The sequence below is a fragment of the Candidatus Zixiibacteriota bacterium genome (assembly GCA_029860345.1).
GTDB lineage: Bacteria > Zixibacteria > MSB-5A5 > GN15 > FEB-12 > JAJRTA01.
On the sequence record JAOUBJ010000011.1, the window covers coordinates 115343 to 172920 of the forward strand.

The 57578-nt window shown below is 54.2% G+C and carries 37 protein-coding genes and 1 pseudogene (1 of these 38 cut by a window edge); 22 read left to right on the plus strand and 16 right to left on the minus strand.

Annotated elements, in window-relative coordinates; translation table 11 throughout:
- The 6 genes from OEV49_12055 to OEV49_12080 all read left to right on the plus strand — a co-directional run.
- Positions 1–362, plus strand: partial view of a carboxymuconolactone decarboxylase family protein gene (locus tag OEV49_12055; GenBank protein MDH3891809.1) — the 3' portion only. 328 nt of this gene lie to the left of the window's left edge; 362 of the gene's 690 nt are visible here — the last part of the coding sequence; the start codon falls outside the window, past its left edge; it ends in the stop codon at positions 360–362.
- A complete protein-coding gene (locus tag OEV49_12060; protein MDH3891810.1) occupies positions 356–3883 on the plus strand; it encodes a translocation/assembly module TamB domain-containing protein in 3528 nt (1175 codons plus the stop codon). Before OEV49_12055 ends, OEV49_12060 begins: the two co-directional genes overlap by 7 nt.
- Complete coding sequence (locus OEV49_12065) at positions 3883–5808, plus strand: BamA/TamA family outer membrane protein (GenBank protein MDH3891811.1); 1926 nt, start codon at positions 3883–3885, stop codon at positions 5806–5808. Before OEV49_12060 ends, OEV49_12065 begins: the two co-directional genes overlap by 1 nt.
- Before the next feature lie 93 nt (positions 5809–5901).
- A complete protein-coding gene (locus tag OEV49_12070; protein ID MDH3891812.1) occupies positions 5902–7071 on the plus strand; it encodes a cysteine desulfurase in 1170 nt (389 codons plus the stop codon).
- A 62-nt stretch (positions 7072–7133) separates the two neighbouring features.
- Positions 7134–8354 (plus strand): tRNA 2-thiouridine(34) synthase MnmA, encoded by a 1221-nt coding sequence (gene mnmA / locus OEV49_12075; GenBank protein ID MDH3891813.1) that lies wholly within the window; start codon positions 7134–7136, stop codon positions 8352–8354.
- Positions 8355–8364: 10 nt separating this feature from the next.
- Positions 8365–10059 carry a hypothetical protein gene (locus OEV49_12080; GenBank protein ID MDH3891814.1) on the plus strand — a complete coding sequence of 565 codons (1695 nt, stop codon included), beginning with the start codon at positions 8365–8367 and terminating at the stop codon, positions 10057–10059.
- A gap of 242 nt (positions 10060–10301) precedes the next feature.
- Here OEV49_12080 and lgt read toward each other — a convergent pair whose 3' ends face one another.
- The 3 genes from lgt to OEV49_12095 form a co-directional block, all read right to left on the minus strand.
- Positions 10302–11099, minus strand: a complete 798-nt coding sequence (lgt, locus tag OEV49_12085) for a prolipoprotein diacylglyceryl transferase (GenBank protein ID MDH3891815.1) — start codon at positions 11097–11099, stop codon at positions 10302–10304.
- Between the two features lie 75 nt (positions 11100–11174).
- On the minus strand, positions 11175–11885 hold the full coding sequence (gene rsmI, locus OEV49_12090) for a 16S rRNA (cytidine(1402)-2'-O)-methyltransferase (GenBank protein MDH3891816.1): 711 nt from the start codon (positions 11883–11885) through the stop codon (positions 11175–11177).
- A 9-nt stretch (positions 11886–11894) separates the two neighbouring features.
- On the minus strand, positions 11895–12704 hold the full coding sequence (locus OEV49_12095) for an NAD+ synthase (GenBank protein MDH3891817.1): 810 nt from the start codon (positions 12702–12704) through the stop codon (positions 11895–11897).
- Between the two features lie 141 nt (positions 12705–12845).
- Here OEV49_12095 and OEV49_12100 point away from each other — a divergent pair, with 141 nt between their 5' ends.
- Together OEV49_12100 and OEV49_12105 are read left to right on the plus strand one after the other, a co-directional pair.
- The gene (locus tag OEV49_12100) at positions 12846–13271 is read left to right on the plus strand and encodes a single-stranded DNA-binding protein (protein ID MDH3891818.1); all 426 of its coding nucleotides are present in this window, start codon (positions 12846–12848) and stop codon (positions 13269–13271) included.
- A 224-nt stretch (positions 13272–13495) separates the two neighbouring features.
- On the plus strand, positions 13496–14074 hold the full coding sequence (locus tag OEV49_12105; protein ID MDH3891819.1) for a hypothetical protein: 579 nt from the start codon (positions 13496–13498) through the stop codon (positions 14072–14074).
- 16 nt (positions 14075–14090) lie between these two features.
- Here OEV49_12105 and lpxD read toward each other — a convergent pair whose 3' ends face one another.
- The 4 genes from lpxD to rplU all read right to left on the minus strand — a co-directional run bounded on the left by lpxD (position 14091) and on the right by rplU (position 18619).
- Positions 14091–15125, minus strand: coding sequence for a UDP-3-O-(3-hydroxymyristoyl)glucosamine N-acyltransferase (lpxD, locus tag OEV49_12110; GenBank protein ID MDH3891820.1), 1035 nt, complete (start codon positions 15123–15125; stop codon positions 14091–14093).
- On the minus strand, positions 15109–15642 hold the full coding sequence (locus OEV49_12115; protein ID MDH3891821.1) for an OmpH family outer membrane protein: 534 nt from the start codon (positions 15640–15642) through the stop codon (positions 15109–15111). Before OEV49_12115 ends, lpxD begins: the two co-directional genes overlap by 17 nt.
- 29 nt (positions 15643–15671) lie before the next feature.
- A complete protein-coding gene (gene bamA / locus OEV49_12120) occupies positions 15672–18128 on the minus strand; it encodes an outer membrane protein assembly factor BamA (protein MDH3891822.1) in 2457 nt (818 codons plus the stop codon).
- A 170-nt stretch (positions 18129–18298) separates the two neighbouring features.
- On the minus strand, positions 18299–18619 hold the full coding sequence (gene rplU, locus OEV49_12125) for a 50S ribosomal protein L21 (GenBank protein MDH3891823.1): 321 nt from the start codon (positions 18617–18619) through the stop codon (positions 18299–18301).
- Positions 18620–20062: 1443 nt separating this feature from the next.
- Here rplU and OEV49_12130 point away from each other — a divergent pair.
- From OEV49_12130 to OEV49_12165, 8 genes and pseudogenes are all read left to right on the plus strand, one after another.
- Positions 20063–20305: a hypothetical protein gene (locus tag OEV49_12130; GenBank protein MDH3891824.1), complete on the plus strand. Its 243-nt coding sequence runs from the start codon at positions 20063–20065 to the stop codon at positions 20303–20305.
- Positions 20306–20319: 14 nt separating this feature from the next.
- Complete coding sequence (locus tag OEV49_12135) at positions 20320–22983, plus strand: tyrosinase family protein (protein MDH3891825.1); 2664 nt, start codon at positions 20320–20322, stop codon at positions 22981–22983.
- Between the two features lie 618 nt (positions 22984–23601).
- Positions 23602–23757 carry a hypothetical protein gene (locus tag OEV49_12140; protein ID MDH3891826.1) on the plus strand — a complete coding sequence of 52 codons (156 nt, stop codon included), beginning with the start codon at positions 23602–23604 and terminating at the stop codon, positions 23755–23757.
- A 20-nt stretch (positions 23758–23777) separates the two neighbouring features.
- Positions 23778–23865 (plus strand): annotated as a pseudogene (locus tag OEV49_12145) (hypothetical protein).
- A 54-nt stretch (positions 23866–23919) separates the two neighbouring features.
- Positions 23920–24801, plus strand: a complete 882-nt coding sequence (locus tag OEV49_12150; protein MDH3891827.1) for a PQQ-binding-like beta-propeller repeat protein — start codon at positions 23920–23922, stop codon at positions 24799–24801.
- 305 nt (positions 24802–25106) lie between these two features.
- Positions 25107–27149, plus strand: a complete 2043-nt coding sequence (gene uvrB, locus OEV49_12155) for an excinuclease ABC subunit UvrB (protein MDH3891828.1) — start codon at positions 25107–25109, stop codon at positions 27147–27149.
- Between the two features lie 3 nt (positions 27150–27152).
- On the plus strand, positions 27153–28151 hold the full coding sequence (locus tag OEV49_12160; GenBank protein MDH3891829.1) for a hypothetical protein: 999 nt from the start codon (positions 27153–27155) through the stop codon (positions 28149–28151).
- A gap of 185 nt (positions 28152–28336) precedes the next feature.
- Entirely contained in the window at positions 28337–29149 is an 813-nt protein-coding gene (locus tag OEV49_12165; protein ID MDH3891830.1) for a prohibitin family protein, read from the plus strand.
- A gap of 258 nt (positions 29150–29407) precedes the next feature.
- Here the strand turns inward: OEV49_12165 and OEV49_12170 are convergent, their stop codons facing one another.
- Entirely contained in the window at positions 29408–29716 is a 309-nt protein-coding gene (locus OEV49_12170) for a hypothetical protein (GenBank protein ID MDH3891831.1), read from the minus strand.
- A 758-nt stretch (positions 29717–30474) separates the two neighbouring features.
- Between OEV49_12170 and OEV49_12175 the strand changes: the two genes are divergently transcribed.
- Complete coding sequence (locus OEV49_12175) at positions 30475–41334, plus strand: T9SS type A sorting domain-containing protein (GenBank protein MDH3891832.1); 10860 nt, start codon at positions 30475–30477, stop codon at positions 41332–41334.
- Positions 41335–41389: 55 nt separating this feature from the next.
- Here OEV49_12175 and OEV49_12180 read toward each other — a convergent pair whose 3' ends face one another.
- The 8 genes from OEV49_12180 to dtd are packed head-to-tail and all read right to left on the minus strand — an operon-like array spanning position 41390 to position 49575.
- Complete coding sequence (locus tag OEV49_12180) at positions 41390–41860, minus strand: 23S rRNA (pseudouridine(1915)-N(3))-methyltransferase RlmH (protein MDH3891833.1); 471 nt, start codon at positions 41858–41860, stop codon at positions 41390–41392.
- A complete protein-coding gene (locus tag OEV49_12185; GenBank protein ID MDH3891834.1) occupies positions 41853–42251 on the minus strand; it encodes a secondary thiamine-phosphate synthase enzyme YjbQ in 399 nt (132 codons plus the stop codon). The genes OEV49_12180 and OEV49_12185 overlap by 8 nt, the downstream gene beginning before the upstream one ends.
- Positions 42248–43159, minus strand: coding sequence for a signal recognition particle-docking protein FtsY (gene ftsY / locus OEV49_12190; GenBank protein ID MDH3891835.1), 912 nt, complete (start codon positions 43157–43159; stop codon positions 42248–42250). The genes OEV49_12185 and ftsY overlap by 4 nt, the downstream gene beginning before the upstream one ends.
- A 13-nt stretch (positions 43160–43172) precedes the next feature.
- The gene (gene smc / locus OEV49_12195) at positions 43173–46907 is read right to left on the minus strand and encodes a chromosome segregation protein SMC (protein MDH3891836.1); all 3735 of its coding nucleotides are present in this window, start codon (positions 46905–46907) and stop codon (positions 43173–43175) included.
- Between the two features lie 16 nt (positions 46908–46923).
- On the minus strand, positions 46924–47499 hold the full coding sequence (locus OEV49_12200; GenBank protein ID MDH3891837.1) for a hypothetical protein: 576 nt from the start codon (positions 47497–47499) through the stop codon (positions 46924–46926).
- A gap of 3 nt (positions 47500–47502) precedes the next feature.
- Positions 47503–48513, minus strand: coding sequence for a helix-turn-helix domain-containing protein (locus OEV49_12205; GenBank protein MDH3891838.1), 1011 nt, complete (start codon positions 48511–48513; stop codon positions 47503–47505).
- A gap of 20 nt (positions 48514–48533) precedes the next feature.
- On the minus strand, positions 48534–49142 hold the full coding sequence (locus OEV49_12210; GenBank protein MDH3891839.1) for a Maf family protein: 609 nt from the start codon (positions 49140–49142) through the stop codon (positions 48534–48536).
- Complete coding sequence (gene dtd, locus OEV49_12215) at positions 49132–49575, minus strand: D-aminoacyl-tRNA deacylase (GenBank protein ID MDH3891840.1); 444 nt, start codon at positions 49573–49575, stop codon at positions 49132–49134. Before dtd ends, OEV49_12210 begins: the two co-directional genes overlap by 11 nt.
- A gap of 125 nt (positions 49576–49700) precedes the next feature.
- On the opposite strand from dtd, the gene OEV49_12220 reads away from it, so the two are divergent.
- The 5 genes from OEV49_12220 to OEV49_12240 form a co-directional block, all read left to right on the plus strand.
- Positions 49701–53900, plus strand: coding sequence for an acyl-CoA dehydratase activase (locus tag OEV49_12220; protein ID MDH3891841.1), 4200 nt, complete (start codon positions 49701–49703; stop codon positions 53898–53900).
- Between the two features lie 112 nt (positions 53901–54012).
- Complete coding sequence (locus tag OEV49_12225) at positions 54013–54729, plus strand: serine protease (protein MDH3891842.1); 717 nt, start codon at positions 54013–54015, stop codon at positions 54727–54729.
- A gap of 490 nt (positions 54730–55219) precedes the next feature.
- Positions 55220–55546: a thioredoxin gene (gene trxA, locus OEV49_12230; protein MDH3891843.1), complete on the plus strand. Its 327-nt coding sequence runs from the start codon at positions 55220–55222 to the stop codon at positions 55544–55546.
- A 573-nt stretch (positions 55547–56119) separates the two neighbouring features.
- Positions 56120–56902: a rhomboid family intramembrane serine protease gene (locus OEV49_12235; protein ID MDH3891844.1), complete on the plus strand. Its 783-nt coding sequence runs from the start codon at positions 56120–56122 to the stop codon at positions 56900–56902.
- A gap of 8 nt (positions 56903–56910) precedes the next feature.
- The coding region (locus OEV49_12240; GenBank protein ID MDH3891845.1) for a hypothetical protein at positions 56911–57578 on the plus strand (668 nt) is incomplete at its 3' end.

Here is a 57578-nt window from a genome sequence, read left to right on the forward strand (position 1 = left end):
CCCACCGCTGGTACCAAAACGGCATGGCCCTATGTGAGCGTGTCTATGGCGACTCCTTTGAACCACTACGAGAGCATGTCGAATCGGTAGCTCCTGAGGTCTTCCGCTGGATGATAGTAGAGGGCTACGGCAAGGTGCTCTCCCGCCCCGGCCTGACCGCTGTGGATCGTGAACTGGCCGTGGTAGCCAGTTTGCTTATCGACAACAGGCCGCGTCAACTGCACTCACACCTGAAAGGGGCATCAAATGTGGGAGCCGATACCGATCTGATTCGTAGAATTATTGAAGACCACAAAGAGACCGCCCCGACCGGATACCGGACAGCGGTATCAATGCTGGACAGGATTAACGGCTCATGCTGAAACGCCTCGCACAGATTTCCGTCATCCTCCTTGCCCTGGGCATTGTCTGCGTGGCTGGTATTCTGATCTATCTATTTGCATTGGACGGCCTGGAATCTATTATCAATAGTCGTTTGTCGGCGATGGTGGATGACAGGTATCACCTGGAGGCTCGTGTCGGCGAGGTATCCGGGGACATCTGGAGCGGGATCGTTCTTGATAATGTCGAAGTCCGATATGTCGATTCGCTCCGTAGCTACTTGATGGCCGACATTCCCCGCGTCACCACCGGATATGCAATATCCAACCTATGGAATCGCAATTTTCTCCTGAAATACTTGTTTGTCGATTCAGCCAGGGTCACATTGGTTCGCGACAGCCTGGGCGACTGGCTGCTCCCCCAGGTGCCGGTGTCATCGGACTCCAGTCAGGTTTCATCGCCGGATTTCGCTGTGGAGATGTTGAGTCTGAACGATGCATCGCTGAGGATTATAGATAAGAACGATACTCTTGAGGTCGAACGGATCAATCTGGTGCTGGAGTTGAAGTCCTCGGGTGGCACTTACGGCGTCAAGGTCAATCAGTTTGAGTTCGGATCGGATGACTCGCTGTTACATCTCGATGCCTTCAGCGGCAAGTTGACATACGGTGGCGGGCAACTCATGTTCGAGAACCTGCTGCTGCAATCCGATAAGACCCATCTGAAACTCAACGGTAATCTCACCACCGCCGATCCTATCTCAGCCTTGATCGATTTCGACATCAACAATGCCGATCTGGAGAAGTTATCTTCGTTCACCAAACGACGCCTGAAGGGTGTTCTTGATCTCAACGGACAGGTGCGACTGAAGAACGGCGGTGTCAGCGGAAGTGTCAATCTCGGCGGAGAACTCAGACCGGCCTCGTTTGAGAATCTCCATGCCGACTTTCGCTATCGGGACAAGCGACTGTACTTCGACAGCCTCTATGGGACCATACTTGGAACATGCAGCGTGGACGGCTCAGGCGAGATCGATTTTTCGGTCAGCCCGCAGCAATATCGTCTGACAGCCGACATCCGGGACTTCAACCTCAAAGAACTGGTTAAGAACGCCTACCTTTCGTCATTGAACGGTCGGATCGATTTACGGGGCGAATCGTTTCGCAAAGAAGAACTCATTCTCCGGATAGAGACCGAACTGTTTGATTCGGAATTTCACGAGTACCATTTCCACCGGGCCGACGGAGAACTGGTTGTCACACGAGACTCGCTTGTATTTGGACAGGGATTTCAGTTCGACTACTTTGAAAACAGACTGGAACTGGCCGGACGGGTGGAGTACAAAGATAGTATCGACCTGAAGGTTGAAGCCGACCTACCCAATCTCGAACGGTATCAGGGCAAGCTATTCATCGCCCGGCCAGCCGGACGGGCGCAGGCAAAAGCAACCTTGCGCGGCCGGACCGCCGATCCTGATTTGCAGGGCAGCTTCGAATCCGATTCCCTGTGGCTGTACGGTTTTTTCAGTCGTGACTTTCTGGCCGATTTCGATATTGGAGAATTCCTGCACGGTCGCGACGGCTTTGTCGAAGTTCATAGTTACGACGGCGAGTCCTACAGCTTGCCTTACGATACATGCTACGGCCATCTAAGCCTGGATTCTCAGCAAGTGGAGCTTGATAGCGTTTACCTTCACAACAGTTATTCTTCGATCACCACCGGTGGGCATCTTGACTATGGTGACTATCCGATGAGACTCGACCTGGATACGTTGTCCCTTCAAGTGTTCGAAGTGGCCTACCACAACCGGCTGGCTCTGCAGATTGGAATCGATTCAACCGGTTTTGAGTTTCGCCAAACGGCCATCGCCGACAGCGGTTCGGTAATAGCCGTTCGTGGGTACGCCGGTTATGATGAGTCACTGCAACTGACAGTGTTCGCCGAGGAGGTCCCAGCCGGTCCCTGGATAAGCCTGTTCGATGAAGAACTGCCCTTCGAGGGACGCCTGTCGTGCGAAGTGGAGGTCGGCGGGAATCTCAATCGACCACAGTTGGACCTCCGGGCCACCATGGATTCACTCATTTATCGCCAACTGGTCCTGGGCGATCTGGCCGTGGACGCACAGTACCGAAACGGCCGGCTGGACATCGACAGTATAACGATTCTATCCAACCCCGGCAGGTACCGGGCCGATGGATATCTGCACATGAATCTCGCCTTTACATCAGAAGCGACAGAACGCTTCCCGGACCGACCGATGGATATACATTTCACGGCCACCGACAGTCGGTTCGATCTGGTAAGCCTGATGCTGCCCTCGGTGGAGCAACTCGACGGCGACTTTGCGGCCGACTTCAGTTTGTCCGGAACGCCCGATGCGCCCAATCTGGAGGGTGAAGCATTCCTTACCGCAGCCAGTCTGAAGTATTTTGATCTTGAAGACACTCTGTATACGGATTCTGCAGGTGTCACCATGCATAACGATGTAATCGCGATTGAGTTGATTGAGGCTCATGGGCCTGATGATGATCAACCGGTCTTTCTCAACGGCGAGATACAGGTCAAGTCGCTGGACAACCTGTATTACGATGTTGATGTGTCCATCCCCAAACCGTTCCCGCTCTCCTACGAACTGGACGACATAACCGGCAAGGCCAAAGCGCTGTTACATGTCGGTGGCGATAGTCCGCCCAGGGTGACCGGGAATGTGGAGTTGGTATCTATGAAGTACCTGGTCAATTTTGCCGAGGAGAGCGAAGGTTCACCTATCATGGCGGCGCTGGCCATGGAAAACAGTTGGGACCTGGATTTGAACATCGACATTCCTTCCAATTACTGGATCAAGAACGAGGACATCGATGCCGAGCTGTCCGGCCAGCTCAATCTGGTTCGTGACAACGGTGTTTATCGGTTCATTGGGGAAATGGAGTTTGTACGCGGCAGCGGTTTCCTCTTTGACAAAAAACTCCATATTGATCAAGGTAGTAAGGTCATTTTCGAAGGCAACGAAGAACTCAATCCACAACTGGATATCGTCGGTCGAACGCGAATCATGGGTGAAAGCCAATCCCCCATCGACGGCGAGGAAGCGACGCGTGAGGAAATCGAACTGTGCGTTCAGGTCATCGGGACACTGGACACGCCGGAGATCAATCCGTGTGCCGAATCCCAACTCACGCGCGAGGAGATTATCCCTCTGTTAGTCGCCAACTACTACACTTCTGATTCGGTGACGGCAACGGGCAGGCTGGAGCAAAGTATTTCGGGGCTGGTCGGCACCGAGATTTCAAAGATCGGTAGCCGCAGCCTGAACAGGCTGGGTGTGGAAACTTTTGTGATCGATCCATACTACCAAGGCCAGTTCGATCCCTTGAAAGCGCGCGTAACAGTCGGCTTCTACACTGCACGAAATCTGTACGTCTACGGCAGTTCGGCGCTGTCATTTGAGTCTTTGCAGGAAGTCGGGTTCGATTATCGTTTTAACAAGAACATGCTTCTTGAAGGTCGTTCCGATGAAGACTTGCTCTATCGTCTGGCTCTCAAACTTCATTGGGAATTCTGATGATGAGAAAGCTGGTACTGTTCTTCATACTGGCCGCATCCTCCGCACTTGCCCAGTCGGACACCAGGGACGAGAGGCTATGGCTGCGTTGGATGCGTGACAAACCTGCCATCAGCGCGATCACGGTCGAAGGCAACCAGTACTTTTCAGATAGTGAAATCAAGAAACGCATGTACTCGCGCACCCGTTCCCTGTGGGGCACATTAAAGGGGGACCGCCGGACTCGTCTTCAACGCGAATCAATCGGTCGCGACACGCTGGAGATAAAGTACCTGTACTTTACCAATGGATACTTAGGCGTCCAGGTGGAAGAATCTGTCGACAGAGACCCGGTGGACTCATCCGCACATCTCAAAGTCGGAATATCCGAAGGCCGTCGCTGCTTCTATGGTGTCAAGTCGTTTTCCGGCGAGTACGACCGGGACCTGCATGTCGGTCTTTATAAGATCGGTGAACGTCTCAAGCCGGGGAAACCGATAAACCTGTTTGAACTGCGCCGAGCAGCCTTTGACATGAAGACGATCTTCGCCAACAACGGCTACCCCTACGCCAAGGTCGACTTTGTGCTGGATTCCAGTTCATCGGACGGCTCCTATCCGGTGCTCTTTCAGATTGACGGTGACGAGTTGGTTACGTTCGGCGCCGTGACACCGGTCGGCACTAAACGATATCCGGCCTACACGGTCAGGAGAGAGTCGCGGATTAAACCCGGCGCTCTTTACCGCCGTCGGGATATTATCGATACGCGCATCCGGCTGTTGGAGGCAGGATACTTCAGCACTGCATCGATCGTGATGAGCGAAAACTCTACGGACAGTCTCAAACCGGAGATGGAACTGCGTGTCCGCGAACGTAAACCGATGTTCTTCACCTTCAAGACCGGCGCCGGGCAGTCGCACATACGTGATATCGAATGGGATGTGTCATCGACCTTTGGCGGCCGAAACCTGTTTGGATCGCGTCATTACGATTTGTCGGCCGGGCTGAAGTTCGGCGTCGATAACGGCGTCAACCTGCTTGAACATGTATACCGTGTTCGCCTCACCGAACCCTGGCTTCTGGGCACGCGCATGCCGCTGACCCTTTCAGCCGTTTGGGAACCAGGCGTGAAAGACCCGGAGCAAAACTACCGGATAGAGTCCTGGTCGCTGGCTATGTCTTCGATCAAGAAATTCACGAGAGAGACGCGGGCCTCGGCCGGAATCGAGTATGAGTCGGTAAGGATTTTTGGAGTTCCGGACAATGAAGTACAGTTCTTGAAAGATGAACAGGGAATCGTGGTTCGTCGCAACATCTATCTGGCTCTTCGTCGGGACAGTCGTGATCACATCTTCATCCCGCGCCGAGGATCCCTCACCGATGTGCGAGCGGAGTTCTATGGCGGCTTTCTGGGCGGCGATAACCATTTCACCAAGCTCGAGGCCAGTTGGTCCAGTTTCCAGGTGGTCTGGCCGGGATGGATCTCAGCCACTCGGATCAAGTCAGGCTGGACGCAGCAGTTCAGTCCGTCAAAGGAAGTGCCGATCATAGATCGATTCTATCTCGGCGGCGCCAACAGTATTCGCGGTTTCAAAGTCAACTCGCTGGGACCAACGCTTGCAGACGGCACTTTAGAGAAAGCTAATTTCATCGCCCTGTTCAACCAGGAGTTTCGCTGGCATACTTTCCAACTCTTCCAATTCATCCCCGGTCTGAAAGGGTGGCTTGGCGCCTGGCCTTTGTGGCAGTCGATCTTTTTCGACATGGGCAACGGCTATCGCAAACCAGAGGAGATTTCCTGGCGGAGCCTCGCCTACAGCTACGGCACTGGCATTCAGATCGTCTCGCCGGCCGGACCGATCAGGGTCGACTATGCACGACGGATCAAGACTCGGACGATAGATTTTGACTATCGTTGGCATTTTAGTATATTGTATGCTTTCTAGCGAAGGTGGCCAAGGCGCCTTCATGGGCCAATGAAAACAACTCTTTTACTGTTCACAACGTAACAGTTGAAGATGAAATTAGTCTGAGAGAACATGGAACCAATATATCTCGATCACAACGCCACGACGCCGGTGGACCAGGCCGTAGTAGAGGCCATGCTGCCATTCCTGAACGAAGATTTCGGCAACGCCAGTTCCGCTCACTCGTTTGGTCGTGACGCCAAGGTTGCCCTGGAACAAGCCAGGGAGATGATCGCCGGGATTATCAACTGTCAACCGAACGAATTGTACTTCACCTCAGGCGGTACCGAATCCGACAACATCGCCGTGCTTGGAACGGCCTATCAGTATCCAAAAAGGAAGCATGTCGTTGTGGGGTCCACCGAGCACCATGCCGTGTTTGAGCCGGCCGAATACCTGCACCATCACGACGGCTACGATCTGGATTTCCTGCCGGTCGATGTCGAAGGCTTTGCCTCGGCGGAGCAACTAAGCGAATTAGTAAGGGACAACACGGCCATCGTATCGGTGATGCATGCCAACAACGAAACCGGCGCCATACAAGAGTTGTCCACGCTAACCGAAGTGACTCGGGCGCGCGATATACTGTTTCACACCGATGCAGTGCAGTCTATCGGCAAGATCGTGGTTGACGTCAAAACGCTCGGCGTGGATCTGATGTCCCTGACCGGGCACAAGATTTATGGACCCAAGGGGACGGGGGCTTTGTTCGTGCGGCAGGGTGTCAAGATTGCTCCTTTGTTCTACGGCGGCGCTCACGAGAAAAAACGGCGACCCGGCACCGAGAACGTCGCCGGCGCGGTCGGGCTGGCCAGGGCGCTCGAAGTAGCCGAGAAACAGCGTGAAGATGATTTCATACGGCTGTCCAAACTGGCCGATGAGTTTATCGACCGGGTGACTGAGACTATTCCCAATAGTTTTGTCAACAGCCCGCGCAAACGTCGCATTCCACAGACGGTCAACATGTCTTTCCCCGGCGCTGAGGGAGAGTCGATCATACTCAGTCTTGACCTGAAAGGGATCGCGGCCTCGTCCGGCTCGGCCTGTACTTCCGGCGCCACCGAACCTTCGCATGTACTGACGGCGATGGGCATACCGCTTGAGCGTGGACAGGCGGCCGTTCGTTTTTCACTCGGCCGCGCCACCACCGCTCGGCACCTGGATTATGTCGTCGAGGTGCTTCCCCCGATCATTGAACGGCTGCGCGCCATGTCGCCCACCTACCGACAAACTCAGGCTTAGTATGCCATTGGCCGACGCTACAAATCCGGGCCGCGCTGCGGCCCTTTCTTTTGATGGACATTATGGCTGAATCGGTTCTGGTTGCCATGTCCGGCGGCGTTGACTCGTCGGTGGCCGCGCTCTTGTTGAAAGAGCGGGGGTACGACGTGGTCGGGGCGCACATGAAACTGTGGGACTACACAGAAGTGGGCGCCGACATGTTCCGCGACGGGCGCTGTTGTTCGCTGGATGCGGTTAATGACTGTCGTGCGATTTGTGATGCCATCGACGCACCTTTCTACGTACTGAATCTCTCGCGGCAGTTTCGCGAAGTGGTTATCGATAACTTCGTCGACGAGTACAAAGCGGGCCGCACACCCAACCCATGTGTGCGCTGCAACACGAATGTGAAGTGGGAACCGTTTCTTCAGAAGGCGAAGGAACTTGGTTGCGACTATATCGCCACCGGACATTACGCCCAAATCGAAAGCGATGGTGAACAGTTACTGCTTCGTAAAGGTGTCGATGCCTCACGCGACCAATCCTATTTTCTCTGGGGTCTGCAACAAGACGCGCTGGCTATGACCCTGATGCCGCTTGGCGGTATGCACAAGTCGGAAGTGCGGGAGGTCGCGCGCCGCCATGGTTTGAAGACGGCCGAAAAGGCCGAGTCGCGCGAGATTTGTTTCGTGGCCGATGACGACTATCATCGTTTCCTGCGTGACTGGGACGACAAGCAGAAGATACCTGCCGCACCGGGCGATATTGTCGATCAACAAGGCGCGGTTCTCGGACAACATGAGGGAACGGCGTACTACACTATCGGTCAACGGCGTGGGCTGGGTCTTTCGCATCCGACGCCGTTGTACGTGCTCGATATCGACGCCGACAACAATCGGGTGATTGTCGGCGACGATTCAGCCCTCTTGACGTCTGAGATGACGGTCGAGAGTGTTAACTGGATAGGGAGGATACCATTGGAAGAACCCACAGCAAGCTGTGGGCCACCCGGGCCGTCGAGATTGCCGCGTCGTCCCGCGCAAAGCGGGACTCCTCGCAATGACAACACACCGGATGATGCTTCGAGTCTCCCCGAGCGGAGTCGAGGGGCGACTAACGACGACACCCTCAACGTCTACGTCAAAATCCGCTACCAACATCCAGCCGCCGAGGCGCAACTTGTCTCCTTGACGGACAACACCGTCCGTGTTACCTTCGATACCAAACAACGCGCCGTCACACCCGGCCAGTCGGCTGTATTCTACGACGACGACGTCCTTTTGGGCGGCGGGTTGATTAGGTAAGAGGAGAAGTATGAGCCGTTCACTATTGGGGCTATGCGTGGTCGTCTGCACCACGTTCGCTGTATCGACTGCTGGTTGGGGGGTGGACATCCCGTTTGAGTTTTTCTACGGTCGCTGGGCAACCGGCCATCAACCAAGTGGTCAGCTTGAGCTACACAAGGGTGACGGTCCCAAACGCATGGCCGGGTATCGGTATTCATCGGAGAAATGGCGAGCTGGATTGTCTCAGATGCGCGGTAAGGTCTTCTATTATAACAAGGACAGTTATCTGCAATGGCCGGTGCCGTCGTTTTATCTCAGGCCGGCCGGCAACTGGCAGATCGGGTTGGATTCGTTGAAGATAGAAGAAACAATACGCGGGTCCAGGCTGACATCCGAAGATGACGGCGTCATTAACGGATTGAAGCGCAGCACCGACTTCGGACTCTCGGCAAGCTGGCTGAACAGCGGATCAGTTCGGATTCACGACCGGCATGCCGCCTTCAGCTATTTTCACCGACCGCTGGTAGGTCGGGGTAATCTGCGGGTCGACGCCTCGATCTGGTTCCGGGAGCAATTGGCGTTCTTCAGTAGCCAATCCAGAAGCCGACGTACCCGGATGAGCTCACGGCGGGAGGTGCAACGCTGGTGGACGGCCTCGGCCTCCGTAGACTGGGGCCTCAATGACTATGTGGAGGTCTCGGCGATGTTTTACGACCGTTTTTTCTACTGGTCCGACCTCGGGGACTGGTTCAGCAGCCATCCTGGGGACGCATGGTATCAGAGTCATAGCAAAGCGTATCGAAGCGATGAGAGACCCCACTACGAACTGGCCGCAACGGTAATAGGCTGGGCGCCGGTGTATGTAGTCGCGGGGTTCGGTCAGCGGTTTCGTCAACGCGACTACCAGTCACTTACCGCCCTTTTCATAGCACCCGACAGCACGGAGATTCGCGAGTTGGACTACTCCACGGACCTGTCCGAAGAGATGTCACACCTGCGACTGGCCGGTCGGTATCTCAACACGGGGAGTTTCCAGCCGGAGGTGTTGCTGGACGACTACTCAGGCTTTTATCACCGCATGCTGTTTCATGGCCAGACCGACCTGAGTTTCGACCTCGACTATCGACGATACGGATCACCCGGAGACCTCGCGACCACCGAGATCGATTTCAGGGTCGCCGGACGGTTCGGGCTGTGGAATTACATGGAGGTCGGCGTTGATGGCAGGCACCGGGGGCTAGAGGTTCACGCCCATCGTGGGTCTAATCGAGTGTCAGCCTCTGGCGGAATCACGGTAGCCGCTCGTTCCTATCGTTACCAACCCGGTCAGGGACCCGGCTGGGATCGTGACGGCGCCGAGGATATCGCCTTCGGCCCCCTGCCCCCGTTCGGCCACTTGTATTTTATGGCCGATTACAGGTCGCCGACATGGTATCGGTCATCGCGGGACAAAATCGGGTTTCTCTCGCTGAAAGGCCTCCGCTCCGACCGTCGAAAGATGTTGACTATGTCACTGACGACTGGTCTGGGCAGGGGAGTAGTGATCACTGTCGAGGAAATGCAACTAATCGAGGGATCGATGGTGACCTATCGCGATTTCAAAGCCTTGCTTTCGGCGCGAATCAAAACGCACTGGCGGGCGGTGATACGTTACGCTCATATACACACCGACGGAAAGACTCATGATCCGACGGTGCAACTTGAGCTGAGCGCATTGTTGTAGCACTCCTGACCTCACCCATCGACTGCGCTCAAGGTGACAGAGGGTAGCCGTCGCGCGTGGTCGCACAACGGCACTTGAGAAGATGGATTCCCGCCTGCGCGGGAATGACAAAGAAGCGCCGGAGTAACAAAGAAGGTCGGGAATGACAAAGAAGCGCCGGAGTAACAAAGAAGAACAAGTAGGTCGAAACCTGACTTCGCCGGGTGACAGACCGAAGAAGGCGCACCACCCTTCGACTCCGTTCAGGATGATGTCCGCCGGGACTGCCCAAAGTATATACCCAGGCCGACGGCGAAGAGCGATATCGAGACGACCATGTTCCAGGTCGGTTGGTAACCAAAGACTTCGAAGTACATGGCATCTTCATAGTAGCGTACATACTCAATCGCAAAGCGGAACAATGCCTCGATCATAAACAACAAGGCCAGTATCTGTCCTGCGAACTGCTTGCGCTTCATCATGAAATGCAAAAGCAGAAACAACCCCACACCATAGAGCGAACTATAAAGCTGCGAAGGGTGGATGTGTTCGTGAGGAAAGACATAGCTGGGGATGGAACCACCTGGGAACATCACGCCCCACGGCAGATCGGTCGGGGTACCGAAACAACATCCGTTGAGAAAGCAACCGATACGAGTCAACCCCAAACCGATCCCGACAGTCGGTGCGAAGTAGTCCAGCGTGTCAAGGACAGGTATCTTTCGCAATCGGCAGTACAGCACAACGCCCAGCGTGGCCAGCACCACGCCGCCATACATGTTCAATCCGGCGATACCGTAGCTGTCCGATGCGAACGGATTAAAAGTCGAACCCCAATTGCCGGCGAACTCTTCCAGATGCAAGACTATATATGACAGCCGAGCCCCGACAACGCCGCCGATTATCAGGATATAGGCGAGGGTAAGAAACTGCTCGGTCGATTTGCCTTCGCGTGTGGCCATGCGACTGACATACCAAACACCGGCCAGAAATGACAAAGCCAGCGCCAGTCCGTAGGCACGTACCGGGATAGGTCCTATTGAGAAAAGTTCAGGAAACATATATTATGTGTGACTCCTCGTTACCGGATTTAGTTTTTTGCCACCGTTCTGGTGGTCGAGATGGATCGTGGGTTATCATTCATTCGTTGTACGTGTTTTGCGGGTTTCCGCCCCGGCCACCACCAGCACAATCTCACCTTTCACCTTGCGATCGGCAAACTGCCCGGTGAGCTGACTCAGGCTGCCGCGAACGAATTGTTCGAATTTCTTGGATATCTCACGAGCCAGGCAAGCCCGACGATCACCCAACACTTCCAGCATATCGCCCAGGCTCTTACCAACACGGTGCGGTGACTCATAGAAGACCAGGGTGTGCTCAAAGCTGCCGATCTTCTCAAGCCGTTTTTTCCGAGCGGTCGATTTGGGCGGCAGGAAGCCCTCAAAGAAAAACCGATCGGTCGGCAGGCCGGATGCCGTCAGGGCCGGGATGATAGCGGTGGCACCCGGCAACGGTTCGATCTCAATGCCTGAATCGATGGCCGCCCGCACGACTCGGTATGCCGGATCAGAAATCCCCGGTGACCCGCCGTCGGTGATAACGGCCACCGACTCACCTTCAGAAATGCGGTGGGCAATCTGATCGGCCCGTGAACGCTCGTTGAATTCATGGTAAGCGATCAGTCGCTTTTTGATGTCGAGTTTTCTCAAAAGAGCGCCGGAGTGTCGTGTATCCTCGCAGGCGATCAGCTCGACCTGAGACAATACTTCGCGAGCCCGGGCGGTGATGTCGCCCATGTTGCCGATAGGCGTCGGAACCAGGTAGAGTTTACCTTGCTGGTCGGTCATGACGGTACGCTATTCATCCAGTACGACATCGTCCGGGATCGTTTGCTTGCCCAGCGGTGCGATGTCGGGTAGTTTTCTTTTGAAGGCGTTGCGATTCATCAATGATACCACCCGACTGATATCAGTGGCGTGGAATCCTTCCGTTTCCAGATGAGAGATAGATCTTTCATCATCATCAATGAGTCGCTTAAGCAGCCGGTCGATCTTCTCATAGGAGACTCCGATCTCGCCCTCGTCGGTCTGACCGGCCCATAGGTCGGCTGTCGGTGGACGGTCAATCAAAGCCTGCGGCAGACCCAAAGCGTGAGCCACCCGCCGCAGTTCCGTCTTGTACAATTGCCCAACCGGGTTTAGTGAGCAAGCCGAATCACCATGCCAGGTGGTGTAGCCCAGACAAATCTCGGTGCGATTGCCGGTACCCAGGACGAGACGGTCGAGTTCGTGCGCAATGTCGAACAGGATGGCCATGCGTTCGCGCGCCATTTTGTTGCCGGCGCGCAGTCGGTTGCTCTGATCTATAATATCATAGTAGGTGTCGATCATCGGCGAGATGTCCACCCGGCGGTGTTCAATCTTGAGTTGGTCGGCCAGTTGGAGAGCTAACTGGGCCGACTCCGGCGCTGAACTGGTGTAGGGCATCAGCACAGCAAGGACCTGCCGGGCGCCCACAGCTCGCACGGCCAGCGCCGCCGAAACGGCTGAGTCTATCCCCCCGGACAGTCCTACGACGAATCCGTTCATGCCGGTGCGCCCCAGGGTTCCTTTCAGGAAGCGGGAGATTGTCGCAATTGCTTGTTCTATATCCAATTCATGTTTCATTTCAGTATCCGGGCCAATTCGTTTACAATATCAGTTTTGAAAAACGGCGGCAAGCTAAATGTTCCCGTCCTTGACAATCTGGAGGCAAGTCCCCTATATTGCCGCAGGCGATTTGAATATGAAAACAAAGGAAACCGAATCATGAGCGTGAATAAAGCAATCCTGATCGGACGTTTGGGCAAAGACCCGGAACTACGTTACACTCAGAGCGGTCGGGCGGTGGCGAGTTTCTCCGTAGCCACAAACGAACGCTGGAAAGGCCAGGACGGGCAGAAACAGGAGTCGACTACCTGGCACAACATCGTCGCCTGGGGCAAACAAGCTGAGGTGATAAAGGAGTACCTGAGTAAAGGCCGCGAGATTTACATTGAGGGTCGGATTGAAAACCGAAGCTACGACGACAAAGAAGGTAACAAGAAATACATCTCTGAAGTAGTCGTTCAGAATTTTCAGTTTATCGGTGGCCGGGGTGACTCCGGCGGCGGTTCGGATCCGTCCGGTCCGCCCGACTCAGCCCCTCCCCCACCATCAGGTGCGGCCTCCGACGACGACGACCTTCCGTTCTGATCAGATTCTGAACAACGATGTTCAATGGCCTCGCAGTCAACACGATTGCGAGGCTTTTTGTCGGAGTTATCGAAGACAGGTTTTGTCGTTCGGTCGTTGTACTTGCCTGAGTAGCAACATGCAGTTGGCACCGGCGGGAAAACCTCGTCCCCGGGCACGTTTTTCGCCATGCTTCTTACCAATGAACCTATGCCGTACCTGCACTCTTACTTCGGAGCCTCCTGATGTCCGATGACACCACTGTTATCACAACTCGCCGCTATCCCGGCGCTGCCGGTTTCTACCCGACTATCGGATTGATGGCCGGTTCGGCGGTGGCTTTGTCGGCCGCCGTTATAGTTTATTTCAACGACATTTTTGATACCGATGCATTGGCCACTATCGGCAGTTCGTTCGAGCTGGCCCTGGTAACACTGATGCCCTACATGATCTCGGCGGCCGTGGCGGCAATCACGGCTATCGGCATCGTCAATATTGTGCCGCTGATGAGGATTTCGGAATCGATTGAGTCGCTCCAACTAAGGCTGCGCGAAATGGCTGTCGGTAATCTCGCCTCCCGGGTACGGATCGAAGCCAATCTGCCGCAACTGCGTCGGTTGTCGCGAGAACTGAATTACACCAGCGGAGATCTGGGTCGGCGCATTGCCGAGTGGAAGGTGGTCAACAGGCAGCAATGGGAGATACTTCAGGGCGTGCGCACCGCCGGTGAGAATCAGAACCATGAAGCTGTCTTGATGATGGTGGAGCAGATGGAGAGGAACTGGCAGAAGATCGCCGCCATCGAAGAGCAGTTCTCAACTTGATTTATCTAAGTCTGATTTAGTCGTCTGACTTCTTTTCCAGCGAGCGGACGCGCCTAAAGAGTTCCGGCAAACGACTGAGGGAGGCTTCAATGCGTCGCGCCAGTCCAGCTTCCCGCGCCGGACTGCCAAGCACTGTCTGCTTTTCTTCTATCGATCGAGATACGCCCGATTGGGCCGCCACCCGGGCGCCGTCACCGATCTCAATATGACCGACCAAGCCCGCCTGTCCAGCCAGGATGACGCCACTGCCGATTTTGGTCGATCCGGAGATACCTACCTGCGCGACGATAATACTGTGGGCGCCAATCTCGACATTATGAGCGATTTGTACGAGATTGTCGATTTTTGTCCCGCGGCCGATTCGGGTTGGGCCAAGAGCGCCGCGGTCGACTGAACAGTTGGAACCGATTTCAACATCGTCTTCTATCTCGACCGAGCCAACTTGTTTGATTTTCTTCAGTCCGGCAGCAGACTCGGCAAAACCGAAACCGTCGGAACCGACTACCGTTGAAGAGTGAATGATCACGGAATTGCCGATGCGTGTTCCATCCATGATGCACACACCCGGGTAAATCAAACAGTTATCACCGAGCGTAACGTCCCGCCCCACGAAAACCGACGAGACCAATTGTGTTCCCTTGCCGATGATTGCCCCCGCCTTTATATGGCAGAGGGGTCCGATTGCCGCTGTGGAATCCACGCCGGCCGTGTCGTCGACCACGGCGCTGTCGTGGGTGCCCGTCTCCACGTGCGCCTGCGCCGGATACAACAGATCAAGCACCCGGGCAAAGGTGAGGTAGGGTTCCTTGTGTCTGAGGATAGCCGGATGCGAGCTGGGAGTTTCCAAATCCAGCACCACGGCACCGGCTTTGGTGGTATCAAGATGTGCTAAGTATTTCTTGTTGGCTACAAAAGTAATGTCGCCTTCAGCGGCCGACTCAATCGGCGCCGCACCGCTGATGATCAGGTCGGGGTCGCCCGAAAGCGAAGCCTCGGTCAGGCGGGCGATATCCCCAAGGGTCAGTTGAGTACCGTCACTCCAGTTCTTCAAGGCGAGTCAACACCTCATCGGTTACGTCGTAGGTCTCCTTGATGTAGGCGACACTCTGTAGCGTAAGTATCAAGTCATAGTTTCCTTCGATAGCTACCGCTTCGATAGCCGTCTGGATGTTTTCCAGAATCGGTCGCAACAACTCCTGGTTCTTGCGCTCGGCCGTGCCGTTGGGTCCGAACACCTGCCTGGTGTAGGCATCCAGTGCTTCCTTCTTGGCGTTGATAGCCGCTTCCCGTTCGCGCTTCTTGTCATCGGAGAGGATCAGCTTTTGCTTTTCATACTCCTCTTCGATGTCCTGCAACTCCTGCTGTTTGGCCAGCGCTTCATCTTCCCAGGCTTTGGACTCCAGGTTCCAATCATCCTGAGCCCGCTGCCACGCCTTATACTCCTGCTGTATACGGTCCTCTTTGACGTAACCGAGTTTCATGCCCTGCGCCGACACTGTCGGGACGATCATGCACGAAACCGCGACCGCGACTAACAATACTGCGAGTAGATGTAGACTCCTGAACATACTTGTCTCCTATCAATAATAATTTGTTGTCATCGAAATGTGGACCCATACTGGAAGTGGGGCTTCCAGCCTGTCCCCTCTCCGTTAAAGTCATCGAGAGCATAACCGAAGTCGAAACCGAGTGTTCCCAGTCCCGGTACGGTAACCCTGAAGCCGAGACCGGCGCCGCGATAGAGTCCGGTAATCGGTTTAATCTCGCGGCGGTGCAGCCAGCTATTGCCGGCGTCAAAGAAAATCAAGCCATAGATCGACTGCTTGGCGATAGGTATCTGCAATTCCATGTTGGCCACCAGCATGTATTTGCCGCGTACCCGGGTGCGGAAACTGGTGAAACTGGTGTCATCAGGTGGGTCTATGCCCAGCAAGGCATTGGGATCGTTATAGTAGAAAGCGGTATCGGACGATGTAACCAGCGAATCCGGCGTCAGATCGCCACCGTTGTAGCCCCGCACGGTGCCGTCAAAATCTGTTCCGCCCGGGGTGAAACGGTCGGTGATGAGAATATGATCGTCACCGGAGGGCGACGTTACGACGCCATACTCAACCTTGGTGGCCAGCGACAGTCCCCAAAACAGCGGAAAGAATTTGGCCACTTCGATCGAGTGCTTCTGATAGTGCCAGAACCCACCCAAGAGTCCGCCGGTGTTTTCGAAGGTGTACGACAATCTGGAACCTGAAGTGGCAAACTGCGGCAAATCGCGTGAGTCGCGCGTGAGGTTGACGGCAAGACGCGAGGCGGCCCGCCACTCTTCATTATAGGCAGTCACCGAACCGGGATAGGGGCCGTAGAAATCCTGCTTGAGCAAAACATCCTGGGTGTCGCCGCGGTAATAGTATGACGCCTTGTAGGAGTTGCGCGCCTCGAAGGCTTCATCGAAATCGTAGAAGCGGTTTCGCTCCAGCGAGTAGGATGCATACATCCGAAAATAGTTGTCCGGCCAGCGCAGCCGTCTTCCCAAACGCAGCGAACCACCCTGCCTGCCCTCGGTGTAATCGTCGAACCAACGACGGTTGACCATGAAAGCGCTGATGCCGAGCAGGGTGGGTCGGCCGAACATCCAGGGTTCAGTGAACGACATCGAAAAAGAATTACGACGCCGCCCAAACTCAACATTCAAACCTACATTCTGACCATTACCCCGAAAATTGGGGATACCCAGGCCGACATTACCGACCAGTTTATCCTGACTGTTGTACCCGGCGCCGGCCATGACCTCGCCGGTACGCTTCTCGGTCACTTTGAATTCGATATCGACATCGCCGTTGGGCAGGGCCAGAGGGTTAGGAATCACGCCCTCGAAATAGTTCAGGGCCATTACATCACGGATCGACCTGATCAGGTAGGCCTGATTGAAAATCTCACCCGGATAGACCTTGAGTTCGCGACGGATGACCTTTTCCTTGGTCTTGTAGTTGCCCACGATCTTGATCATATTGATATGCGAGGGCAGACCTTCGACGATTTCGTAATTCACGTCGATAATCGAATCCTGGCGAGTTGTGCGGGTGTCGGCCACTCGGGTGTGCAAATGCCCGATCTGGTAATAACCGGTGTAGATTTCTTCAAGCGATTTGTCGTAGTCCTCCCTATTGAATACCTCGCCCTCTTTGTACTTCATCATGCGATTCAAGTAGGGCGTCTTGATGACATCGTTGCCTTCAAAGGCATACCCGCCGAAGTAGTAGCGGGGACCTTCGTACACATCGAGATAGATTGTCATACGGTTTCGGGTAGTATCGATAACGGTGGAATCAGAAATCAGGTATGCATCGATGTACCCTTTCTTGTGGTACTCATCGATGATTTTGACCAGGTCTTCGTCGTATTTGTCTTGCGCGAAATCAGACGATTTGAGAAAACCGCGCTTGCGGTTGCGCATCTTCTTGATGAGCTTCTTGGCTTTGACCCGCTGATTGCCGGTGAGGACCACTTTCTCGACCTTGACTTTGGATTGCTCATCGATCTTGAACTCAAGCGAGGCTTCGGTGGAATCGTCGTTGTACTTCAGTTGGTGCGTGATATCCGCCTGGAAGTAGCCTCTCTCGGCGTAGAGTGCGGCGATCTGGTTCTTTTTGTCGCGGATCAGATAAGGCGAGATGTATCCGCCTATACCGATATCGACCAGTTCTTCCTTGAGGTCTTTCTCTTTGACCTTCTTGTAACCGTCGAACTCGATTCCGGTCAGTTTGGGCAATTCTTCAACGGTGATATAGACCTTCAGCCCGCCGGTGACCGGTTCGGCGTCAACGCGAACATCTGCGAAGATGCCCAGTCCGTAGAGCCGCCGGATTGTCTCGGACACATCGGTCGCGGCTAGCGTCTCCCCTTTCTCCAGTGAAGAAACCCCCATTATCAATGACCGACTGGCGGCGCGGTTGCCTACCACCTCGATATCGACAATTCGATACTCCTGGGCTTCTGCCGATACGGCCAGCGCCGACAGAACCAAAAGCAGAAGCAGAGCTGTCCGTGCTCTCGCTCTCACATTACCTCAATAAAACAGTTTGTCCGGCATCGAACCATCTGTCATTGCGAGGTATCCCGTGCCCCGTGGGATGCCGCGGCAATCTCGGTGGAATCTTGCTCCATGACGAAGAGATTGCTTCGCTGCGCTCACAATGACGTTTAACATCCTCATCCAGTTAGCCGCGCTAATCAGGCCGATGGGCCGACGATCTTGTTAATCTTGATTTCTGAGTAATCCTGGCGATGTCCCTGGGTGAGGCGGTACTTGGTGCGGCGTTTCGCCTTGTACACGACGACCTTCTCACCTTTGCCGTGACCGACCACTTCGGCTTCGATCTTGGCGTTTTCGACGAACGGCTGTCCGACTTGCGAGTTGTCGCCATCGGAGATCAGCATTACTTCCTCGATATCGAACTTGTCGCCTTCACCGGCTTTCATGAGGGGAACCTGAACGGTGACTCCTTCTTCGGCCGTGTATTGAAAGCCGCCAACTTGAAAAACGGCGTACATTTGTATCCTCCAACGTAGAAGTTATTTTCCAGCTTCAATTTAAGCCACGCAAAGTAACAAAAAAGCGTGTCAAGTCAAGGCTAAACTGGCTTGCCTGTTTTTTGCCTTGGCGCCTTGTCCAAAGCCTTAAACTATCGAAGGTTGGCTGGGTTCCATTGAGGAGAGGGGGGTGGTAAACCACTTTTTTGCGCTTCGCGCGTACCTCATGGCGAGCGGAGTCGAAACCTGAAAGCTGCAGGCACTCTCGTCCGCCTTTAGCGACTGTCACCCCGGCGAAGGCCGGGGTCCATCTTCTCTTGTCAGTGGCCTGTGCGTCTCCACTGTTCCCGCTGTGTTCTGTCCTACTCTGCGGGAACTCAGTACCTCTGGCCACCGTTGCGCACAGATTGTCCGACTCCTTGGAAATACTTTGTGTAGATGTTGCATCCACACCTCTGACAAACACGTGGATTCGTCCCCAAGCCTTGACCGCAATCGGCACACCAGTACAGGAGTTTGCGAAAAGCGAAGATAAATAGCGCGATGGCAATCAAGATAAGTAAGACACCTATTAGACACGCCTCGGTGTTATCGGGTTCGAGTTGGCATCCTACGCCAATTAGGAGAACGAGAAGCCCGAGCCCAAACCTTCCACCGCTGAAAGTATACTGCTTCATAGCATCACCTCCTCACTAACATGTTCGTTTCTGGACTAAGGGCGGGTCAGGATGCTCGTTGAGATATCAAAAAAGTAGAACTGCGCTCCGCTCAAAGTTAATCTGGAAAACCAATATATGGCTCCAAGCCTTCTTACGCAACTGGCAAATTCCCTTAGCAGTCCCTGCGACTGCACTCAAGACGACATAATCAAGCCGTGACTCTCGCCCTTCGGGGCAGCAATTTCGACCTACTGGCTTTGAAATCCGGACGAACGTCCGGGCCACCCAAGACAAGAATCCCGCGGCCATAAATGGCTTTCAAGGCGCGGGATGTCGGGACCACAATCCGCCGCGGCGGACTGACCTACGGTGCACGAGATGTCGTCATTGCGAGGAGGCCACGCCATCGGCGGAGACGACGCTGCAATCTCATCCGGTGAATGAACGAAATCGCCTCGCTATCCGCCGACGGCGGGGCTCGCTTGCACTTATGGGAACTGAGGAGGGTGTGAAAATGGATCAATTGTATACTTTTTTGTGCCCGGATTCAAACACCTCTCTTTTTAGATGCGTAAAACACACGAGCGGCAAATCTACAAAGATACCTCAAGCGTTGGACACCATTTGAGCCGGCAATACCTGTCGACGTTGTCGGCGCAATGTGTCCGCTAAGGAAGGGAGTTCGACAGATCGGAGCGTTCAATTGATCCGGTCTGAGTAATTCGACCGGTACAGAGGATCGTACTCTGGCTCTGCCTGACGAGGTGACAAATGCGACCAGGAATAACAATAGGAGGACCAAGCGATGGCAAAAAAGAAAGAAGCAACACCTTATACTGAAGAGCATGAGGTTGAAGGGCATGCTGTTCAAATCAGAAAAGAAGGGGATGTAGAACGGTTGCTGGTAGACGGCATTCCGCGGCGGTTCTTTATGCGAGGCGGTGGCTATGTGCTCTATGATAATGCCTACGCAACGCCCCAGAAAACCTTGCTGGCCGCGGTGAAAGAGCAATTACAGGGGACTACCGACAAAAGTGGATCGAATTAACGGAGGGATCAAATATGTACTGCCGACAGAATTTCATTGATGTTGCAAACGACACTGACAAACTCGACCGATTAGCAGATGCACTGAATGAGCTTTATGATCGAGGTGTAATTGCAGAATTTGCCGATCAACACAATACGTTTTTCAACAATGGCATTCACTGGGTGCCACAGTTTCTTCCATGGCACCGTCATTTCTTACTCAGGCTTGAACAGGAAATGCAGGCCATTGATTCGCGAATCAGTCTGCCTTTCTGGGATTGGACGAGAGCCGATGGCCGTTCACTTGAGGCCGATCCGTGGCTTTCATTCTTCGGCGGGCGTGCGAATTCGGGCGGGCGTTTTGATCACTGGGATCTGGTCCGGACGCAACCGGAACCGACAACAAATACGCTACCAACCGTAGCCGAAATAAAAGAGGAACTGAGAAACAAGGCCAATTTCTTCGAGTATCGCGCCATTGAGTGCCAGAGTCATTTCCCGGGCCATACATGGACTGGCGGGACAATGGCCGGTGGTAGTTCACCAGCCGATCCTCTGTTCTATCTGCATCACTGTAACATCGATCGGCTGTGGGCCGTGTGGCAATTGAACAATCCCGGCGCCGAGCAGTATTCTACAGATCGGCGACCAAGCTGTGATAACACATCCATAGCGGCCGTGGCGCTCGGCGACCCGATGGTTGGAGGGGCTACACCGGAATCGATGCTGGTTCATACCGACCTTGGTTACCGCTATCCTCGTGACCTGGGTTTGGAGGTCGAAGTGGCCGGCGATTCTGACTTCGCGGGGTTCATATCAGGAGACCCCGTTGAGATCACACTTGCTACACCACAGATCATATTCAACGACGTACCGGAAGGTGATACCACCAAACGCGCAGCGCTTTTTCAAATCACTGGGTGTGGATCGCTGTTATTCGAGGTAACCAATGGTCCAACCGGGTCGTTCTCACTTTTTGAACCAGGTCCATACCCTCACCCATCCGGGTCGTTCCCGACCGACGAACTTCGGATTTGGGTGATGTTCACCGGTGGTGCGCCCGACACCATCGACCCGGGTGGAGTCATGTCTGTGGTTGCTCGGGACGATGACGGAAACGTCGTGGGAACTTTCAACGACATTCCCATTCTGGCAAACTCGGTGGCCCGCCCATCCGTTGCGGTGGCGCTGATACTCGATGAATCAGGCAGCATGTTGTCGGACGCGGGCAACAACCGTACACGGATATCCGTACTCAGGGACGCAGCGACTACTTTCGTGGATCAACTGTACGACGACAACGGTCTCACTCTGGTATCTTTTGCCAACAGTAGTGACAAACTGACCGATCTGCAGGTTGCAGGCTCACTTACATCATCGGTTCGCAATGAAGCGCGAGGTGAGATTGCCTCTCATGGCCCACCCAATAATCAGCCGTTAACCTCGATTGGCTCCGGGCTTGAGGAAGCTGCCAACATCTACGGTACATCATCTATCGCATCGGATTTCGATATCAAAGCATCGATAGTGTTCACCGATGGATACAATACAATAGCGCCGGACGTTGACGATGCTGCGGCGTTTATCAACGAACGAGTCTACGCCGTGGGCGTTGCCGACGCCGCCAACGTGAACAACGATACACTGTTCAAACTGGCCGACGACAGTGGTGGTTACACGCTCGTGACCGGTGCCATCGCCCAGGACGATGAGTTCTTGCTGGAGAAATTCTTCATTCAGATTCTGGCCGGAGTGATGAATCGCGACATCGTCAGCGATCCGGGTGGTTGGCTCACGGCCGGGCAGATAGCTCGTGTTCCTTTCCTGGTAACAAAGTCGGACATCGAGTTTGATGCTATCGCCTTGACGAGACACCCGCACTACGTGGTTGTAGGCCTGGAAACACCGGATGGTACTATAATCGATGAATCTAAAGTACCGAGTGGCGCCTACCGGGCGGGAACCAACTCGAACAGTTTCCGGATAGTCCTGCCGCTTGTGAACGAAGGTAAGGGCCACTGGGAAGGTAAGTGGAATCTGCTGCTGGCCCTGCGCTTCAAGCGGCGTGATGACGATGTCAAGCGCCGTCATGCTGGTGCGATCTCATCGACACAATTCGGAGGTACGGCATCGTTGCCTTATGAGGCCTTAGTCCACACCAGGTCGAATCTTCGACTCAGTGTGAACCTGGACCAAAGTGACATCACTCCCGGGTCGACGCTTCTGGTGCGAGCGGTGCTTTCGGAATACGGTCAGCCGCTTGAAACGCACTCCAAGGTAACAGCAACCGTAACGCGACCGGACAGAACCACTCAACAGCTATCTTTAGTCAGGTCAGCGCCCGGCGAATATGACACATCGGTAATCTCGTCGCAATCCGGTGTCTATCGGTTTCACATCAAAGCTAACGGTTTCTCCTCGCGCGGGCAGGCCTTTAGCCGAGAACACTTGCTTACAGCCGTTGTGGGACGTCCATCCGAAAAACCAGCTACGCCGCCACGAGACTACAATGCGGCTATCATTTGTGAATTGATGAAGTGTTTGACAAGCAAGAAGGTGGTCAACGAGCATTTTATACGCAAGCTGGAATCGATAGGCGTTGATTGGTTCCGACTACGAGACTGCATTGAGAAGTATTGCAGGGTCCATGATAAGAGTAGCCTGATTGACATTCTGAAGCGTTGTTCAAAAAAGTAGCGTGAATGGACCAACAGCGAAGTCGGTCCATGAAAGCAGTTCTTTCTTGTAGGTCGGGTCTCTCTTCTCTTGGAGACCTGACAAAGTGTTCTGTGGGCGGTCTGTATTCAGGTAGGTCGAAAACCCTAGCCCGAAGGGTGAGAACCACGGCTTGACCGTGTCGTCCTGAGCGCAGTCGAAGGACGGGTTTCGACATCTGCTGTCGCAAAGACAAAGCCAAAGAGTCACGCCATGCGCGTGATGTCGAAACCGCAGGGGTTTCGACCTACGGTGATGGAAAACTCGTCATTGTGGGGAAACGACGCGGCAATCTCATTGGGTAAGTGATTGAGATCGCCGCGCTCCGTACGGTCGCTGCCGATGACGAAGAAAGAGAAGATGGATTCCCGCCTACGCGGGAATGACAGCGATGTGAGCGGGAATGACACCCCTGAATGGGGATTTCACGCTTCGCGCGTTGGCGACTTCACCCCCTCGACTCCGCTCGGGGTGACAGGGCACTCCGATACTTGTAGTGGCTGAGTGACAAAGGGAGCGCGATTGACGTTCGCAGGTGAAAGAACCACTTCCCTCTCTGCTTCCACAATGCTATCTTGGGGCAGGCAGGAGGTTGTACTCATGAAAAGATCAACAGCAGTAGTGAAGTGCGTCGTCAGTTGCGTCATCGCTATTGTCTCGATAGTTGCGGCGAGCACGTTCGGGAGCGAGGCAGATACTCACATCGGCGGCGAGTGCGATCAATACGTCGACTGGACATACGCTACCGGCGGGTGAGTCTTTGTTGCGCCCGCGGTCGCGGGTGACTTGGTCTATGTCGGATCGTGCGCCGGTGTCTTCTACGCTTTCGATGCGCTTACCGGCGGACTGAGCTGGAGCTTCGATGTGTCGGGCGATGGCGCCTACGAGTTTCACAGCAATCCGCTCATTCTCGACAGCGTGGTATACTTCGGGACCGATGAGGGCAAGAGCAGCAAACAGGGTTCGTTATATGCGTTGAATAGACTAAGCGGTGAGTTGCTCTGGAAACTGAATGTCGAAAACGGTGTCCCCTCAGACCCGGCAATTCTGGACAGTCTGATATATGTAGTCAACTACGCAGGCATCCTGCTCGCCGTCAACCGAGCAACCGGTGTGACCGTCTGGGAGTTCGGCAGGGCACCGGTCGAGGAGGACAACTCGGTTTTGACAGACCTTCTGGGTGAGTCAAAACCAAAGAGGGGTCGGTCCAATCCTATGGTATTGGACAACTCGGTAATCTTCCACGGCAACCCTCAAAAACTCTACGCGGTCGACGGTCAGTCGGGCCAAGAGATTTGGTCGCACAAACTGACAGATAAGATCAGCACTCAACTGATGCTGGTCGACAACCTCGTAGCGTATGGGACGGAATCGAAAAGCATCGTCTTTGTCAACAGTGTCGACGGGACGACCGTGCGCGTATCCACCCAGCCGCTGTCGCCAAGAAGCGCGATGAAACTCCACGATGGTCGGCTGATCTATATGGGCTGTCTGGAAGAGAACGGGTCAAAGCGAGAGGTGGCGTCTATCGATCCTGACAATGGATCGGTTCACTGGACAGCGTCAATGGATGGACTGGGTGAAACGAAAGGGTTTTGGTACAGCCCGCGGATTCATGTCTGGAAGGACAGGGTGATCCTCGGTACGTCCACAGGTTTGCTGGCGGGCTACAGTGTGTCGGATGGCGCGCTTGTTTTCAGTTGCCAGTTTGGTGGGCGTATCCGAGGCATAGGGAGCCACCGGGATATTCTATATGTAGGCACTTACGGCGGTAAGCTGTATGCAATGCGGTTGGAGTAGCAGGACGTCTGGGCTACGATAGTGAAGAAAAGATGGATTCCCGCCTTCGCGGGAATGACAGAGGAGGCGCGGGAATGACAATGGCAAGGCAACAAATCGCTACTTCGCGCTATGCGCCGCGCCCGCCCTTCGACTGCGCTCAGGGTGACGAGCGCCCCGCGAAACCTAGGGACACAGGGAGCGAAGCGCAAAAGACAGGCTTGCCTGTTTTGTGATTGCCGGGCAGAAACTTTTGGATATATTGAGAGGTTGTACGTTTTACAAGGTGGATGAGTCTGACTGATCAAATAAACCAGAAGCCCGAAATGGGTGACAAAACCGACGCGGCCGGCGCGTTTCAGTTGCAGTCGACCTTTGCCCCCAAAGGCGACCAGCCGCAGGCAATCGCCGAACTGATCGATGGTCTGAAAAGGGATCAGAAACACCAAACGCTGCTTGGCGTCACCGGCTCCGGCAAAACATTCACGATTGCCAACGTGATAGCCCAGTGGGGCCGCCCTGCCCTGGTGCTGTCGCACAACAAGACACTGGCCGCGCAGCTTTTCGGTGAGCTTAAAGCCTTCTTCCCTAACAATGCAGTCGAGTTTTTTATCAGTTACTACGACTATTACCAACCGGAAGCATACATCCCAACCACCGACACTTTTATCGAGAAAGACACCTCGGTCAATGAAGATATCGACCGGCTGCGTCTGCGTGCGACAGCATCACTACTGGACCGGGAGGATGTTATAATCGTTGCTTCGGTATCGTGCATCTATGGCCTCGGCTCTCCGGAAGAGTACAAACGCCAGTTTATGATGCTCGAAGTCGGCCGGGAATACGACCGTGATGAAGTTATCCGCAAGCTGATCGAGATACATTATAATCGTAACGATATCGATTTCAGTCGCGGCAATTTCCGTGTGCGCGGCGATACGATCGAACTGATCCCGGCCTACCATGAGAACGCTTACCGTATCGAGTTCTTCGGTGATGACATCGAGAGAATCAGCGAGATCCACCCGCTGACCGGCGAGATTCTGGCTGATCGCAAAAAGCTGGCCGTCTATCCTGCCAAGCACTTTATCACCAGCCGCCCACAGCTTGATGTCGCTATCAAGCTGATCGAAGAGGAACTGGCTGTTCGTCTTGAACAGTTGCGGGCCAACAACTCGCTTTTGGAAGCACAGCGATTGGAGATGCGGACCCGATACGATCTGGAGATGCTCCGAGAGTTGGGATACTGCACGGGAATCGAGAACTACTCGCGGCATCTTACCAACCGCAAAGAAGGTGAACGACCGTTCACACTTATAGACTTTCTGGGCGACGATTTCCTGACCATTATAGATGAGTCGCACCAATCGATTCCACAGGTGCGTGGGATGTTCCACGGTGACCGTAGTCGCAAGGAAGTTCTTGTTTCGCACGGATTCAGGTTGCCATCGGCTCTGGACAACCGGCCCTTGTACTTTGAGGAGTTCGAGAATCTGGTCAATCACAGAATCTATGTCAGCGCCACACCGGCCGACTACGAACTGGAAAAATGCGAAGGAGTTGTGGTCGAACAGGTGATACGACCAACCGGCCTTTTGGACCCAATCGTAACGGTAAAGCCGCTGGCCACGCAGGTGGATGATCTGCTGGAACAGATCAAGCAACGTAAAGCCACCGGCGAACGAGTGCTCGTTACCACTTTGACCAAACGAATGTCTGAGGACTTGACCGATTATCTCAGCAAAGCCGGAGTGCGAGTGAGATACCTGCACTCGGAGGTTGCTTCGATCGATCGTACCGAGATAATTCGGGATCTGCGCTTGAAGGCGTTCGACGTGTTGATCGGCGTGAACCTATTGCGTGAAGGGCTCGATTTGCCGGAGGTATCGCTGGTGGCGATTCTGGATGCCGACAAAGAAGGCTTTCTGCGTTCGGCTCGGGCCTTGATACAAACAGCCGGCCGTGCGGCTCGCAACAAGAACGGCGAGGTGATCTTCTACGCCGACAAGATCACCAACTCCATGCGCAAGGCTATAGATGAAACCGAACGTCGGCGCAAGAAGCAGCTTGGGTACAACCAGGAGCACAACATCCAGCCGGAGACGATTTTCAAGACGCGCGACGAAATCCTCCGGGCAACCCGGTTTGCCGACTCCAAAACAGTGGAAGAAGAGACGGTGGAAAAACCGTCGAATTTTGCCCAAATGGGAACCGAGGATCAGCTTGCGTTCATGATGACGGCGATGAAAAAGGCGGCCGACAACCTGGATTTTGAGACCGCTGTCCTGTTGAGAGATGAGATCACCCGTATAAAAGAAGAAATGAAAAAAAGCGCGGCAAAAAATGAGCCTCGCAGACTTGGTCCGTGAAACATGAAAACTGATTATACAAAATTCGGCCGCCGGGCAGCCAGAAGGCTCGTCCTGACGGCAATTGTGGGGCTGTTGAGTTTACCTGTGTTGACCACCAACTGCCGGGACAAACCAACCGTCGAGGACACCAACGATCATTTGGAACTGATCAGATATATTGAAAGCAACGAAGACGGGCGTTACCTGTTTCGGACCGACAGTGTGATTTTCGATTATCCTTATACCAAACCGGGTCGACCCGGGGTGGTCTTTCGCGACAGCCTGGACTCGGTAGGTCGACGCTACTTTACGGACATTCCAAACTATTGGGAGGTCAAAGATTTTGGAGCGCCGTTTGGAGTTGTGGACGATGCCGAAGTAAAAGTCACGGATGTCTTTTACATTCGCATAGTCGGTGACTCCGCGACAAGTGACTCCACTTCAGTCGCGCTGATTCCTCGCTATCAGCAGCGTGTGCTGCATCGATGGGCCTATTTTTTGAGATTCCGCCAGGACAGTGATGCTTATGCCGGCTGGCTGATGCACGGCTACAATGGCGGTATTCCGCACGAGGAACAATTCATGGAGATCATCAAATCCAACGGTGACAGGTTTCCCGGGGACGGGCGGGATTACAACCACATTCGGTACCTCGTGACCATTACAATAGAACATCGAGGCGATGACGGTGTGCTGGATTCGACCACAGACTCGACTTGGGGCCAACAATCTAATCAGGCCTACGTGTTGGTGTCAGATATAGAGCGGATCGCCAAAGGTGATCGGTTAATTGTCAGGACACTGGATCCCTGGAGCGACTCTCCTTACATGATTGTATCCGCCGAAGATGACATTGGTCCTGTCTACCGCCTTATGCATCGCCCGGAGACAGGTCATTACGTCGACACCATAAGGTCGCCTATGAACTCCGACAGAATCTGGAACACGATCAACTTCTTTGGGTTTCGGCTTCCTGACCGGCCCGGCGGTATTTGGTGCGTCCCGTACCGCGTGCAGTAGGCTAAGGCTATCCGGGGGCGCTCGGTTTCTCTTGTAGTTCGATACCCCTGACCCGAGGGGTCGCCTGGCGACAACTGTCGGAGAAACCGGCACACCGATTTTTGTTGAATATCAGTTAAGGGGCAGGGTACTTACGCAGAAGAAACAAGAGTATCGAGTGTTTTTGAAATTACTAAGGAGGTCACATGTCCAAAACTCAACGCATGTTCTTGCCGCTGGTGTTGATTGCTCTGTTCGCAGTCGGCATGGTAGGTTGTGGATCGCAAATCCCATCCGGTCATCGCGGCGTGTTCTATTACAAATTCGGAGGGGGAACCGAGCTCGGCAAGATCTACGATGAAGGCTTTATCTGGCACCTGCCGTGGAACAGCATGTTCGTCTACAAGACCCAGCTTCAGGAAAACAAAGAAGGGCTGACCGTGCTGTCCTCGGATGGCGCCACCATTCAGCTAGAGGTGTCAATACTGTATCGACCGCTGGCCAATCACATCGACTCGCTCCAGGTTTCTATCGGACCGAACTACTATAATGTCTCGATAGCACCATCGATTCGGACAATTGCCCGAACCGTGGCCGGGCGGTACAAACCGGAGGAGATTTACTCGACCAAACGTGAGGAGATGGGAGCCGCGATTGTCTCTGAGATGCAGGCGGCCATGGCCGACAAGTTCCTTGAGATTGAGAACGTGCTGATCCGGGATGTAAAGATTCCGGCTAAGATCACCGAGGCGATCAACTTCAAACTGACCGCCGACCAGGAAGCACAACGGAAGATGTTCGAGATTGAAAAGGAGAAACTGGAGGCCGACCGAAAACGGGTCGAGGCGAAGGGTATCGCCGACTTCCAGAAGATTGTCGCGACCGGTATCACGCCATCATACTTGAAATGGAAGGGTATCGAGGCTACTTTAACGCTGGCTGAGTCCCAGAATTCCAAGGTGGTCATAATCGGTAGCGGCAAAGACGGCATGCCGCTGATTCTGGGTGGTGACAAGTAGGCGACCAAGAGGTCACCAACTGCACAATGTTGTAGGGCAGGATCCCTGCGATCCTGCCTTGCAAACGTCATGCTGAGCGGAGTCGAAGCATGAGCATGTAGGGCGGGTCCGTCTTCGCCTGCGCGCCGCGGCGTGAACCCGCCATTGCGTGGTGTTGGGCAACCTCGCCCGACACAGGGAAGCCTGACCTTTGTTCTTCGCGTGCTTAAGTGATGTGCGGCGAAGCCATAGTACCCATTTATGGGCGGCTTGACCGGCCTACCTAACCAGCACCATCTTTTTCGTTTGGGTCCTCTCCCCCGCTTCGACTCGATAAAGATATATTCCGCTGGCCACCGACAGACCCGAACCATCGGTCCCATCCCAGGACACACTTGCGTTGAACTTGGCGGTTGTGTGAGTGACAGAGTAGGTCGGCCATTCGGACGAGTTTGCCGAGGCGGCTTGACCGACCGAAAGGCCGGCTTGTGGTTTGGCGTTCGGAGGTGGACGGTCCTCGGTCGCTGCCATAACCGGGCGGCCATGAACAATGAACATCAGCAGCGCCAAGTACCGGACTGTCTTCATCAAACCTCCCAGTATCCACAATATACCCTGCGACCGGCAATCCTGCCAGCCCAAACTTAAGTCAGTGTTGACGAACCTGCCGATTGCCGGGTCGGGGATTGATCCTGTGGCGGACATGACCTGACGCAACCATGTTTGGAGACTCTATCAACAAGCCCTTCGGGGCTTGTTGCAAACCCACTGCGCCGTCAGGTGACGTGCCTTGCGGTGGAGGTGCTGTAAGGCGACTCGCCAGACAGCCAGTGGGTTGGACGGCAGGTGTCGGGCGGAGTCGCCCAACACCACCCACGATATGGACCTTCATCAACAAGCCCTTCAGGGTACGTTGCGGCAGTGTCATCGGCTGTTGAATTGCTGCACAGATGGTGTGAGGGCTGCTTGAGGCACAAACTGATAAACCACCTTCACAATAACGGCAGAGCGCTGCATTTAGACTTTATGGAACCCTGCAACTACCAGCACTTTAACAGATTACCGGCTTGGCCTGGTTCTTGCGTCGTAGGGCCCTGAGACCTTTGTGTATTGACTTATAAGCCGAAAAGGCTATATTGTGATGCTTGAGAAACTAAGCTGGAGTACTACATTAGCTTACTACGAATTGTCACACGAATTGTGTAGGAGCTTAGCAAAAGAAAATGATGCGCTTCTTGGGGGCATGTCGCCCCAAGTGCAAATACAAGGTGGTTGTATATCCACGATCCCCTATCGTGGACGAGATCGCTCCATTGCGATTTCGTGAACTCTTTTGGAGGAATTCAATGATACGATCGAGGTGTCAGAACATACTGTTCATAACGATCGGTTTGATCTTACTTGCACTGCCGGCCTTTGCCGGTGATGGAGCCCTTCCCTCTGTTGATGGCGGCACGCCTCCCGGCGGCAATGGTACGGCCGTCATGCCGACCAGTCTGGTGGCACAGTCCCACGGTCGACAGATCGGCGATACAGTTGTCATAGACGGAACCGGTTTTGACGCCGGTGAAACTGTCTCCATAAAGATATCCCACGGAGACAATCCCGCCAACACAGGGCCGGAGTACGACTCGTTTGAAATAACTGCCGCTCCGGACGGTACGGTAAGAGCGGATTGGGTGATCAGTAACCCTGAGACTGTCTGGCAACCGCTGCTGTTCACAGCTACCGGGGCCAGTTCCAGCCAGTCGGCCAGCACGCTGCTGTCTGAGATCGGTTCAAGGATCACAATCATATCCATACCTGAAGTCATTGTACGAGATTCCACATTCGAAGTATCGGTGTCGCTGGAAGAGGATTGCTGCGACAGTTGTATGACTCCCTTGCCGGGCCGATTGGTAGAGTTCTATATTCACGAGGAACCGTGCGGCGTACCTATCGGCGGCACCCCCGCAGCGACAGCCATCACTGATGCCAACGGCATCGCCACAGCCAGTTTGATTCACTATGATGTCGGAGAGTTTACTTTAGGCGTCAAGTATTGGGGCGAGGACCAGCCGACTGAACAGGAGCCGCCAAACTCTGCCTGTTTCCCTGAAGAGCGGGTGAAAATCCTGGCTTCGATTGACTGCACCTATTTGGAGATTATCCACCATCCGGTTTTGATATCATGCCCACCCGGTCACCTGGGTGAGTTCTTTGTTTGTGCCGGTGAGACCGTTTGTATGCCCACCGACTTGTTCCATGAAGGCGCGGGCGGGTTGGTGTTTTCGCTCAGCCCGGACAGTCCGGGTACAATCGATCCGGTGACCGGAGAAATCTGCCTGACCCCGGACACTTCAGGTATCTACGGTGTCCTGGTAATCGCCACCGACTCTATCGGCCAGACCGATGATTGCAACGCCGAATTTACAATTGAGATGAATAGCGCGCCTGCTGTTACCCTTGGCGATGACCTGCTGTTGGGTCCCTGCTATCCGCAACAGATTTGCCTCCCGGTGGATGTTCTGGATGTTGACCAGAACATTGTCAACCTGTCTGCCAATATTGGAACGCTTGGTGAAGGCGAAGTCTGTATCGATATCGAAGAGGCCGGCGTGTACGAATTAATCGTTGAGGTGGTCGATGAATGCGGCGAGACCGACACCGACACGCTGGTTATCACGGCCGACCAGGGTGAGCTTCCATACGTTGACCTGGGCGAGGATTTCGACAGGTTCCTCTGCGGACCGGATCAGGTCTGTATCGATGTAAGTACTATAGAAGTCTATCAGTCTCTTACCACCAGTCTCGGCACCTTTGATTTGGAAACGGGTCAGGTTTGTGTCGATGTTAATCAAGACGGTTCTTATGAAGTGATTGTCGCGGTCACGGATACCTGTGGACAGACCGTGACCGACACGGTTGTCTTCAGTATTACCCTCAACCAGGCGCCCAGTGTAATCGCTTCGGCTGATACGACTGTATACCCTTGCTACCCCAAGTCGATTTGTTTGCCGGTTTCGATAGAGGATGCCGATGGGAATATTGTCGAAATCAGTTCAAGTCTTGGCACTGTCAGTGAGGGATCTCTCTGTCTCGACATCCCGCAGGCGGGATCATACGAAGTTATTATAGAGGCCACCGACGAGTGCGGCGAAACCGATGCCGACACCGTTGTCATAACCGCCGATCCCGGCGAGACACCCTTTGTAACTCTGCCGGACGATTTCGACACGCTGCTCTGCGGCGACGAGACGATTTGTGTCGATGTCGCTACCATAGCCGGCTACGCTTCTGTGACGACCAGTCTTGGCACCTACGACCCGACCACCGGTCAGGTTTGCTTCACCCCCCAGAGCGCCGACCTGTATCGCCTGGTCGTCGAGGTCACCGACACTTGCGGCAACTCAGCCTCCGACGAGATCAACATTCGGGTCTCAATGAACAAGCCGCCGACGATATCGGCGGTGTCGGATACTTCTTTCTACCTCTGTTTCCCGCAAGCGATATGTCTGCCGGTGAACATCGATGACCCCGATAACAATATTGTCGGTGTTTCCACCAGCCTGGGCTATTACGATAACGGCCTGGTCTGTTTCACGCCGTATTCCAGCGGCACATACGAAATCGCTGTGACCGTTACCGACGAATGTGGCGAAAGTGCCTCGACCACGATCAACCTGACCATCATGACCGATCAGGACATCGCTATCGAGTGTCCCAATGACACATCGTTGTCCGTATGCGTAAAAGACACCGTCTGCATACCACTGGCCGGGATACCCGAGTCTGAATATGTCACTGTCGATATATGGGGCCTTAACGCCTGGTATGATCAGGCTAATCACGCCGTTTGTTTCTATACCGAATGTTCCAACCAGAGCTCGATTGAGATCATGGTCAACACACCGTGCAGCACCTACACCTGCGAATTCGATGTCCAGGTGGAATGCAATGTTGACCCGCTGGTGCTGCTGCCGCCTGATACTACCATGATGCTCTGCGACTCCGACAGCATCTGCCTGCCGGTCGGAATAAGCGACCCGAATAACAATCTGGCCGAAATCTCGGTCGAGGGCGGCACGTATGATCCGACAACCGGACTCGTCTGTTTCTTTGCCGATACTGCCGGTACCTACAAAATCACGGTGATCGCCTTTGACGATTGCGGCGCCGAAGCCTGGGATATTGTCTACGTGACGGTCGACTTCAACTCGGCTCCCGTCTGCAACGTCCCCGCCGATACGAGCATCTTCTACTGTGGCACCATGGATATTTCGCTGCCGGTGTCGGGCACGGACGTCGACGGTAATTTGACCGGCTGCACGATCAAGAGCGGCCCCGGACAGCTTGTCGACGGCCTGTGGACCTACACGCCAACCGGTGACGAGACTGTTACCGTAACCATAGAATGCACCGACGAGTGCGGCGCCGCTTGTGAGAGTTCATTCACCGTAAGTTTCGACAAAAACCAGCCGCCGGCGGTGGCCTGTGTTGATTTTCTCGAACCGGTTTTCGTCTGTGATCTGAATAACGAAATCTGTGTCAATGGTTTCGGCGCAATCGACGAGGACGGTAACCTCGACACTATGTGGGTGACTGTCAACGGCGTCGATTACCCAGTCGTGGACAACGGCATCTGCTTCGTACCGACCGAAGGCAGTAACAACATGATTCTGTACGCCGTTGACGATTGCGGCGATACCAGTTGGTGCGACGCTGTGGTCGAGGTTATTGTCAACAGTGCACCGACCTGCCTGCTGCCCGACGATACGACCCTGTTCATTTGTGACCAGGTGGAGCTATGTTTTGATCTGGTAGCGGAAGATATTGACGGCAACCTCTCAGGCTGGGAACTGATCTCCGGTCCCGGCGCTATCAACGGCGACCAGTGGTGCTACGATGCTACGACATCGGAAACTGTCACAGTGACGGTCCGTGGCTTGGATTCCTGCGGTGCCTATTGCGAAAAGACATTTACCGCAACTATCCAGGCCAACCGGGCGCCCGAGGTTGTTTGCCCGGAGTTCCCCGATCCGATATTCGTGTGTGATCTGTCCGAGATATGTCTGGACGGCTTTGTGGCGTCCGATCCCGATGGCAACCTGGATTCGGTGGTCGTGACTGTAAACGCTATAGTGGTACCCTCCGACCAGGGGCGGATTTGCTTCACTCCTCAGGAAGGACCGAACCACATCACGTTTTCCGCGCTCGATTCCTGTGGGGCGGTGTCCCGATGCGAGACAATGGTGGTGGTTGCGCTCAATAGCCAGCCTACATGCATTGTCCCCGATGATACGACAATCTTCCTGTGTGATCTGACCGAGATCACACTACCGGTCACCGCCGCCGACATCGACGGCAACCTGGTCGCTTGCACGATTGTTGACGGACCCGGTCAGATTGTGAACGGTATGTGGACCTACACACCCGGCGGTGATGAGACTGTTACCGTGACCGTACAATGCACCGACGAATGCGGCGCTACTTGCGAGAGTTCGTTCACTGTCGATTTCTCACTGAACAAGCCGCCGGTCGTCGCTTGCGGAGATTTCTTTGAACCTATGTTCCTCTGCGAACTTGAGGAAATCTGTCTCAACGCTTTCGGAGCCATCGATCCCGACGACAACCTTGAATCGGTGTGGGTCACTGTTAACGGTGCCGATTATCCGGTGGTTGAAGGCAGTATCTGCTTTGTGCCGGTCGAAGGCACCAACCTGATGACCCTGTACGCGGTCGATGCTTGTGGCGACACCTCCGCTTGTGGCACTTCGGTTGACATCGTGTTGAATACGGCGCCGACCTGCCTGATGCCCACCGACACCACTCTTTGGAATTGCGGACCGGTGCAACTCTGTCTACCGTTGATGGCCGAAGATACCGATGGTAACTTCTCTGGTTGGGAGTTGATCTCAGGTCCCGGCAGCATTGTCGATAGTTCCTGGTGCTACACTCCTCAGGGTACGGAAACCGTCAGCGTTGTCGCTCGCGCTCTTGACTCATGCGGCGCCTATTGTGACCAGACGTTTTCGGTAACATTCGACCTCAATTCGCCGCCTGAGTTAACGTGTCCCGATGACACTACAATAGCTGCCTGTAACAACAGCGTGATCTGCATCGGTGATTTCCTAGTCGTCGACCCTGATGACAACCTGGAGACGGTCACGGCCACCCTCAACGGCCAGCCGATTACCATGACCGGCGCGACTATCTGTTTCACACCGATAGACGGCGACAACGTATTATCGGTCACGGCCATCGATGCCTGTGGCGCCGAGGCCAGTTGCGAAACAAATGTTACTGTCAACATCAACGAGCCTCCTGTCTGTTATCCGCCAAATGACACGGCTATTGCTCTTTGTGAACCTGAAGAAATCTGTCTTCCGGTATCGGCGTTCGATCCTGACGGCAATTTCGATCATTGCGAAGTAGTCTCCGGAGTTGGGGAAATCGTCGACGGCTATTGGTGTTTCACGCCCGACAAAGCGATCGGCGGAGTGATCACGATTCGTTGCTTCGATAGTTGCGGCGCTTACTGTGAGACCGAGTTTACGGTTGATATCGAACTTAACGAACCACCGATTATATATGACCGCGGGATTGCAGCGGCTTTGTGCGAGATTGGCCAGGTCCGTGAAGTAGGCGCTATCGGCTTCGATCCCGACGGTGACCCGTTGACCTTCATCCTGCTTGATGGACCGGGTACTATAAACTCAGAGACCGGCTTGATCACCTATTACCCCGACACTTCCGGCGTCTACACATTTGAGGTGGCCGCCTACGACACTTGCGCGGGCGATACCGGTTTCGTCTGGGATACTATCAGTATCAACACGCCGCCAGAACTGATCACATTTGATTCCACCATTCAGGTGTGCGGCATTGCCCAGGAAATCTGTTTCGACGTTATCGGCAGCGATCCTGATGGTGATGTGATCACAATTACTCAGGAATCCGGCCCGGGCGTCTTTACGATTCTAACCGACAGTTCCGGGCAGACTTGTTTTATGCCTGAAGATGTCGACAGCGCCACTTACGTCTTCACCTATTGTGTAACCGATCCTTGTACCGGTGCGAAAATCACCAGCGAGATCTGTCCCGAGTGTCCGCCCTGCATACCGGACACTATCAGGATTACGGTGCTGCGCAATCGCCCCCCGGTGGTCGTATGTCCCGACCCGCAGCGGTTCTCCATCTGTGAACCGGAGACGCTCTGTTTCGATTTCAACCCCGGCGATCCGGAACTACAGCAACTGTCGGTGAACATTCTTTCCGGCAACGCCGTCTATGACAACGGCAGCATCTGTTTCGACGCCGTAGGTTCCGATCAGTTCGATATCGTTATAGAAGTTGTCGATGATTGCGATGCCAGCGACACCTGTATAGTCCCGGTGACAATCGAAGGCAACTATGCACCGGTCGTTTCATCGGCCGATGATTTCGAGAAGTTCCTGTGTGAGCCGTCGGAGATTTGTTTCGATGTTGCCGTCTCGGATATTGATCAGGACATTGCTACGATTACCACCAGTTTCGGAACGTACAATCCGGATACCGATCAACTCTGTTTCTACGCCGACACCGCCGGCAGCTACATCATCATCGTAACAGCGACAGATTCCTGCGGAGCTTCAACGTCTGATACGACTACAGTAACGGTGGAATTGAACGAGGCGCCCTATGTCGACGCCGGTGACGATTTCGAAATCGGTCTGTGCGGACTCACCCAGGTTTGTTTCGACCTGACTGTTGGTGACCCCGATGGTAACCTGGTCACGATCCTTTCGAGTATGGGTACGTATGATCCGCTAACCGGCCAAGTCTGTTTCGATGTCGAGTACGACGGTACCTACGAACTTATTATTGAAGCTACCGATGAATGCGACGTGACGGCCGTCGACACTGTCCATGTGACGGTAACGTCCGGCGCCCCGCCATTTGTCGATCTGGGCGCCGACTTAGACCTCGGCCAATGTGAGCCGCGCGAAGTTTGTGTTGATGTCAATACGATTGACGTTTTCCAGTCGCTGACCACGACCCTTGGCGTCTATAACGAAACTACATCGCAAATCTGTTTTACCCCGGAAGGCGGCGGCGAGTACACTATGATCGTCACTGTGGTGGACTCCTGCGATCAAATGGCTGCGGACACAGTTAACATTTTGGTCGGCACCAACCGTCCGCCCATCGCCACCGGCATGCCGGACAGCACGGTCTACCTGTGCTATCCGCAGACCATCTGTCTGCCGATTGAAATCTCCGATCCCGACGGCAACATTCAGAGTATTAATGTGACCGGCGGTTCCTACAACGACGGCCAGGTCTGTTTCACACCATACGATAGCGGCACTTTCGAGATTATCGCCACGGTCACCGACAGTTGCGGTGAGACCGATGCCGACACCGCCTATGTTACGATCCGGACCGATCAGGGCATCCAGATTGTATGCCCCAACGATACTACCATATTCACCTGCGTGGGTGACACATTCTGTCTGCCCATCGGCGGGATTCCGGAAATTGCGGAAGTTAACGTGACGGGGATCAACACCTGGTTTGACGAGGAACTGCAAAGCATCTGCTTCTACTCCGAGTGTGGCAATACCAACAACGTAACCGTCGAGGTCACCACGCCGTGCGGCAGTCACAGTTGCAGCTTTACGGTAGTAATCGAGTGCAACCACGATCCGCTGGTGCTGCTGCCGCCGGACACGACTATGATGTTCTGTGGATCATCGGAGGTCTGTGTGCCGGTGGGTGTCTACGATCCGGACGGCAACCTGGTCGACGTAACCGTCGAAGGCGGACTGTACGATCCGCTTCACGGTCAGGTCTGCTTCAACGCCGACACCGCCGGTGAGTATACCATCGTTGTAACCGCCATAGATGAGTGCGGCGAGTTGGATTCCGATTCGATCAACGTTACCATTGAGTTCAACACGCCGCCGGTCATAATCTACGAATGGGCCGACAGTGTTATAGCCACCTGCGTTCCCGAAGTCTGTGTGCCGATTTCGTTCGGTGATGCCGAGGACAACCTGGTGGAAGTATTGACTGATGTTGGCTACTATGACGAATCTACCGGCGAGATCTGTTTCGTTGCCGAAACTTCCGGCCAGTACTGTGTCAGTGTTATTGCTATCGATGACTGCGACCTGGCTGATACGCTCAACGCCTGTGTGACCGTCGACATCGGTGAGTACGTACAGATCACCTGTCCCGAAGATACCGTGCAAGCCGAGCCGATCTGCGGCCCTGAAACTGTTTGCGTGCCGCTTGATATCATCGGCAACAACTACACGATCACAACATCATTCGGCAGCTACGCAGAAGGTGAACTGTGCTTCCAGGCCGACACTGCGGGAATCTATGAGATTACCGTCATCGGTACGGCCGACTGTAACAGCGATACCTGCGACATTCTGGTGAAGGTCATTATTCCGGATGAAGCAACGATCGCCTGTCCGGCCGATACCGCGCAGCTATTCTGCGGTCCCGATACACTGTGCTTTGACTTTACCGTATCGGCCGCCACGACCAGCGTGGCTGTCTCGGAACCGGCCTATTTGAGTGAAGGCATGGTCTGCGTACCGGTTCTCGAACCGGGTACGATAGAGGTTACGATGATTGCATCGTCCAACTGCAACGCCGACACCTGCGCTTTCACGGTAACGGCAACCTTCAACAGCCCGCCGTCGGTCGTGACAGGTCCCGACACTACCCTGACGGTGTGCGAACCTTATGAGGTTTGTATTCCGTTCACCGCCGACGACCCGGATGATAATATCATAGAGATTTCATCCACGCACGGTGACATTATCGACAACGAAGTCTGCTTCACCCCGGACGGTTTCGGTATTCATGAGGTCATCGTCTCGGTGCGTGATGCTTGCGGTGAAGCTGCCTACGATACTACTTTCGTGAATGTCCTGTCGGGCGGGTCACCGCTGATCGTCTGTCCGCCGACTACGGTGTTTGACACCCTTTGTGGTCCGGACTCAATTTGCATCACCATGCCGATCAGTCCTGCCAACGCGGAAGTTACGATCTCGCCCAATGGTTCATACAATCCCCAAACCGGCGCAATATGTGTTTATATCGACCAGACCGGTCTGTATAGCATCATGGTCACGGCCGAGGCTCAGTGTGGCATTGATACCTGCGTCTTCGATCTTGACGTACAGATTCCCGAGGCGCCGGTGGTATCTTGTCCTTCGAATGTCGATACGCTGCTCTGCCTGACCGAGCCGGTGGAACTTTGCTACCCGGTCTCGGCAACCGGGACCGATATCACTATTTCCGTGTCTTCGCCGGCTGTCTACTCAAACGGCCAGGTCTGTCTGCCGATTGAAGAACCGGGCACCCATGAAGTGACGGTGATCGCCACCGGTCGTTGTGAGGCGGATACCTGCACCACAACAATCAACGTCACGGCCGATCAGCCGCCTGAGCTATTCCTGCCGCAGGAGACGCTCACCTTTGACCGCTGTATCGATGATACGACCTTGATCTGCATTGATGGCATCTACGCCACCGACTTGGAAGGCGGGTTCACTCTGTCGCAGGTCTGCGGACCCGGCGATTTTGAACTGGTCACCGATGACTCAGGCAGGGTCTGCTTCCTGCCCGATGCCTTCGGACTCATCGAGTTCTGTTTTGAAGTCGACGACGGCTGCAACATCACCGATGGTTCCTTCTGGGTCGATATTCAGGAATTGCCGGACTGTGATGTCTGTGTCCGGATGTCTCTCAATAGTCATGAGTGTACGCCGGTGGGATTGATCAAGACGGTCGATCTGATGATCGAAGCTCGCGAGTACCTGGGTGGATTCGACGTCCTGTTGGCCTACGACGCATCGGTGATGGCTTTCACCTTCGCCACTATCGAAGGTTCTGCGGTCGACGGCTGGGAGTATTTCGAGTATCGCATAGGCGCCGCCGATTGTGGCCAGTCCTGCCCCTCGGGCCTGATTCGCTTTGTTGGTATCGCCGATATCAACAATGGTCCGCACCATCCGCCGCCGGACAGTCGACTGCCCCATGGTGTCCTGGTCGAGATGCAGTATCAGGTGGCCAATGACCAAAACCTGGGCGACCAGTTCCTGCCGATCAATTTCGCCTGGTACTCATGCGCCGACAACGCCTTCTCCGACACCTCAGGTAACGACCTGTTTGTGGACGTGCGCATCTTGAACGCCGAGGGCGGCATGATCTGGGATGAGTTGGACGACGTCAATTATCCCGAAGAATCCCGCCCCTTCGGGCTGGGCACGCGCGATGAGTGTTTTGGCGGCGGTAAAGTCGATCCAATCCGCTGCGTCGAATTCATCAACGGTGGCATCTGCGTCATCCACCCGGATTCAATTGACGATCGCGGCGACATCAACCTTAACGGCGTCCCCTATGAGATTGCCGACGCTGTGGTCTTCTCCAACTACTTCATTCATGGATTGGTCGTCTTTGTCGAAAACCTGGCCGGACAGATCGCCGCAACCGATGTCAACGCCGACGGTGTGACCCTCAGTGTGGCCGACCTGGTCTTGCTCATCCGGGTAATCGTAGGTGACGCCGATCCCATACCGAAACTGAATCCGTACCCCGAAGACCTGATTGTGTCGACTGAGGCGCTCGATGGACGATTGAATATCTCGACCGATGCCGTCAGTAACATTGGTGCCGCTTACTTCGTCTTTGATGTCGAACCCGGTACCGAAATAGAACAGCCCTCCCTGGCCGGCGCCGCCGACGACATGGACCTGTTGTACACCGTCGTTGACGGGGAACTCCGTGTGCTGATCTACAATCTGGGTACCAACCGGATTGAAGCGGGCGAGCATAGCCTCATTGAGATTCCCTTCTCAGGCGAGGCCGGACCGATTCTGAAGAGTCAGGAAATCGTCGACTACCATGGCCGTCCATACAACTGTGTCGGCAAGGGTGGCGCCTTGCCCACCGACTTTGGGCTGTCGCAAAACTACCCCAACCCGTTTAATCCGGCCACGACGATCAGTTTCTCGACACCGCAGGCGACAGCCTGGACCCTGCGAATCTACAACGTTACCGGCGCGCTGGTCCGTAGTTTCGAAGGTCAGGCCAATGCCGGCCACCAGTCGGTCACCTGGGATGGCCTCGATAGTCACGGTTCGGCATCGGCATCCGGTGTTTATTTCTATCGCCTCGATGCCGGCAGTTTCAACGATACCAAGAAGATGATTCTCTTGAAATAAAAGACCCACCTTGTATTTTGCCCTTGAACGTCCGGTCAACTTTGGCCGGACGTTCCTATTTATGGTAATCGGTGTTGTGCAAAACGGAGAAGCCGCGGTATAGTTGTTCCAACAACACCAGCCGCACCAACTGGTGCGAGAATGTCATCGGCGACAAGGACAGCACGTGATCCGACGCGGCAATAACTGTTGCATCCAACCCAAAGGCACCACCGACGATGAAACTGATGACGCCGTTTGACCGACCTTGCCAGGCTTCGAGCTGCGCGGCAAATCCACCTGAGTCGTAACTGCGGCCGTTGTCGGCAAGGGCGATGTGAAGACCCTTGCCGAGTTTTTCGGTGATTCGCGGTGCCTCACGTTTCTTGATTTGCGTCGGGTTCAGGCTCTTCGCCGCCTTCTCCGAGGCAAGAACCGTCCAGGAAACCTCAGCCCAGCGTGAGAGCAGTTTCTCATAGTGGGCGCAGCCCTCGCTGACCCAGGTATCTTTATCCTTCCCGATGGCGATGAGACGGATTTTAATCAAGGGGAGCGACCTTGACAATCAGTTGTCGTTGCCGGGGACCGTCGAACTCGCAGAAGTAGACAGCCTGCCAGGTGCCGAGCACAAGTCTGCCGTTTTCAATAAGGATTTGCTGGGAGGAGCCTACAAGTGATGCCTGAACGTGTGCATCGGAGTTGCCCTCGGCATGATGGTATCCGTCGCTCTGTGGTATTTCTTTGCCCAGTTTATACAGAATGTCGCGAGTGACATCAGGATCGGCATTCTCGTTGATGGTAATAGCCGCTGTCGTGTGCGGGACGAAACAATAGACGAATCCTGACAGGTGATCCTGATCGGCTACGATTTCCTGCAACCGCGAGGTAACGTCGATCATCTGTCGGCGCTCCTGAGTCTTAACAGTCAGCGTTTTCATGCGAACAGTGCCTCGGAAAACTGCTGTGGGTCGAACCGCTGCAAGTCATCGATCCCCTCACCCAGGCCAATGAACTCAACGGGAACACCCAGCTCCTCAGAGACGGCGATCATCACGCCGCCTTTGGCCGTACCGTCCAATTTGGTCACGATGATACCGTCGCAACCGACCGCCTCGGTGAACACTTTGACCTGCGACAGTGCATTCTGGCCGGTGGAGCCATCAATAATCAACTTGCTGTATACCGGTGCGCCGGGCGCTGCTTTGTCGATCACCCGTCGAATCTTCTTAAGCTCTTCCATAAGATTGGACTTGGTGTGCAGTCGTCCGGCCGTGTCAACGAGTAAGATATCCACGCCTCGCGCGACGGCCGCTTTGGCTGCATCGAAAGCAACCGCGGCCGGATCGGAACCACTCTGTGAACGAACGATTTCAACATTACTGCGCTGCGCCCAAATTGATATTTGCTCAATGGCCGCCGCGCGAAAAGTGTCACAGGCCGCGATCATGGTTTTCTTTCCCTCGGATGCAAACAGGGTTGCCAGTTTACCGATAGTAGTGGTCTTACCGACACCATTGACGCCGACAATCAACCAGACAATCGGTTTGGCGCTGTCGGTACCCTGCTGGGCCCGGCTTTGGCTTAGGATTACGGCTATCTCTTCCTGCAAAAGGGCCATGACATCGACGCCTTCGGTGAGATTGTTCTGCCTCGCCTTCAGGCGAACGGCCTCGATCAACCTCATGGTAGCCGCTACGCCGACATCGGCTTCTATCAGCACCTGTTCGATTTCCTCAAGCAGTTCATCATCAATGCGACGTCTCAGGACGACTTCAGAGAGCTTTCCGAGGATGTTGTCCTTGGTGCGGCTGAGAGAGTTCTTCAGCTTCTGGAAGGTGTTGAGCATTCTAACGGTCCGGTCAATCCTCGGGGCTGTTGTCGTCGGCGACGGTGAGATCCGATTGCAATCGTTCGGCAATGTTGTCCGGGAGTACTGTCGCTTCATTGTCCACTGAGTCCACTGAGTCACCTGAAGTGGGCTCTGCGCTTTGCACATCGTGCTCATCCGAAGGTTCCGGGTTATTGATCACCAACCGCCCGGTATGTTCATCCTCCGCGACATCTGAGAACTTGACGGCAACAAGCTGCGACACCCCTGGTTGCTCCATAGTGACGCCATAGAGATTCTCGGCGGCCTCCATGGTAATCTTGTTGTGCGTGATGATGACGAACTGTGTTTGAACGCTGAAATTGCGAATGATATTCAAGAAACGTCGGCAGTTGGCGTCATCCAAAGGCGCGTCAATCTCATCGAGAATGCAGAACGGCGACGGCTTGACCAGGTACAGCGAAAAGAGCAAGGCAATCGAGGTCAGGGCTCGTTCGCCGCCCGACATCATGGTGATAGACAAGAGCTTCTTTCCACGTGGCCGTGCGATAATCATGATATCCGATTCCAGCGGATCTGACGGATCCTCAAGGTAGATATCCGCCTCGCCGCCGGTGAAGAGATCCACGAACAGTTTTTTGAAATTGGCTCTGGCCTTTTCGAAAGTCTCCAGGAAGAGTTGCCGCGCGGTATGGTTGATCTTTGAGATAGTCTTTTTCAGATCATCCTTGGCCGTTGTTAGATCGTCAAGTTGCTCTTTGAGGAAGACTTCCCGCTCGTTGGCCTTTCGATATTCCTCCAGGGCCAGGAGGTTCACGGCACCGAAATTCTTCAGACGTTCCTTGCGATCGGTCAAGTAGGCACGCGCTTCTTCGTCGTTGAGTTTGTCGTCAGGTCGTGTCGCTTCGACGGTGTCGATATCAACTTCATACTCATCAAGAATCCGCTGACGAATGGCGCCTATCTCGGAGTCGAAAGTATTGACACGCATTTCCAGTTGATGGATCTGCTCACTCACCGAGTCTTTTTGAGCCCGGACCTCTTTGAGTTGTTCTTCGCGCTTGGACACATGCGTCATCACATCAGACTGTACGGTGCGCATCCGATTCTGACGTTCGGTGGCATCGTCACGCGCACGGAAAACGTCCTTGAGGTCTTTCTCCAACGTAACCACGGTTTCGTCGGCAGAGGCAATCTCTGTGTGGGAGCGTTGAATCTCATTCTGTTTGGCTTCGACACTGCTCTGAATCTCAAGTTTCAACTCGGCCAAATGTGCTATTTTGCTGGCGAATTGCTCGGATCGGCTGCGTGATTCGACTCGCTCGACCTGCAAGCGAGACACATTATCCATAGCCTGCCCGGAACTGCTCTCAAGCGTATCCAGATCGGCGGAGGCTTTGGACATAGTGTCCACCAACTGCTGTTTCTGATCGGCCAGTTGCGTAAAGTCCAGCCCCAGGCTGTATTGTTGCCCGGCCAGCTTCTTGAGTTTATCGGAAAGGTCGCCCTTCTCTTTGGACAGTCGTGCCAGTTCATCGCCAATGGTGCCCAAGCGATACTCGGTTTCGTTTATCTTCCGACCAGCTTCATTGATGTCTTCGACGAGACTTTCCAGCTTGTCGGATAGTCCGGTAGACTCACCGCGAGCTTCGGCTATGGCGGCGTTGTTGGAATCCTTGTCCTTCTGAACCAGTTGTTGCTTCTCAGATATCTCGGTCATCATCCGGTCTTGCTCGGCCAGCTTTTCTTCGCGCCGGAACAACGGGAACTTCTCCTCGGCGCCGCCGGTGATGATGTTCTGACTGTACAGGATACCATCGGTGGAAACTGCGTTGAACCCATAGGGCAGCCGACCGAGGATTTCAGTGGGGTCGGCCGAGGCGGTGAACACGGCGGTGCGAGAGAGAACCGCCTGCATCAATGGTTTCAATCCTTCCTCGGTGTTAACGGAACTGTCCAGCCAACCGAGAAAACTCTCGGTGGGGATTTCGGGACGTTTCACCACCGGATTCAAGGTGCCTGAGTCCGGCACGAGGATTCCGACCTTACCTCGACCCTGCGTTTTGAGATAATTAATAACCTCTTCGGCGCTTGAACGACTGTCGCAGATCATGAAGCCGGCCATCTCGCCAAGGGCGGCTTCCATGGCCGCTTCGAGCCCGGCAGCCGGGACGAACTTCTCAGCGACGGTGCCCTTTATGCCGGTAAAACGATCCCTGATCTCCATTACTTCCACCACGCCGGTAGCATAGCCTTCGTAATGCAGGATCATGTCTTCAAGCAGATTGCGGCGAGCCTGACAGGCTTCCAGAGACGCCCCCAGGTTGGACAGCTCAAGGGTAAGCTCTTCGCCTCGTTCGATCAGTTGCTCCATGCGTTGCGATAGGGAAGCAACCGTTTCCTCGGTGGCCGACTTTTCGGCTTTCACTTCGTCGAGCACCTGTTGTTCGTCCGACAATCGGCTCTGAAGCGATGCTCGATCGGCCTCCTGTTGCGCCACTTGTTCCTCAATAGCGGTCATGGACTCGCCCAGCTCCTGTTGTTGACGAGTCAGGTTACTGTCCTCGGTCTTGCCCGAGGATAGTCTGCCCTCCAGGTCCACCAGTTTCTGGTTGTCCGTATCCTTGACCGTGCGCGCCTCGAGCAACTGTTTGTCGGCTTCAGCCTGAGCTTCTTCGGCCTCCTTCAACCGTTGGGCCAGCTTTTCATGCTCGGCCTCTTGTTCGGTCATTTCCTGCCGGCTTTGTTCTGTCTGTTCGGCTAGAATCTCAGCCCGTGCCTGAAGAGCCTGGATATCATTTTGGTTGCGTTCGATGAGAGTGCGGGCGTTGGCTCTTTTTTCGACCAGCACAGATATTTCTCGCTCCAGTGAATGAGCTTTTTCGGAAACGTCGTACACCTCACCCGAGACACTGCTGAGTTCCTGGTCCAGGTCCAACTGTTCTTTCCGATCAGCTTCCAACTGAGCACTGATTCGGTCGACCGATGCCTCTCGTTCCAGTTTCTGATCGCTCAAAGCGTTGAGTTGATCTCGCAGCTGTTGTTTTTCAGACTGGGCGTTCTTCATTCCGTTCGAGTTAAGGTACAATTCCCAGTCTCTGATATCATTCTGAAGGTCTTGATAGCGCTGCGCCTTCTTCTGCTGCCGATTGAGCGAACGTACCTGAGTCTGCACCTCGGAGTAGATGTCGTTCAGCCTGAGCAGGTCCCCTTCGGTTGCTTCGAGTTTGCGCAGAGCGGCTTTCTTTCGCTGTTTGTACTTGGTGATACCGGCCGCTTCCTCGAAAAGAAATCGGCGTTCCTCGGCCTTGTCGGAAATGACGGCATCGATCATCTCCTGCTGAATGACCGAATAGGAATGCGCCCCCATACCGGTGTCGTAGAACAAATCATGGATGTCGCGCAAACGGCAGGGTACTTTGTTGAGAAGATACTCCGACTCGCCCGACCGGAAGAGACGTCGTGTCACCTGCACCTCGTTGTATTCGGTCGGCAGGATACCTCGATTGTTGATCATCGACAGGGTCACCTCGGACATGCCGAGCGACTTGATTTCACGGGTACCGTTGAAAATGACTTCTTCCATCTTGCTACCGCGCAGGAGACTGACCCGCTGTTCACCAAGCACCCAGCGCAGGGCGTCGAGGATATTGGTCTTGCCGCAGCCATTGGGTCCGACGATGGCCGTGATACCGTTCGAAAACCTGAGTGCCGTCTTGTTGGCGAATGATTTGAAACCGAGGATGTCAAGCCGCTTTAGATACACGATGCCTCCATTGTGATCAATTGTGTTTCCCGACCTGTGACGCCTTGGTGGCGCTCTTGATCGTGGATAGGGTTCGCAGCATGGAGCGATAGATGTTTCGCTCATCGCGCAGATACCTGGTTTTGATCTCCAGGTTGTAGTAGGGCTCACCGAGGTGGTTGCCGCGTCCAACGCGCACCGCTGCCGGGAAGTTCAAGAGGACACCTGAAGTAAATGGTGTCGTGTTCAAATTGAGGTCCAGAATCAGATCGAAATCGAATTCTTTCAATGTTTTTGTATAGCTTTTCTTGGGCAGGCCGGACCAGGTCATCTGGTCGGCGGTAGGGGACAGAATGTGGAAGCCCTTGCGAGGATACATGTCATAAACCCGAACGCCGGGCAGCGATAACAGCGAAATCTCGGCCGCCTTGAACAACTCCTTGATTTCGGGCAGGAACTGTTTTAGCAGAGTGAGTTCTCGCAGGCCGCCGGGCAGACAGATGAGTATGCGCTTCGGCTTAGCCAATGACTTTGGAAAGGCCACCGACTCAGGTTCCATGTTGTTCTTCAGCCGCCTGAGTTGGATCCGTCCGACCATCGACTTGAAACTCATACGCTATAACCTGCCTCCGCCGCTGTCGCTGGATGTCCCGGTCTCCGCTTGTGAAGGAGCCGTCACCTCGGGTTCTGATCCGGCTGAGTCGACGGCGCCGGAGTTCGGGCTTTCGGGAGGTGACGATTGGGGTGTACTCTGAAGTTGTGGCGTACCACTTCGGGATGCCGTCAATGGTCGATCGAGAAACTTCTGTAGGTTGACCTGGTCGATTTCTATGCCGGCGATCCGGCCACTCTCCGGATTACGCAGATTGACTTGTTGGCCGTTGAGTTCGGTCGCTACCGCCGAGGGAACGCCTATCGAGACGCGCAGTCGATACTTGGCCGTGACTTCGTATCGCCGGCCCGGCGTCAGCGTTCGATATATGGCCGTGTCGCCGTCGGAAGTGACCGACGCCCAACTTTCGGTTCGGGCCATCAGAACCAGGGTCATGGGCTGTGGTGCAGAATAGTCAGGAACGTCCCAGTTGTAACCGACCGTGTCGTCGTTGGCCTTAGTTGCCGCAGGCTCAATCTCGGAGTTTGCGCCCGGCAGGGAATCAACTTCGCTCTCGGTGCCGGTATCATCAAAAAACAGTTCATTGGCTACCACCACCAATATGAAAATCACAATTACCGCACCCAGAATATAGCCGAGCTTCTTGAACTGGTTGCCGTTCTTGTCGCTTGCCGTCGAGTCGGATGATGCCAGGGACTTATCACCGGCCGGGGCGGCTGGGGAGGGATCACTGCCTTTGACCGAAGAAGGCTGCTCATCCATAGGCAGGTCTTCGAGGTCCTGTTGAATCGCCTCGACTGTTGCCTCATAATCGATTCCCAGCTCTTCAGCGTAGGATTTGGCGAACAGCTTGAAATAGAGTTCCGATGGCAGCCGGGTTGCATCACCGTCTTCCACCGCCTGAAGGTTGGACTCGGTGATCTTCAGGTTGGTAGCCAGGTCCGCCAGTTCGATCTCCTGGCGCACCCGTTCCATCTGGAGCAGCTTGCCGATCTTTGAATGCAATTCCGTCATAGCCAACTTCGTGTCCGGTCCTACTGTTTAGTTACCAGCAGCCTTTCGGCCAGATTGTCCAGCAAAAGGCGCGGTAAACCGATTACATTATCCAGTCGACCTTCGATTCTGTCAACCAAAAAAGCCCCCATCCCTTGTATACCGTAGGCGCCGGCTTTATCCATCGGCTCGCCACTGTCTATGTATGCCTCCAGTTGTTGGGCGCTGACTGAGTTGAAAAACACTTTGGTCAATTCATAACCGGAGGCCGCGATAGACCCTCGATATGTCAGCGCCACGCCGGTGCAGACCACATGCTGTCGTCCTGAGAGGCTGGTCAGAATGCGCAAAGCATCTGCTTTGTCGGTCGGCTTGCCCAGCAGTTGGTTACCGAGCACTACAATTGTATCGCAGCCGAGAACGATTGCCTCGGCATCGGCATGCTCGGCCACCCAGAGCGCTTTCTCCCCGGCGACACGCTGAGCGAAGTCGTATGGGTCTTCACCCGGCTTGTGATCCTCTCTGACATCTGGGATGATTTGCTCGAATGCCACACCGGTCTCCCCCAGAAGCCTCACCCGACGCGGCGAACCGGAGCCAAGCACCAACCGGTAGCGCAGGGCCAATTGCTTTAGCGACTCAGCCGTCATGGTCGACAATCACCGTCACCGGCCCCACGTTGGTAAAGCGAACATCCATTTTGGCCCCGAACAGACCGGCAGCCACCTTCAGACCGAAACCTCCCAGATGCCTGATAAAGCTGTCATACAGTTGCTCGGCCTGGGCCGGTTCCATCGCTTCATTGTAGGATGGGCGGCGGCCTTTGCGCGTGTCGGCATAGAGAGTGAATTGGGACACTACCATGATTTCACCACCGATGTCCAGCGCCGAGAGATTCATCTTGTCGGCTTCATCCTCAAAAACGCGCAGGTTGATCAGTTTATCTGCCAACCAGGCGCACGACTGTTCCTGGTCGCCCTTCCTGGTACCGAACAACACCAGCAGTCCGGCCGCTGTCGAACTGTGTAGTTTACCGTCGATCCATACTTCAACACCTGATGTTCTTTGCACAACTAGTCGCATAGCACTCCTTTGAGCGTTGAATATACTCAGGTACCGGCTAAAGACAAACGGTTTTAGAAAGTCGACGTAATCAGTATAATATTAGTATAAATCACTTGCAATTGACAGTGGACAGGTATTCTTTTATGCGCATGGAAGCAAAACGTTTGTCTCTCGGAATCGACATCGGTTCGGTGTCGGTAAAACTGGTACTGCTTGAAAACGAGAAAATCGTAGACTCCGCCTATCGTCGTTTTCGCGGGAATCCATTTGAAACACTCAAAGAGTTGCTGGACGAGAAGTTTGGCCACCTGACTTCGCAGCCGGTTTATGTAGGCTGTACCGGAATCGGCGGCAAAACCACGCAGAGCGTTCTGGGTGGTCGATTCTTCGGCGAGATCGGCGCCCTGGCCGAAGGCAGCTATTTCGTGGTACCTGAGGCCAAGACTGTTATTGAGATGGGGGGCGAAGATTCCAAGCTGCTGCTTTTGGACTCAGAGCGCAAACTAGTCGTCGATTTTGCCATGAACGCTCAATGCGCCGCCGGTACCGGGTCGTTTTTGGACCAGCAGGCCGGTAGACTGAAAATCAGCATTGAGGAAGAGTTCGGCCAGATGGCCTTGAAGTCTAAAAACCCACCGCGCATTGCCGGACGCTGTTCGGTCTTTGCCAAGTCCGACATGATTCACTTGCAGCAAGTGGCAACGCCGGACTTTGATATCGTGGCCGGTCTTTGTTTTGCCGTTGCCCGCAATTTCAAAAGCTCAATTGCCCGAGGCAAAAAGTTCGTCAAGCCAATCGCCTTCGAAGGCGGCGTGGCCGCTAACCCCGGCATGGTGCGCGCATTTACTGAGATACTCGATCTGGAACCGGGCGAACTGATTATTCCCGAACACCACAACGTAATCGGCGCGGTCGGCGCCGCGCTTCTGGCCGAACAGAAAGAGGCATTGGTAGACGAGTTTGATCCTGCCAAGATCGAAGCCTATCTCAAGTTTCGGGAAGTACCGGAATCCGGGCGTGCAGCTCTGTCCTTCAATTTCCCAGACACCAAGCACTACGACATTACGCAAGCGAACCGTCCAGATGATATCGACGGCCTTGATGTCTTCCTGGGCATCGATGTCGGCTCACTTTCGACCAACCTTGTCCTGATCGATAAAGATCACCGCGTCATTGCAAGACGCTACCTGATGACCGAAGGTCGCCCCATTGAGGCGGTGCGGCGTGGCCTGGAAGAGATCGGCGAAGAAGTCGGGTCGCGTGTAAACGTCAAAGCGGTCGGCACCACCGGCTCCGGGCGCTACCTGACCTCTGATTTTGTAGGTGGCGACATCGTGCGAAACGAGATTACCGCGCAAGCCACTGCGGCCATTGCCATTGATCCCGAAGTCGACACGATTTTTGAAATCGGCGGGCAGGATTCAAAGTACGTATCGATAGACAAGCGAACCGTCATCGATTTTGAAATGAACAAAGCCTGCGCCGCCGGCACCGGCTCATTCCTGCAGGAGCAAGCTGAGAAACTGGCTATCCGCATCGAGCATGAATTCGGCGAAAAAGCGCTCAAAGCGCAGTGTCCGGTCGGGTGCGGCGAACGTTGTACGGTGTTTATGGAATCCGATCTGGTTGCGCACCAACGTACCGGCGCCAACAAAGATGATCTCATAGCCGGACTGGCCTACTCTATTGTCAGCAACTACCTCACCAAGGTGGTCGGCGACCGACATATCGGTGACAACATTTTCTTCCAGGGCGGCGTGGCCTGGAACAAAGCTGTCGTCGCGGCTTTTGAAAAACTGACCGGCAAAACCGTTACGGTGCCGCCGCACCACGATGTGACCGGCGCTATCGGTGCGGCCATCCTGGCCATCGAGAAGCTCGAGGACCCCAGTTTTGAAACCTCCTTCCGAGGTTTTGACGTGCATAAGCGCAAGTATACGGTCAGCAGTTTCACATGCGAAGACTGCTCCAACCAGTGCGAGATTCACAAGGTCGACCTTGAAGGCGAAGAACCTTTGTATTATGGCAGCCGGTGCGAAAAATACGACGTCTCACAACAGAGTAAAGAGAATCTCCCGCCGGATTATGTCAAGATACGCCAGAAATTGCAGTACAAGCGCTATCTGAAATTCAAGAAACCCGATAAGCCACGAGGGCGTGTCGGTATTCCCAGGGTCCTGCACTTTCTTGAATACTATCCGTTCTGGATGGCTTTCTTTGATTCACTCGGTTACAAAGTGGTCAACTCCGATATATCGGATCAGAGCATCGTCGAGGATGCGCTGGAACTGTTTTCAGCCGAAACCTGCTACCCGATCAAGCTTGTCTATGGACACGTGGCCAACCTGATAAAAAAAGAAGTGGACTACGTCTTCCTTCCCTCGCTGATCAAAGTAGCCGAAGAACACGACGAGAAAAAGGACGGCGCCTATATCTGTCCGTATGTTCAGGCCATCGGATCATCGGTCCGACCCGTTTTCGACTTCGACAAGCTTGACGTCAAACTGATTACATCGGCGATAAAGCTGAGCCATGACACGGCCAATCTCAAGAACGGTCTCAAACAGGTGGCGGCCGATTTCAAACTGTCCGACCGTCAGTTCAAGAGCGCTGTCGAGTGCGGTCTGCGTGCCTACAAAACATACAAACAAGAACTGCACGCCGAGGGCGAAAAGATATTAAGCGAACTGAGACCGGACGAAAAAGTCCTGGTCATAATCAGCCGGCCGTACAACGGCTACGACCCGCGGCTTTCGATGGAACTGCCCGAGAAGATTCGTGACCTCGGTCTCAAAGCCGTACCGCTGGATTTCCTGGCCCCCAACGGTGATGAAACCAGCCCATACATGTACTGGCGCTACGGACGACGGATTCTCGGAGCGGCCGACAGGATTCGCAAGAATCCGAATCTGTTCGCTGTCTATATCACCTCGTTTGGATGTGGACCGGATTCGTTTATTACTCACTTCTTCCGCAAACAAATGTCGGGTAAACCGTATTTGCAACTGGAACTCGATGAACACTCGGCCGATGCCGGCATGATTACCCGATGTGAAGCGTTCATTGACTCGCTGCGCTTCTATGAATTCACACCGCCGGTGTCATCGTTCAACGTTGCAAAACCTGAATATGGCGCAGGCGAAAAGACAATCTACATTCCGAACATGTGCGACCATGCTTACCCGATTCGGGCGGCTATGGAACGGTGCGGACTCAACGCTGAAGTACTCGATGAACCGGATGAACAGACTGTCGAAATCGGCAAGAAATTCTGTTCCGGCAAGGAGTGCTTCCCCTGTGTCACCACTACCGGTGACATGATCAAAAAACTGAGAGACCCCGAAACCGACCGGAAGAACTCGGTCTTCTTCATGCCGGGCGCCGACGGACCGTGTCGGTTTGGTCTGTACAGCCAGTACCACCGGATCGTGCTCGACGATCTTGGCTACCAAGACGTACCGATCTTCTCCCCCAACTCACGCGACGGCTACGCTCAGTTTGGACTTGAGAACACGCCGTTCAGGAAAATTGCCTGGAGCGGTTCGGTGGTTGTCGATTGTCTGATCAAGATGATGCACCGGACTCGTCCCTATGAAGTGAACTCAGGCGAGACCGAGAAGAAATACTACCACCATATAGGCCGTCTCGACCATGCCATACTCAATGACATCTCTATGGAGACGGTGTTGACCGAAGCTGCGGCTGACTTCTCTGAAATTGAGACCAAGGGTGAACGTCGACCGATCGTGGGTGTCGTTGGTGAGATTTATCTGCGCAACAATCGGTTCTCGAACAACTTCCTGATCGAAAAACTTGAAAAGCTCGGCCTTGAGGTCTGGCTGGCTACTTTCTGTGAGTGGCCTATGTATACTTCGCTTGATTTCCGCCGTGACGCATGGTTGAAACGTGACTACAAAGGGCTGCTCAAGGGTTCTATCCAGGTGCTCATGCAACAACGATCTGAACACCAGATGGTCAACACGGTATCCCGCACTCTGGATATTGGGCACGAGTATTCTACCAGCAAGATTCTGGAACTGGCCTCAGCCTATTTGCCGCGCGACTACAAGGGCGAAGCGCTGCTGTCCATCGGCAAAGCGATTGAGATGGCCCAGCAGGGTGCTGGTGGTGTGGTGAACGCTATGCCGTTTAATTGCATGCCGGGCACGGTGGTCAGTTCTTTGTCCAAGAAAGTCTCCGACGACCACGACGGCATCCCCTGGCTGAACATCAGCTACGAAGGCTTGCGCGACTCCGGCGAAGAGACGCGACTGGAAGCTTTCGCCGAACAGGTCAAATCTTTCTCAGGCGGGTTAGCGAAGAGGGTGAAGAGTAGGGTGTGACCTCTGTCACCTCGATGTGATTTTTGTCACCCCGGCGAAGGCCGGGGTCCATCTTCTCCGGTAGGTCGAAACCCGTGCGGTTTCGATAGGTCTCGAAAGAGCGGGGAGGCGAATGGTTTTTGACTGGTCCAAGACAATTTTCCCACTACTAATCGCAGACTGCGGTGAGAACGGCCAGCCGGTGAACCCAAAGTTCTTGGGAACGTGCTTCTTCACCGTGATGGAGGGTTACCCAATCTTCGTGACGGCCAAACATGTAATAGAGGGATACGAGGACAAGATCGGGGACGGCTCCAAAAACCTGTTCTTCGCAACAAGATATGGTAAGAATGATGCCATAGGGCTGCCAGCGGGATCAGGGGTGGCCTTTCACAACCGGATTGATATCGGGATTCTGATTATCGAACCACGGTCCTTCGCTCGGTACAAAGATGAATTCAGACAGTTGGAGATCAGCTACTCCGAACTGCCGTTGGGCACCGAAGTTTTTACATTCGGCTATCCCGACTCCGCCGAAATCTATGACGAATTCTCCAGGAAGAAGGTCCCAACTATCAACAACTTTTGCTTTAAAGGGTATGTTTCAAACATCGCCGACGAATCCGTTGTTGGGGGGACGAAGCGCACGTACTTCCTGAGCTTTTCGGGCATGCCAGGAATAAGTGGTGCACCTCTTGTGAGCAAAGGAGATGACAAGCTGAATTGCGTAGGGCTCGTGTTCAGTAACAAACTACTTGATGGCAGGTACGAGTTCGGCCTAGCTTGCGACGCCGAACCTCTTCTTGATATGAAGACCATTATTAGTGACTTCAAGAATCAGAAGGCATAGGTCCTGGGTGCCAGTCACAACCCTCGTTTGGGACGGGTCTTTTATCGCGTTCATGGTTCGACTCCGCTCACCATGAGGTGGTTGGATAGGTGCGAACTCGCCATGTCCGTCATGCTGGCGGAGGCCAGCATCCAGGTCTTCGAATTCAGAACTGGATTCCGGCCTTCGCCGGAATGACAAAAATGAACTCTTCCCCTGACACCCGTCGCCCCCACCATGAATGGTGGGCCACCCAGACTAGCCTAGGCCCGCACCGACAATAGAGTACAAAATCCCCTTTTACTCTGAATCATTACTGCATATATTAGCGTCTAAGAATTGACGCCGTCTCACTGAGTCTGAAGACTCAGTGAGCACAAGACAAAAACCCCACAGCCCCGCCTGGGGCGGGGTGGGCCACCGAACGGTGACAATGCGTGGAACCGTGCGGTGAAAACGGCGTTAAAGTGAAAAGAAATCTGACGACCTTTTGATAGAACTTGGAGAACCGATGAGCAAACCGATTGAAATTACCGACGACAGCTTCGACGCCGAAGTCCTGCAATCCGACACACCGGTAATCGTCGACTTCTGGGCCACCTGGTGCGGCCCCTGCAAAATGATTGCACCCATCCTTGAAGAAATCGCAACCGAGTACGGCGATAAAGTCAAAGTGACCAAGCTGGACGTTGATTCCAACAACCAGACCGCCGGTAAATATAACATTATGTCGATTCCATCATTGTTGATCTTCCAGAACGGCGAGGTGGTCGACCAAATCGTCGGCGCTGTGCCCAAAGCTCAGTTGACCGACCGGTTGCAGAAGGTGCTGGCTTAGTCTGCTGGATTGTGTCAGGAGCGCAAGGCTCCTGACCTACACAGGCAAGCCTGTTTTTTGCGTTTCGCCTGATGAATCACATTTTGCGCCTCGCGCCCTACGGCCTCACGCTGAGCGCTCACCAACTTCACCCTGAGCGAAGTCGAAGAGTGTCAGGAGCACAGGGCTCCTGACCAGCGGCCCTTTCTCTCCCCCTGAACAACCTGGATAATCTCCACGATACGGGAGCTTTTTGTCTGGAAATCCGTTTTAGAAAGTGGTAGTATGGTGTATAATAGACCGGAGCGAGTCCGGTCAGGAGTATCTGAATGAGTTGGCATGAGATTCTGTCCTGGGTCCTGGTCCTGGCCCTGGGTTTGCTCTTCTTGAAAGTGTTACCCCGTTTCGGCGGTGGCTGAGGGCCGAAAGTAGATTCTCTCCCGGAGGGAGATGAACAGGATAAGAAAAGTAACTAGGAAGCCGTTCAAGCGTACCATAAAGCTGATAGCTCTGCCCTGAATGGTTTAGCTTAAACAGCCGATATAAAGCACAATGAGACCTTTTCAGTTTCAAAGTCGGCCTAATCGTGGCTCAATGAGTTTCGGGCCGGGTAAACTACTGCCTTTTATCAAGCTGATGCTGATAACCAACGGCGTGATGTTCTTCGCCCAGTATTTCTACCCGGCGCTGACAGGCGCCCTTGGCCTCACTCCGGCCGCCTTCTTCAACCAGTTTCCCAACCTGCTCTACCAGCCGTTTACCTATATGTTCCTGCACGGTGGGTTCGGTCACATATTTTTCAACATGTTCGCCCTCTGGATGTTCGGCACCGAGATCGAAGCCAGTTTCGGCACCAAAAGTTTTGGTAAATTCTATATCTTGGCCGGATTGTCGGGAGCCTTTCTGACCCTGATCGTCAACTCATCGCAACCTTACCCGATGATCGGCGCCTCGGCCGCTATCTACGGTCTGCTGGTAGCCTATTGGATAATGTTCCCCAACCGTCATCTGTACATTTATTTTCTCTTCCCGGTGAAGGTCAAATATGCCATTCCGGGCATGATGATTCTGGGTTTTCTTTTCTCAGGCGGCCATGTCGCCCACTGGGCGCACCTTGGCGGAGCACTGTTCGGACTCGCCTATCTCAAGTTGGACTTGCGTTGGATTAAGCTGGGGCGAAAGATCAAAGATTACAAGTACCAAAGGCAGAGCGCCAAACTCGAGAAGAACCGCGTAAAAGCCGAAGAAATAATGAAACGAGTCGATGAGATCCTGGACAAGATAAATCAAGTCGGTATCGATAATATCAGCAAAGCTGATCGTAAATTCCTCGAGGAAGCGTCAACGCACCTGGCCGACAAGAACATCAAGGATTGAGCAGAGGTATGGCAAAACGAGTATTACTGGCTGAATCGTCGGACACTATCCGGGGAGTTGCTACAACCGTCCTGAGACAGAACGGTTACGACGTGATCTCCGTGGCCACTGCACAGAAAGCGTTGGAAGTGCTTAATCACACCCAACCCAACCTCATTATCACAGGTAGTAGCCTGGCCGGCTCCGGTGGCAGTCTTTTTCACGAACGACTGGCCAGCGACAACCGATTCGCGGCGACGCCTTTGCTCTTGTTGGTCGAGCCCGGCCAACCTTCGCCTGCCTATCCGGATGAAGCCGTCATGAAGCTGCCATTTGACCCAAAAGAGTTCCTGGACCGGGTGGCTGCATTCACTGCTACAACAACGCCCGAACAGCAAGGCTCTCCACTCAATCCGCTGGAGGGGGCCGGCCTTGAGGAAGCTGCAATCGATGCCGCTTTGGGACTTGACCAACTTGAGGTGACTGATTCTGAAGTTATGGACAAAACGACCTTAGGCAAAACCAAGAAGCCCAAAGTCACCGATAAGATGATCGGATTTGACCACTCTGATTCCACCGACACCAACATGAGCGACTCTTCACGGGTCGAGTCAATCCTTATCCAGGAGGAATCCGGCGACATCAAGCCGAACGCCGATTCATCTCATCGCCCAACACCACTGAATGCATCCCGTAA

Excerpts from the sequence above, each read along its gene's own strand:
- OEV49_12175 (MDH3891832.1), top strand. The coding sequence starts at position 30,475 with ATGATACGATCGAGGTGTCAGAACATACTGTTCATAACGATCGGTTTG.
- OEV49_12210 (MDH3891839.1), bottom strand. The coding sequence starts at position 49,142 with ATGACGGCTGAGTCGCTAAAGCAATTGGCCCTGCGCTACCGGTTGGTG.
- OEV49_12235 (MDH3891844.1), top strand. The coding sequence starts at position 56,120 with ATGAGTTTCGGGCCGGGTAAACTACTGCCTTTTATCAAGCTGATGCTG.
- rplU (MDH3891823.1), bottom strand. The coding sequence starts at position 18,619 with ATGTACGCCGTTTTTCAAGTTGGCGGCTTTCAATACACGGCCGAAGAA.
- OEV49_12200 (MDH3891837.1), bottom strand. The coding sequence starts at position 47,499 with ATGAGTTTCAAGTCGATGGTCGGACGGATCCAACTCAGGCGGCTGAAG.
- mnmA (MDH3891813.1), top strand. The coding sequence starts at position 7,134 with ATGGCTGAATCGGTTCTGGTTGCCATGTCCGGCGGCGTTGACTCGTCG.
- OEV49_12140 (MDH3891826.1), top strand. The coding sequence starts at position 23,602 with ATGAAAAGATCAACAGCAGTAGTGAAGTGCGTCGTCAGTTGCGTCATC.
- rsmI (MDH3891816.1), bottom strand. The coding sequence starts at position 11,885 with ATGACCGACCAGCAAGGTAAACTCTACCTGGTTCCGACGCCTATCGGC.
- OEV49_12105 (MDH3891819.1), top strand. The coding sequence starts at position 13,496 with ATGTCCGATGACACCACTGTTATCACAACTCGCCGCTATCCCGGCGCT.
- ftsY (MDH3891835.1), bottom strand. The coding sequence starts at position 43,159 with ATGCTCAACACCTTCCAGAAGCTGAAGAACTCTCTCAGCCGCACCAAG.
- OEV49_12220 (MDH3891841.1), top strand. The coding sequence starts at position 49,701 with ATGCGCATGGAAGCAAAACGTTTGTCTCTCGGAATCGACATCGGTTCG.
- OEV49_12080 (MDH3891814.1), top strand. The coding sequence starts at position 8,365 with ATGAGCCGTTCACTATTGGGGCTATGCGTGGTCGTCTGCACCACGTTC.
- OEV49_12160 (MDH3891829.1), top strand. The coding sequence starts at position 27,153 with ATGAAAACTGATTATACAAAATTCGGCCGCCGGGCAGCCAGAAGGCTC.
- OEV49_12060 (MDH3891810.1), top strand. The coding sequence starts at position 356 with ATGCTGAAACGCCTCGCACAGATTTCCGTCATCCTCCTTGCCCTGGGC.
- lgt (MDH3891815.1), bottom strand. The coding sequence starts at position 11,099 with ATGTTTCCTGAACTTTTCTCAATAGGACCTATCCCGGTACGTGCCTAC.
- OEV49_12225 (MDH3891842.1), top strand. The coding sequence starts at position 54,013 with ATGGTTTTTGACTGGTCCAAGACAATTTTCCCACTACTAATCGCAGAC.
- OEV49_12070 (MDH3891812.1), top strand. The coding sequence starts at position 5,902 with ATGGAACCAATATATCTCGATCACAACGCCACGACGCCGGTGGACCAG.
- OEV49_12170 (MDH3891831.1), bottom strand. The coding sequence starts at position 29,716 with ATGAAGACAGTCCGGTACTTGGCGCTGCTGATGTTCATTGTTCATGGC.
- trxA (MDH3891843.1), top strand. The coding sequence starts at position 55,220 with ATGAGCAAACCGATTGAAATTACCGACGACAGCTTCGACGCCGAAGTC.
- OEV49_12185 (MDH3891834.1), bottom strand. The coding sequence starts at position 42,251 with ATGAAAACGCTGACTGTTAAGACTCAGGAGCGCCGACAGATGATCGAC.
- dtd (MDH3891840.1), bottom strand. The coding sequence starts at position 49,575 with ATGCGACTAGTTGTGCAAAGAACATCAGGTGTTGAAGTATGGATCGAC.
- OEV49_12130 (MDH3891824.1), top strand. The coding sequence starts at position 20,063 with ATGGCAAAAAAGAAAGAAGCAACACCTTATACTGAAGAGCATGAGGTT.
- uvrB (MDH3891828.1), top strand. The coding sequence starts at position 25,107 with ATGGGTGACAAAACCGACGCGGCCGGCGCGTTTCAGTTGCAGTCGACC.
- OEV49_12135 (MDH3891825.1), top strand. The coding sequence starts at position 20,320 with ATGTACTGCCGACAGAATTTCATTGATGTTGCAAACGACACTGACAAA.
- OEV49_12165 (MDH3891830.1), top strand. The coding sequence starts at position 28,337 with ATGTCCAAAACTCAACGCATGTTCTTGCCGCTGGTGTTGATTGCTCTG.
- OEV49_12115 (MDH3891821.1), bottom strand. The coding sequence starts at position 15,642 with ATGTTCAGGAGTCTACATCTACTCGCAGTATTGTTAGTCGCGGTCGCG.
- OEV49_12095 (MDH3891817.1), bottom strand. The coding sequence starts at position 12,704 with ATGAAACATGAATTGGATATAGAACAAGCAATTGCGACAATCTCCCGC.
- OEV49_12205 (MDH3891838.1), bottom strand. The coding sequence starts at position 48,513 with ATGACGGAATTGCATTCAAAGATCGGCAAGCTGCTCCAGATGGAACGG.
- OEV49_12100 (MDH3891818.1), top strand. The coding sequence starts at position 12,846 with ATGAGCGTGAATAAAGCAATCCTGATCGGACGTTTGGGCAAAGACCCG.
- OEV49_12065 (MDH3891811.1), top strand. The coding sequence starts at position 3,883 with ATGATGAGAAAGCTGGTACTGTTCTTCATACTGGCCGCATCCTCCGCA.